General features: G+C 63.8%; 56 protein-coding genes. 21 read left to right on the plus strand and 35 right to left on the minus strand.

Going from position 1 to position 56,296, the window contains the following annotated elements; translation table 11 throughout:
* The first annotated feature begins 85 nt into the window (after positions 1-85).
* From ACO550_RS31225 to ACO550_RS31235, 3 genes are all read left to right on the plus strand, one after another.
* Positions 86-445: a CidA/LrgA family protein gene (locus ACO550_RS31225; RefSeq protein ID WP_315596298.1), complete on the plus strand. Its 360-nt coding sequence runs from the start codon at positions 86-88 to the stop codon at positions 443-445.
* Positions 442-1,167, plus strand: a complete 726-nt coding sequence (locus ACO550_RS31230; RefSeq protein WP_315596299.1) for an LrgB family protein — start codon at positions 442-444, stop codon at positions 1,165-1,167. The genes ACO550_RS31225 and ACO550_RS31230 overlap by 4 nt, the downstream gene beginning before the upstream one ends.
* 78 nt (positions 1,168-1,245) lie before the next feature.
* Positions 1,246-1,938, plus strand: coding sequence for a WYL domain-containing protein (locus ACO550_RS31235; protein WP_315596300.1), 693 nt, complete (start codon positions 1,246-1,248; stop codon positions 1,936-1,938).
* Here ACO550_RS31235 and ACO550_RS31240 read toward each other — a convergent pair whose 3' ends face one another.
* The 3 genes from ACO550_RS31240 to ACO550_RS31250 form a co-directional block, all read right to left on the minus strand.
* Positions 1,939-2,433: a glutathione peroxidase gene (locus ACO550_RS31240; protein WP_315596301.1), complete on the minus strand. Its 495-nt coding sequence runs from the start codon at positions 2,431-2,433 to the stop codon at positions 1,939-1,941.
* Between the two features lie 62 nt (positions 2,434-2,495).
* Positions 2,496-3,635 carry a PilT/PilU family type 4a pilus ATPase gene (locus tag ACO550_RS31245; RefSeq protein WP_315596368.1) on the minus strand — a complete coding sequence of 380 codons (1,140 nt, stop codon included), beginning with the start codon at positions 3,633-3,635 and terminating at the stop codon, positions 2,496-2,498.
* A 12-nt stretch (positions 3,636-3,647) separates the two neighbouring features.
* Positions 3,648-4,691: a type IV pilus twitching motility protein PilT gene (locus ACO550_RS31250; protein ID WP_315596302.1), complete on the minus strand. Its 1,044-nt coding sequence runs from the start codon at positions 4,689-4,691 to the stop codon at positions 3,648-3,650.
* A gap of 64 nt (positions 4,692-4,755) precedes the next feature.
* On the opposite strand from ACO550_RS31250, the gene ACO550_RS31255 reads away from it, so the two are divergent.
* Positions 4,756-5,445: a YggS family pyridoxal phosphate-dependent enzyme gene (locus ACO550_RS31255; RefSeq protein ID WP_315596369.1), complete on the plus strand. Its 690-nt coding sequence runs from the start codon at positions 4,756-4,758 to the stop codon at positions 5,443-5,445.
* Positions 5,446-5,537: 92 nt separating this feature from the next.
* On the plus strand, positions 5,538-6,356 hold the full coding sequence (proC, locus tag ACO550_RS31260; RefSeq protein WP_315596303.1) for a pyrroline-5-carboxylate reductase: 819 nt from the start codon (positions 5,538-5,540) through the stop codon (positions 6,354-6,356).
* A 60-nt stretch (positions 6,357-6,416) separates the two neighbouring features.
* Here the strand turns inward: proC and ubiA are convergent, their stop codons facing one another.
* From ubiA to recG, 5 genes are all read right to left on the minus strand, one after another.
* Positions 6,417-7,301, minus strand: a complete 885-nt coding sequence (gene ubiA, locus ACO550_RS31265) for a 4-hydroxybenzoate octaprenyltransferase (RefSeq protein WP_315596304.1) — start codon at positions 7,299-7,301, stop codon at positions 6,417-6,419.
* Positions 7,302-7,398: 97 nt separating this feature from the next.
* Positions 7,399-7,884, minus strand: coding sequence for a Dps family protein (locus tag ACO550_RS31270; RefSeq protein ID WP_061955510.1), 486 nt, complete (start codon positions 7,882-7,884; stop codon positions 7,399-7,401).
* An 86-nt stretch (positions 7,885-7,970) separates the two neighbouring features.
* Positions 7,971-8,174 carry a hypothetical protein gene (locus tag ACO550_RS31275; protein WP_315596305.1) on the minus strand — a complete coding sequence of 68 codons (204 nt, stop codon included), beginning with the start codon at positions 8,172-8,174 and terminating at the stop codon, positions 7,971-7,973.
* 223 nt (positions 8,175-8,397) lie between these two features.
* Positions 8,398-9,354: a LysR substrate-binding domain-containing protein gene (locus ACO550_RS31280; RefSeq protein ID WP_315596306.1), complete on the minus strand. Its 957-nt coding sequence runs from the start codon at positions 9,352-9,354 to the stop codon at positions 8,398-8,400.
* Positions 9,355-9,471: 117 nt separating this feature from the next.
* On the minus strand, positions 9,472-11,655 hold the full coding sequence (recG, locus tag ACO550_RS31285; RefSeq protein ID WP_315596307.1) for an ATP-dependent DNA helicase RecG: 2,184 nt from the start codon (positions 11,653-11,655) through the stop codon (positions 9,472-9,474).
* A 185-nt stretch (positions 11,656-11,840) separates the two neighbouring features.
* On the opposite strand from recG, the gene queA reads away from it, so the two are divergent.
* The 5 genes from queA (at position 11,841) to secF (ending at position 17,673) form a co-directional block, all read left to right on the plus strand.
* The gene (queA, locus tag ACO550_RS31290; RefSeq protein WP_315596308.1) at positions 11,841-12,902 is read left to right on the plus strand and encodes a tRNA preQ1(34) S-adenosylmethionine ribosyltransferase-isomerase QueA; all 1,062 of its coding nucleotides are present in this window, start codon (positions 11,841-11,843) and stop codon (positions 12,900-12,902) included.
* 20 nt (positions 12,903-12,922) lie between these two features.
* Positions 12,923-14,053 carry a tRNA guanosine(34) transglycosylase Tgt gene (gene tgt / locus ACO550_RS31295; protein WP_315596309.1) on the plus strand — a complete coding sequence of 377 codons (1,131 nt, stop codon included), beginning with the start codon at positions 12,923-12,925 and terminating at the stop codon, positions 14,051-14,053.
* 217 nt (positions 14,054-14,270) lie between these two features.
* Positions 14,271-14,600, plus strand: a complete 330-nt coding sequence (yajC, locus tag ACO550_RS31300) for a preprotein translocase subunit YajC (protein WP_315596310.1) — start codon at positions 14,271-14,273, stop codon at positions 14,598-14,600.
* Between the two features lie 208 nt (positions 14,601-14,808).
* Positions 14,809-16,674, plus strand: a complete 1,866-nt coding sequence (gene secD / locus ACO550_RS31305; protein WP_315596311.1) for a protein translocase subunit SecD — start codon at positions 14,809-14,811, stop codon at positions 16,672-16,674.
* Between the two features lie 24 nt (positions 16,675-16,698).
* Complete coding sequence (gene secF / locus ACO550_RS31310; RefSeq protein ID WP_315596312.1) at positions 16,699-17,673, plus strand: protein translocase subunit SecF; 975 nt, start codon at positions 16,699-16,701, stop codon at positions 17,671-17,673.
* A gap of 268 nt (positions 17,674-17,941) precedes the next feature.
* Here the strand turns inward: secF and ACO550_RS31315 are convergent, their stop codons facing one another.
* The 8 genes from ACO550_RS31315 to purB form a co-directional block, all read right to left on the minus strand.
* On the minus strand, positions 17,942-18,934 hold the full coding sequence (locus tag ACO550_RS31315) for a response regulator (protein ID WP_315596313.1): 993 nt from the start codon (positions 18,932-18,934) through the stop codon (positions 17,942-17,944).
* A complete protein-coding gene (locus ACO550_RS31320) occupies positions 18,931-20,064 on the minus strand; it encodes an ATP-binding protein (RefSeq protein WP_315596314.1) in 1,134 nt (377 codons plus the stop codon). Before ACO550_RS31320 ends, ACO550_RS31315 begins: the two co-directional genes overlap by 4 nt.
* A 7-nt stretch (positions 20,065-20,071) precedes the next feature.
* The gene (locus ACO550_RS31325; RefSeq protein WP_315596315.1) at positions 20,072-21,403 is read right to left on the minus strand and encodes an ATP-binding protein; all 1,332 of its coding nucleotides are present in this window, start codon (positions 21,401-21,403) and stop codon (positions 20,072-20,074) included.
* Positions 21,404-21,431: 28 nt separating this feature from the next.
* The gene (locus tag ACO550_RS31330; RefSeq protein ID WP_315596316.1) at positions 21,432-22,823 is read right to left on the minus strand and encodes a methyltransferase domain-containing protein; all 1,392 of its coding nucleotides are present in this window, start codon (positions 22,821-22,823) and stop codon (positions 21,432-21,434) included.
* A 388-nt stretch (positions 22,824-23,211) separates the two neighbouring features.
* Positions 23,212-23,802, minus strand: a complete 591-nt coding sequence (locus tag ACO550_RS31335; RefSeq protein WP_315596317.1) for a YceI family protein — start codon at positions 23,800-23,802, stop codon at positions 23,212-23,214.
* Positions 23,803-23,882: 80 nt separating this feature from the next.
* Positions 23,883-24,458 carry a YceI family protein gene (locus tag ACO550_RS31340; RefSeq protein ID WP_315596318.1) on the minus strand — a complete coding sequence of 192 codons (576 nt, stop codon included), beginning with the start codon at positions 24,456-24,458 and terminating at the stop codon, positions 23,883-23,885.
* An 83-nt stretch (positions 24,459-24,541) separates the two neighbouring features.
* Positions 24,542-25,105, minus strand: coding sequence for a cytochrome b (locus ACO550_RS31345; protein ID WP_315596319.1), 564 nt, complete (start codon positions 25,103-25,105; stop codon positions 24,542-24,544).
* A 392-nt stretch (positions 25,106-25,497) separates the two neighbouring features.
* Positions 25,498-26,874: an adenylosuccinate lyase gene (gene purB / locus ACO550_RS31350; RefSeq protein WP_315596320.1), complete on the minus strand. Its 1,377-nt coding sequence runs from the start codon at positions 26,872-26,874 to the stop codon at positions 25,498-25,500.
* A gap of 385 nt (positions 26,875-27,259) precedes the next feature.
* Here purB and ACO550_RS31355 point away from each other — a divergent pair, with 385 nt between their 5' ends.
* Positions 27,260-27,874: a glutathione S-transferase C-terminal domain-containing protein gene (locus ACO550_RS31355; protein WP_315596321.1), complete on the plus strand. Its 615-nt coding sequence runs from the start codon at positions 27,260-27,262 to the stop codon at positions 27,872-27,874.
* Positions 27,875-27,941: 67 nt separating this feature from the next.
* Here the strand turns inward: ACO550_RS31355 and mnmA are convergent, their stop codons facing one another.
* From mnmA to ACO550_RS31380, 5 genes are all read right to left on the minus strand, one after another.
* Positions 27,942-29,021 carry a tRNA 2-thiouridine(34) synthase MnmA gene (mnmA, locus tag ACO550_RS31360; RefSeq protein WP_315596322.1) on the minus strand — a complete coding sequence of 360 codons (1,080 nt, stop codon included), beginning with the start codon at positions 29,019-29,021 and terminating at the stop codon, positions 27,942-27,944.
* Positions 29,018-29,530 carry an NUDIX domain-containing protein gene (locus ACO550_RS31365; RefSeq protein ID WP_315596323.1) on the minus strand — a complete coding sequence of 171 codons (513 nt, stop codon included), beginning with the start codon at positions 29,528-29,530 and terminating at the stop codon, positions 29,018-29,020. The genes mnmA and ACO550_RS31365 overlap by 4 nt, the downstream gene beginning before the upstream one ends.
* Before the next feature lie 59 nt (positions 29,531-29,589).
* Complete coding sequence (dapA, locus tag ACO550_RS31370) at positions 29,590-30,495, minus strand: 4-hydroxy-tetrahydrodipicolinate synthase (protein WP_315596324.1); 906 nt, start codon at positions 30,493-30,495, stop codon at positions 29,590-29,592.
* Positions 30,482-30,802, minus strand: coding sequence for a hypothetical protein (locus ACO550_RS31375; RefSeq protein ID WP_315596325.1), 321 nt, complete (start codon positions 30,800-30,802; stop codon positions 30,482-30,484). The genes dapA and ACO550_RS31375 overlap by 14 nt, the downstream gene beginning before the upstream one ends.
* Before the next feature lie 181 nt (positions 30,803-30,983).
* A complete protein-coding gene (locus ACO550_RS31380; RefSeq protein WP_315596326.1) occupies positions 30,984-31,763 on the minus strand; it encodes a TorF family putative porin in 780 nt (259 codons plus the stop codon).
* Positions 31,764-32,107: 344 nt separating this feature from the next.
* On the opposite strand from ACO550_RS31380, the gene ACO550_RS31385 reads away from it, so the two are divergent.
* The 4 genes from ACO550_RS31385 (at position 32,108) to ACO550_RS31400 (ending at position 36,448) form a co-directional block, all read left to right on the plus strand.
* Positions 32,108-33,229 carry a Re/Si-specific NAD(P)(+) transhydrogenase subunit alpha gene (locus ACO550_RS31385; protein ID WP_315596327.1) on the plus strand — a complete coding sequence of 374 codons (1,122 nt, stop codon included), beginning with the start codon at positions 32,108-32,110 and terminating at the stop codon, positions 33,227-33,229.
* Between the two features lie 154 nt (positions 33,230-33,383).
* Positions 33,384-33,713 carry a proton-translocating transhydrogenase family protein gene (locus tag ACO550_RS31390; RefSeq protein ID WP_315596328.1) on the plus strand — a complete coding sequence of 110 codons (330 nt, stop codon included), beginning with the start codon at positions 33,384-33,386 and terminating at the stop codon, positions 33,711-33,713.
* Positions 33,713-35,185: an NAD(P)(+) transhydrogenase (Re/Si-specific) subunit beta gene (locus ACO550_RS31395; RefSeq protein ID WP_485995069.1), complete on the plus strand. Its 1,473-nt coding sequence runs from the start codon at positions 33,713-33,715 to the stop codon at positions 35,183-35,185. The genes ACO550_RS31390 and ACO550_RS31395 overlap by 1 nt, the downstream gene beginning before the upstream one ends.
* A 213-nt stretch (positions 35,186-35,398) precedes the next feature.
* Positions 35,399-36,448 carry a response regulator gene (locus tag ACO550_RS31400; protein WP_315596330.1) on the plus strand — a complete coding sequence of 350 codons (1,050 nt, stop codon included), beginning with the start codon at positions 35,399-35,401 and terminating at the stop codon, positions 36,446-36,448.
* A 55-nt stretch (positions 36,449-36,503) separates the two neighbouring features.
* Here the strand turns inward: ACO550_RS31400 and ACO550_RS31405 are convergent, their stop codons facing one another.
* The 9 genes from ACO550_RS31405 to ACO550_RS31445 all read right to left on the minus strand — a co-directional run bounded on the left by ACO550_RS31405 (position 36,504) and on the right by ACO550_RS31445 (position 46,276).
* Positions 36,504-37,766 (minus strand): THUMP domain-containing protein, encoded by a 1,263-nt coding sequence (locus ACO550_RS31405; RefSeq protein ID WP_315596331.1) that lies wholly within the window; start codon positions 37,764-37,766, stop codon positions 36,504-36,506.
* A 69-nt stretch (positions 37,767-37,835) separates the two neighbouring features.
* The gene (locus ACO550_RS31410; protein ID WP_315596332.1) at positions 37,836-38,441 is read right to left on the minus strand and encodes a DsbA family protein; all 606 of its coding nucleotides are present in this window, start codon (positions 38,439-38,441) and stop codon (positions 37,836-37,838) included.
* Between the two features lie 65 nt (positions 38,442-38,506).
* Positions 38,507-38,929: a CopD family protein gene (locus tag ACO550_RS31415; RefSeq protein ID WP_066732253.1), complete on the minus strand. Its 423-nt coding sequence runs from the start codon at positions 38,927-38,929 to the stop codon at positions 38,507-38,509.
* Positions 38,930-38,946: 17 nt separating this feature from the next.
* Entirely contained in the window at positions 38,947-40,227 is a 1,281-nt protein-coding gene (locus ACO550_RS31420; RefSeq protein ID WP_315596333.1) for a glutamate-5-semialdehyde dehydrogenase, read from the minus strand.
* A gap of 99 nt (positions 40,228-40,326) precedes the next feature.
* Positions 40,327-41,397 (minus strand): DNA polymerase III subunit delta, encoded by a 1,071-nt coding sequence (gene holA, locus ACO550_RS31425; protein ID WP_315596334.1) that lies wholly within the window; start codon positions 41,395-41,397, stop codon positions 40,327-40,329.
* 31 nt (positions 41,398-41,428) lie between these two features.
* Complete coding sequence (locus ACO550_RS31430; protein WP_315596335.1) at positions 41,429-41,947, minus strand: LPS-assembly lipoprotein LptE; 519 nt, start codon at positions 41,945-41,947, stop codon at positions 41,429-41,431.
* Between the two features lie 25 nt (positions 41,948-41,972).
* Positions 41,973-44,594 (minus strand): leucine--tRNA ligase, encoded by a 2,622-nt coding sequence (gene leuS, locus ACO550_RS31435; protein ID WP_315596336.1) that lies wholly within the window; start codon positions 44,592-44,594, stop codon positions 41,973-41,975.
* A 166-nt stretch (positions 44,595-44,760) separates the two neighbouring features.
* Positions 44,761-45,558 carry a 4-hydroxy-tetrahydrodipicolinate reductase gene (gene dapB, locus ACO550_RS31440; RefSeq protein WP_315596337.1) on the minus strand — a complete coding sequence of 266 codons (798 nt, stop codon included), beginning with the start codon at positions 45,556-45,558 and terminating at the stop codon, positions 44,761-44,763.
* A gap of 91 nt (positions 45,559-45,649) precedes the next feature.
* Positions 45,650-46,276 (minus strand): outer membrane protein assembly factor BamE domain-containing protein, encoded by a 627-nt coding sequence (locus tag ACO550_RS31445; RefSeq protein WP_315596338.1) that lies wholly within the window; start codon positions 46,274-46,276, stop codon positions 45,650-45,652.
* Positions 46,277-46,475: 199 nt separating this feature from the next.
* Between ACO550_RS31445 and fur the strand changes: the two genes are divergently transcribed.
* Positions 46,476-46,907, plus strand: a complete 432-nt coding sequence (gene fur / locus ACO550_RS31450) for a ferric iron uptake transcriptional regulator (protein ID WP_315596339.1) — start codon at positions 46,476-46,478, stop codon at positions 46,905-46,907.
* 94 nt (positions 46,908-47,001) lie between these two features.
* Here the strand turns inward: fur and ACO550_RS31455 are convergent, their stop codons facing one another.
* Positions 47,002-48,006: a LysR substrate-binding domain-containing protein gene (locus tag ACO550_RS31455; RefSeq protein WP_315596340.1), complete on the minus strand. Its 1,005-nt coding sequence runs from the start codon at positions 48,004-48,006 to the stop codon at positions 47,002-47,004.
* Positions 48,007-48,296: 290 nt separating this feature from the next.
* Between ACO550_RS31455 and ACO550_RS31460 the strand changes: the two genes are divergently transcribed.
* Entirely contained in the window at positions 48,297-48,893 is a 597-nt protein-coding gene (locus ACO550_RS31460) for a flavin reductase (protein WP_315596341.1), read from the plus strand.
* A gap of 72 nt (positions 48,894-48,965) precedes the next feature.
* On the opposite strand, the gene gap is transcribed toward ACO550_RS31460, so the two are convergent.
* Both gap and tkt read right to left on the minus strand, forming a co-directional pair.
* The gene (gap, locus tag ACO550_RS31465; RefSeq protein WP_315596342.1) at positions 48,966-49,964 is read right to left on the minus strand and encodes a type I glyceraldehyde-3-phosphate dehydrogenase; all 999 of its coding nucleotides are present in this window, start codon (positions 49,962-49,964) and stop codon (positions 48,966-48,968) included.
* A gap of 85 nt (positions 49,965-50,049) precedes the next feature.
* A complete protein-coding gene (tkt, locus tag ACO550_RS31470) occupies positions 50,050-52,086 on the minus strand; it encodes a transketolase (protein ID WP_315596343.1) in 2,037 nt (678 codons plus the stop codon).
* Positions 52,087-52,147: 61 nt separating this feature from the next.
* Here tkt and ACO550_RS31475 point away from each other — a divergent pair, with 61 nt between their 5' ends.
* The 4 genes from ACO550_RS31475 to ACO550_RS31490 are packed head-to-tail and all read left to right on the plus strand — an operon-like array spanning position 52,148 to position 54,923.
* The gene (locus tag ACO550_RS31475; protein ID WP_315596344.1) at positions 52,148-53,059 is read left to right on the plus strand and encodes a spermine/spermidine synthase domain-containing protein; all 912 of its coding nucleotides are present in this window, start codon (positions 52,148-52,150) and stop codon (positions 53,057-53,059) included.
* Positions 53,060-53,116: 57 nt separating this feature from the next.
* Complete coding sequence (locus ACO550_RS31480; protein WP_315596345.1) at positions 53,117-53,551, plus strand: VOC family protein; 435 nt, start codon at positions 53,117-53,119, stop codon at positions 53,549-53,551.
* Positions 53,551-54,294 (plus strand): 16S rRNA (uracil(1498)-N(3))-methyltransferase, encoded by a 744-nt coding sequence (locus tag ACO550_RS31485; protein ID WP_315596346.1) that lies wholly within the window; start codon positions 53,551-53,553, stop codon positions 54,292-54,294. Before ACO550_RS31480 ends, ACO550_RS31485 begins: the two co-directional genes overlap by 1 nt.
* 14 nt (positions 54,295-54,308) lie before the next feature.
* Positions 54,309-54,923, plus strand: a complete 615-nt coding sequence (locus ACO550_RS31490) for a YidB family protein (protein ID WP_315596347.1) — start codon at positions 54,309-54,311, stop codon at positions 54,921-54,923.
* 81 nt (positions 54,924-55,004) lie between these two features.
* Here ACO550_RS31490 and ACO550_RS31495 read toward each other — a convergent pair whose 3' ends face one another.
* Together ACO550_RS31495 and ACO550_RS31500 are read right to left on the minus strand one after the other, a co-directional pair.
* Positions 55,005-55,613 carry a barstar family protein gene (locus ACO550_RS31495; RefSeq protein WP_315596348.1) on the minus strand — a complete coding sequence of 203 codons (609 nt, stop codon included), beginning with the start codon at positions 55,611-55,613 and terminating at the stop codon, positions 55,005-55,007.
* Positions 55,610-55,969, minus strand: coding sequence for a ribonuclease domain-containing protein (locus ACO550_RS31500; RefSeq protein ID WP_315596349.1), 360 nt, complete (start codon positions 55,967-55,969; stop codon positions 55,610-55,612). The genes ACO550_RS31495 and ACO550_RS31500 overlap by 4 nt, the downstream gene beginning before the upstream one ends.
* Between the last annotated feature and the right edge of the window lie 327 nt (positions 55,970-56,296).

Here is a 56,296-nt window from a genome sequence, read left to right on the forward strand (position 1 = left end):
GCCGGGGGAGAGGGGAGCAAGAAGCTTGCACGCATCTTGTACGGGAGTACCATGTCGGCTCATTGGTCCCCCGAAGCCGCCCCCCATGCTCCAGACGTTTGCCATCCTGCTGGTTTTCCAGACCGTCGGCGAGGTCATCAGCTACGCGCTGCGCCTGCCCGTGCCCGGGCCCGTAATTGGCATGCTGCTGCTGTTTGGCTGGCTGGTATTCGACAACCGGCTACTGCCCGTGATCCAGGGCTCCGCCAGCGAGCTGCTCAAGCACCTCTCGCTGCTGTTCGTACCGGCCGGCGTCGGCATCATGGTGCACGCGAACCGCATCGGCAGCGAATGGATGCCGATCGTGATCTCGCTGGTGATTTCCACCTGGGTGGCGATTGCGGTCACGGCAGTGGTCACGCGCGCGCTGATGCGCAAGCCTGCCGACCACGGAGCCGGGCAATGATGTCGCCGCGCCTCAACGAGATCTGGGTCTATCTGGCGGCCAGCCCGCTGATCGGGCTCACGGCAACGCTGATTGCCTATGTATTCGCGTTTCGTATCTACGAGCGCGCCCGTTTCTCGCCGCTGGCCAATCCCGTGATGATCTCGGTGGCCATCCTGGTCACCGTGCTGACCGTCACCGGCACGCCCTACAAGACGTACTTCGATGGCGCGCAGTTCGTGCACTTCCTGCTGGGTCCGGCCACCGTGGCACTTGCGGTACCGCTCTACACCCAGTTGCCGAAATTGCGCAGCAATGTGCTGCCGCTGCTGATCGGGCTGCTGGCCGGTTCGGTGGCGGCCGTGGTATCGGCCGTGGGCATCGCCTATGCGCTGGGCGCGTCGCCAGAGGTGGTACGGTCACTGGCACCGAAGTCCGTGACGATCCCGATCGCGATGGGCGTATCCGAGAAGATTGGCGGCCTGCCTTCGCTGACTGCCGTGCTGGTGATGGCCACCGGCATCATTGGCGCGATCAGCGCCACGGGGTTGCTGAACCTGCTGGGTGTGCGCGACTACACCGTGCGTGGCTTTGCGACCGGCGTGGCCGCGCACGGTATTGGCACTGCGCGCGCATTCCAGGTCAGCCAGGAAGCGGGCGCGTTCTCGGCGCTGGGCATGGGCCTGAACGGTGTGCTGACGGCCATCCTGGTGCCGGTGCTGGCCGCGTGGATGCCTCACTGACCCCCTGACGGCTACTGACACGACGTTGTCAGGAGTCCCCGCGCATCATCCGTTCTCCCAACCTTAGCGAGGACACCCGTGAGCCGACGCGCCGACCGTCTCTTCCAGATCGTGCAGGTCCTGCGCGGACGCCGCCTGACCACGGCCGCGCTGCTCGCGCAACGGCTCGGTGTGTCGGAGCGCACGGTCTATCGCGATATCCAGGCACTGTCGCTGTCGGGCGTGCCCGTGGAGGGCGAGGCCGGCATCGGTTACCGCCTGCGGCCCGACTACGATGTGCCGCCGTTGATGTTCACATCGATGGAGGTCGAGGCCATGGTGGCCGGGCTACGACTGCTCAAGGCATGGGGCGGTGGCGCGCTGGCCGCCGCGGCAGATCCGTCGCTGGAAAAGCTGATGGCCGCGCTGCCCCAGCAACGGCGCCTGGCCGCGCAGCAGAGCCGCATCTTCGCGCCCGAGTATGCGAACCATCCGGCCGTGCGCGAAGCGTTCGACATCGTGCATACCGCGATTGGTGCGCAGCGCCTGCTACAGATCGACTACTGCGACGCGCAGCAGCGCGATACGGTGCGCGTGGTGCAACCGCTCGGCTTGTTTTTCTGGGGCAATGTATGGCTGGTGGCCGCGTGGTGCACCACGCGCGAGGACTACCGGAGCTTTCGACTGGACCGCTGCCGCAAGCTCACGATGCTCGATGACCGTTTTCATGAAACACCCGATCGATCGCTCAACGGCTTCCTGCGCGCGGTACGCGCCGAGGCCACCGACTGATCAGGCGCCCGGATCGTTAAGCAACGTTTCGATATCGCTGCGAATTTCATCGGGCTTGGTCGTCGGCGCATAGCGCTTGTAGATCGTGCCATCGCGGCGCAGCAGGAACTTGGTGAAATTCCATTTGATGGCCTGGGTACCGAGCAATCCCGGCTTTTCCGAGGTCAGCCACTTGTAGAGCGGGTGGGCATCGGCGCCCTTCACGTCGACTTTCTCGAACATCGGAAACGTGACATGGAAGCGTGACTCGCAGAATGCGCCAATCTGCTCCGCATCGCCGGGCTCCTGCTTGCCGAACTGGTTGCACGGAAAGCCCAGTACATCGAAACCACGCGCCAGGTAGGCGTCCTGCAAGGTCTGCAGCCCCGCATACTGCGGCGTGAAGCCGCACTCGCTGGCCGTATTGACGATCAGCAGCACCTTGCCGCGGAATTCGGTCAGCGGCACCGGCTTGCCGGACAGCGCATTGGCTTCGAACTGATAGACGTTGCTCATCGTCTGGCTCCTCGGAATTATTCTGGACAGGCGAGAAGGATACCGCGCCTGCCCGGGGCACGTCAGATCACGTTCAGGTGCTCGGTGCCGGCACTGAGGTCCGTTTCGCGATGCCGCTGGCTGTGCAGCTTGATCATCAGGCGCAGGTCGTTCAGCGAATCGGCGTTCTTGAGCGCATCCTCGTATGTGATCTTCTCCGACTCGTAGAGCTCGAACAGCGCCTGGTCGAACGAGATCATGCCCTGCTCGCGCGATTTCTTGATGACTTCCTTGAGCTCGTGGATCTCGCCCTTGAAGATCAGGTCGGCCACCAGCGGCGTACCGATCATGATTTCCACCGCGGGTACCCGGCCCTTGCGGCCAGCACGCGGCAGCAGGCGCTGCGAGATCATGGCCTTCAGGTTCAGCGACAGGTCGATCAGCAACTGCTGGCGCTTTTCCTCGGGGAAGAAGTTGACGATGCGGTCGATCGCCTGGTTGGCGTTGTTCGCGTGCAGCGTGGCCAGGCACAGGTGACCGGTTTCCGCGTACTGCATTGCGTATTCCATGGTCTCGCGATCGCGGATTTCGCCGATCAGGATCACGTCGGGCGCCTGGCGCAGCGTGTTCTTGAGCGCGATATGCCACGACTCGGTGTCGATGCCGACCTCACGCTGCGTGACGATGCAGTTCTGGTGCGCATGCACATACTCGATCGGATCCTCGATCGTGATGATGTGGCCGTACGAATGCGCATTGCGGTGGTCGAGCATGGCCGCCAGCGACGTGGATTTGCCCGAGCCCGTGGCGCCGGTGACGATCACCAGCCCGCGCTTGGACATCACGATGTCATGCAGCGACTGCGGCAGGTCGAGATCCTCGACCGACGGAATGCGCGTATTGATGGTCCGCACCACCATGCCGGCACGACCCTGCTGGATGAACGCCGACACGCGGAAGCGGCCCGCGTTGGGCGCGGTGATCGCAAAGTTGCACTCGCGCGTCTCGTCGAACTCCTTGATCTGGCGCTCGTTCATGATCGAACGCACCAGGCCCAGCGCCTGGGTCGGATTCAACGGTTGCTGCGATACCGGCGTGATTTTGCCGTCGACCTTGATGGCCGGCGGGAATTCCGATGTGATGAACAGGTCCGAGCCGCGGTTGTTCACCATCAGCTCGAGCAGGTCGTTGATGTACTTCGAGGCGGATTCGCGGTCGAGCATCATCGAACTCCCTTAACCCATGAATGCGTCGGGGTTCTTGGCAATCGCCCGCGCATCGTTGTAGTTGATCATGCCGCGCTTGATCAGGTCGCTCAGGCACTGGTCCAGCGTCTGCATGCCCAGGCCGCTCGACGTCTGCATCATCGAGTACATCTGCGCGATCTTGTTCTCGCGGATCAGGTGGCGGATCGCGGGCGTGGCGATCATGATCTCGTGGGCCGCGGTACGGCCATTGCCGTCGCGCGTCTTGAGCAGCGTCTGCGAGATCACCGCTTCGAGCGACTCGGACAACATGGTTCGCACCATGTCCTTTTCCTCGGGCGGGAACACGTCGACCACACGGTCGATGGTCTTGGCGGCGGAACTCGTGTGCAGCGTGCCGAAGACCAGGTGGCCGGTTTCCGCGGCAGTCAGTGCCAGGCGGATCGTCTCCAGGTCACGCAATTCACCGACCAGCACCACGTCCGGGTCTTCACGCAGCGCCGAACGCAACGCGTTGGCGAACGAATGCGTATGCGGGCCCAGTTCGCGCTGGTTGATCAGGCTTTTCTTGGAGGTGTGGACGAATTCGATCGGGTCTTCCACCGTAAGGATGTGACCCATGTCGTTTTCATTGCGGTGGTCCACCATCGCCGCCAGCGTGGTGGACTTGCCCGAACCGGTCGGCCCGGTCACCAGCACCAGGCCGCGCGGCTTCATGCACAGGTCCGCGAATACGGCCGGCGCGTGCAGGTCATCAAGCGTCAGGACTTTCGACGGAATGGTCCGGAACACCGCGGCGGCACCGCGCTGCGTGGTATAGGCATTGACCCGGAAACGCGACAAACCCGAGATTTCAAACGAGAAGTCGATCTCCAGGCGTTCTTCGTAGGCTTTGCGCTGGACGTCGCTCATGATGTCGTACACCAGCGCGTGAACGTCCTTGTGCGTCATGGCCGCGACATTGATGCGACGCATATCCCCGTGAATACGCACCATCGGCGGCATGTCTGCCGAGAGGTGAAGATCGGAAGCCTTGTTCTTGACCGCAAAGGCCAGTAGCTGTGCGATGTCCATCTATAATGACCCCACCCTAAAGAACCGCTTATTGTTTTACTTCTTTGAATATGTTCGCCGGATTATGTCTGTAATCGCCGCCAACTTGCAAGCCGTGAAAAATGACATCGCGGCGGCCGCACAACAGGCCGGCAGGGAATCTTCCGAGGTCATGCTGCTGGCCGTTTCCAAGACCGTTTCCGCCGACGGCGTGCGCGAGGCATTTGCCGCCGGGCAGCACGCGTTTGGCGAAAACTATGTCCAGGAAGGGCTGGAAAAGATTGCGGCGCTAGGCGACCTGCGCGACCATCTGCACTGGCATTTCATCGGGCCCCTGCAAAGCAACAAGACCCGCCAGGTGGCCGAGCAGTTCGACTGGGTGCACGCGATCGACCGTTTGAAAATCGCCGAGCGGTTGTCGGCCCAGCGTCCGGCCGGCATGGCGCCGCTTCAGGTCTGTATCCAGGTCAATATCAGCAATGAAGCGACCAAGAGCGGTGTGGCGCCGGGCGAGGTACCGGCCCTCGCCATGGCCATTGCGGCGTTGCCAAACCTGCAACTGCGGGGCCTGATGGCCATTCCGGCGCCGGCGGCCGATCTGGCCGCCCAGCGTCAACCATTTGCCGCCCTTCGCGCGTTGCTTGATCAACTACGCCAATCCGGGCTAAAGGTGGACACGCTCTCGATGGGCATGTCCGCCGATATGGACGCGGCCATTGCCGAGGGCGCCACGCTGGTGCGTATCGGAACCGCAATCTTCGGCGCGCGGAGCTGATCGCTCCCCAAGGGTCCGTGCCGGTCCCCGCAACACCATGACATGAAAAATGGCCAGTCGACACGTATCGCACTGGCAGACCAGGAAACTTGATGCTCGATTCCCTCACCTTCGGCTTCCTCGGCGGCGGCAACATGGCCTCTGCCCTGATTGGCGGCCTGGTGGCCCGTGGCGTGCCTGCCGGCTCGATCCGCGTGGTCGATCCGTCGGAAGACGCACGCCAGCGCCTGGCGCAAACCGGCGTGCATGCGCTGGCCGCGCCGGACGCCGCTTTCGGCGCCAGCAACGTGATCGTGCTGGCCGTCAAGCCACAGCAATACCGTGATGCGATTGCACCGCTGGTACCGCTGCTGACAGACAACCTGATCATCAGCGTGGCCGCCGGCATCCGCCTGCAGGACATGGCGCGCTGGCTGGGCCGCGCGCGCCTGGTGCGCGCCATGCCCAACACCCCGGCCCTGGCCGGCATGGGCATGACCGGACTGGCCGCGGCGCCAGGCCTGTCCGATGCCGACCGCGGCATTGCCACGGCCGTGGCCGAGGCCGTCGGCCAGTGCGTGTGGGTCGGCAACGACGACCAGATCGATGCCGTAACGGCCATCTCGGGCAGCGGCCCGGCCTATGTGTTCTATTTTGTCGAGGCCATGGAGCGTGCCGCGACCGAGATGGGCCTGTCCGCCGAACAGGGCCGGCAACTGGCCGTCGAGACCTTCCGCGGTGCGGCGGCGCTGGCAGCGCAATCGCCGGAGCCGGTCGCCACGCTGCGCGAGCGTGTCACGTCGAAGGGTGGCACCACCTATGCGGCGGTGACCGAGATGGATGCCAGCGGCATCAAGGACGCCTTCGTCAAGGCCATGCACGCCGCTGCCGCGCGCGGGCGCGAAATGGGCGCAGAGTTCGGGAAGGACTGAACTCCCTTGTGTGTTTGCCCCCCTCTCCCATTTCATGGGAGAGGGGGGCAAACCAAGCAGTTACTTCAGCCAGTACGCCACCAGCGTCCCGGCAAACACGCAGGCTCCCAGCCAGTTGTTATGGCGGAACGCCGCAAAGCATTTCATGCGGTCGCGTTCGCGAATCAGCGTGTAGTGGTAGCCGGCCAGCCCTGCCGCGGCCACCAGCCCGGCGAAATAGGGCCAGCCCAGTCCCAGCAGTACCCCGGCCCAGGCCATCAAGCCCAGGAACGCCGCATAGCAGAGCATGATCGCGGCCACGTCGAAGCGGCCAAACGTGATGGCCGACGTCTTCATGCCGAGCAGCAGGTCGTCATCGCGATCGACCATCGCATAGGCCGTGTCATACGCCACCGCCCAGAAAACATTGCCGAGCAGCATCAGCCAGGCCACGAACGGCACCTGGCCCTGGATGGCCGCGAATGCCATCGGGATGCCGAAGCCAAACGCAATCCCCAGGTACGCCTGCGGAATCGCGAAGAAGCGCTTGAAGAACGGATAGGTGCCGGCCAGCACCGCCGCCACCACGGCCAGCCATTTGGTCAGCCCGTTCAGCGGCAGGATCAGTGCGAACGAAACCAGCGCCAGCGCGGCGGCAATCGCCAGCGCCTCCCAGCCGGCAATCAGCCCGGCCGTCAACGGACGCTCCTTGGTACGTTTCACATGCTTGTCGAAATCGCGGTCGGCCCAGTCGTTGATCGCGCATCCGGCCGAACGCATCAGGAATGTGCCGGCGAAGAAGATCCAGAACATCTGCCACGACGGCGGTCCTTCGGCCGCCATCCATAGCGCCCACAGCGTGGGCCACAGCAGCAGCAGCGTGCCGATCGGCTTGTCGATGCGCACCAGGCGCGCATACAGCGCGAGGCGGCTCGGATGATGGGGGGCGGCGGACGGATGGGACATGGCGGAGGCAAACTTCTGGCAATGCTAAGCAAAAACGCGCCGCGGCAGATGCCGGGGCGCGTCCTACCGGTTCAACCGGCGGCAGGCATGATGCGGCTCAGGCCAGCATCGAGCGCAGCATCCACGCGGTCTTCTCGTGCGTCTGCATGCGCTGGGTCAGCAGGTCGGCCGACGGCTCGTCGCCAGCGGCATCGATCACCGGGAACAGCGAGCGCGCGGTGCGCACCACGGCTTCCTGGCCTTCCACGAGCTTGCGGATCATGTCGGTAGCCTCGGGCACGCCCTCTTCCTCGGCGATCGACGACAGCTTCGCGTATTCCTTGTAGGTGCCCGGGGCCGGATACCCCAGCGCACGGATACGTTCCGCAATCGCGTCCACCGCCAGCGCCAGTTCGTTGTACTGCGTCTCGAACATCAGATGCAGCGTGTTGAACATCGGGCCGGTCACGTTCCAGTGGAAGTTGTGGGTCTTGAGATAGAGGGTGTAGGTGTCGGCCAGCAGCTTGCACAGGCCTTCCGCGATCTTCTTGCGGTCCTTGTCCGAAATACCGATATTCACGCTCATCTCATTCTTCTTTGCCATGGTGATTCAGCTCCATTCTGGTCAAGCCACGAGGATCGGCGTCCGCATCCGGGCGCGGACGAGCAGCGGTCATTATCGCACCAGGATCACGTCACAAGAAAGGACAGGCCCCGTGCAGCGTCGAGGAACATGACCATCGCGCCAAGCGTGACCACGGCCATGCCGATCTCCTTGCGCACCACCTTGCGACGCAGGCGTCCGGCTTCGCGCACCCGGGCCGTCGCACCGGCGTGCGCCGCCTGGGTACGCAGTTGCCGGAATTCGGTTACGAAAAGATTGAGCATTGCCATGATGTGCCTCCATACCTTGCCTGTGGCGTTGCGGGATCCGGCGGTTCCGCCGATGTCCCGTAACTCGATGGAAGGAGTGTATCCAGACGCTATTGAAGTGACCATTTGATAATTTAAAACTATCGAATAGTGAATGGCTATGCCCGTGGAAAAAGTGAATAAGCAATAAAAAACGGCAAGGTCACCCCTGCCGTTGCATATCGTGCCGAAGCGGAACCAAGGATCAGGCCGCCACGGCTTCCTTCGTCGCGCTCGTGGCAATACCACGCACGCCAGGCAGGTCGCAGGCAGCCACGGCATTGGCCAGCGCCTCCATGGCCGGCAGGCGCGTGAAGCTCTTGCGCCAGGCCAGCACCACGCGACGATCCGGCACGGGGTCGGCAAACGGCACGTAGGCGAGCATGTCGTTGCGTGGCTTGAGATCGGGCACCGAGGTCCGGGGCAATACAGTGATGCCCACGCCACTGGCCACCATATGGCGGATCGTCTCGAGCGACGAGCCTTCAAATGTCTTCTGGATCCCGTCCGCGGCTTGCGAGAAACGCGACAGCTCCGGGCATACGCCCAACACATGGTCACGGAAACAATGGCCGCTGCCCAGCAGCAACATGGTCTGCTGCTTGAGCTCGTCCGGATCGACCATGGCCTGCTGCGCCAGTTGGTGACCACGCGGCACGGCCACCACGAACGGCTCGTCGTACAGCGGCCGTACGGTCAGGCCCGAATCGGCGAACGGCTCTGCCATGATCGCGCAGTCGATCTCGCCCTGCTTCAGCAGCTCGATCAGCTTGTTGGTGTAGTTCTCCTGCAGCATCAACGGCATCTGCGGGACCGTGTCGATCATCTGCTTGACCAGCGCCGGCAACAGGTACGGCCCGATCGTGTAGATCACGCCCACGCGCAGCGGCCCGGCCAGCGGATCCTTGCCCTGCTTGGCGATTTCGCGAATCGCCATGGTCTGTTCGAGCACGCGCTGGGCCTGCGCCACGATCTGTTCGCCAATGGCCGTCACCGACACCTCCGACGTACCGCGCTCGAAAATCTGCACGGTGAGCTCGTCTTCCAGCTTCTTGATGGCGACCGACAGCGTCGGCTGCGACACGAAGCACGCCTCGGCCGCCCGGCCAAAATGGCGCTCGCGCGCTACGGCGACGATGTACTTGAGTTCGGTGAGCGTCATGATTAATCAGGTTCGGTTAGGCGATAGATTTTAGCTTCGATTGCGGCGTCTGTCAGATCGTCGATGTCATGTCAGCCATACGACACTTTTCTGACAAGTCAGCGACTCGCAACCCGGCTATGCCTTGAGAAAATGCTCACGCCCGCCAAGCCAGCGCGACAGGTGTGCCTCGACCGCTTCGGGGAAGCGCTCCAGCATCAGTTCGGCGGCCTCTTGCGCGTATTCGACCAGCCAGGCGTCGGTTTCCAGGTCGGCAAAGCGCAGCATGGCCTCGCCGGACTGGCGCGCGCCCAGGAATTCGCCGGGCCCACGGATCTGCAGGTCGCGCCGCGCAATCTCGAAGCCGTCGGTGGTTTCGCGCATGGTGGCCAGGCGTTCGCGCGCAGTGGGTGACAACGGTGCCTGGTACATCAGCAGGCAGACCGATTCGGCGCTGCCACGCCCCACCCGACCACGCAACTGGTGAAGCTGCGCCAGGCCGAAGCGCTCGGCATGCTCGATCACCATCAACGAGGCATTGGGTACGTCCACGCCGACCTCGATTACCGTGGTGGCCACCAGCACCTGGAGCCGGTTGGCGCTGAAATCGTCCATCACGGCGGCCTTCTCGGCCGGCGGCAGACGGCCATGGACCAACCCCACGCGCAGGTCGGGCAGCGCGGCCACCAGCGTTTCGTAGGTTTCCACGGCGGTCTGCAGCTGCAGCGCCTCGCTTTCCTCGATCAGCGGGCACACCCAGTACACCTGGCGCCCTTCGGCCGCGGCATGGTGCACACGCTCGATGACCTCGTCGCGGCGCGCATCATTGACCAGCCGCGTGACGATCGGCGTGCGGCCCGGTGGCAGTTCGTCGATCACGGAGACATCGAGATCGGCGTAATAGGTCATGGCCAGCGTGCGCGGGATGGGCGTGGCCGACATCATCAACTGGTGCGGGACTTTCTCGTCGGCGACGTGCGGTTGGGCACCGCCGCCTTCGCCGGCGCCCGCCTTACCGCGCAACGCCAGGCGCTGGGCCACCCCGAAGCGATGCTGTTCGTCGACCACGGCCAGACCCAGGTTGGCAAAACGCACCCCGTCCTGGATCAGCGCATGGGTGCCGATCACCAGCCGGGCCTCACCCGATTCGGCACGCGCCACGGCCTCGCGCTTGGCCTTGGTCTTGAGACTGCCGGCCAGCCAGGCCACCGGCACGCCAAGCGGCTCAAGCCATGCCGAAAGCTTGCGGAAGTGCTGCTCGGCCAGGATTTCGGTCGGTGCCATCAGCGCGGCCTGGTAGCCGGCGTCGATGGCCTGGCACGCCGCCAGCGCGGCCACGATGGTCTTGCCGCTGCCCACGTCGCCCTGCAACAGCCGATGCATCGGGTGTGGCCGGGTCATGTCGGCGGCGATCTCCTCGACCACGCGCTGCTGGGCGCCGGTCAGCCGGAAGGGCAACGCCGCCAGGAAACGCGTCAGCAGGCCATCGTCGCGGCGTGGCATCGACGGCGCGTTCTTCTCGCGCCGGGCGGCCTGCGAACGGCGCAGCGAAATCTGCTGGGCCAGCAGCTCATCGAACTTGATGCGGATCCAGGCCGGATGCGAGCGGTCGGCCAGCGCGGCCTCGCTTTCCTGTGGCGGCGGATGGTGCAGCAGACGCAGGCAGTCGATCAGCGGCGGCAGTTTCAATGTCGCCAGCACGCCTTTGAGCAAGGGCTGCGGCAATGTTTCGGGCAACGGCGTGCGCGACATCGCCCCGCCAATCGCCTTGCGCAGATAGGCCTGCGAGATGCCTGCGGTGGCCGGATAAACCGGGGTCAGGCGATCCGGCAACGGCTCGTCCGGCACCACGGCGCGCACGGTCGGATGAACCATCTCGGCGCCAAAGAAGCCGCCACGGATTTCACCGCGCACGCGCAGGCGCATGCCTTCGGCCATCTGCTTGGTCTGGCTGCCGTAGAAATTGAGGAAACGCAGCGTCAACTCGCCGCTGTCATCCGCGATCTTGACCACGAGCTGGCGGCGCGGGCGGAAGCTGACTTCATTCGAGATCACCTCGCCTTCCACCTGTGCGGCCAGGCCCAGGCCCGCGCGGTGAACCGCATCGCGGATCGGCTCGAGCGTGGTTTCGTCTTCGTAGCGCAGGGGCAGGTGCAGCACCAGGTCGACCGGCCGCCGCAACCCGAGCTTGGCCAGCCGCGCCGCCGCCGTGGACGGCTTGCCCTTCGTGGCATCGGCAGCCTTGGCCGCGCTGGCACGCCTGCCCGGCTGCTCGGCCGGCTGGGCGGATTCGTCGATCGGTTCGTTGGCGGTGCCTGGCATCAGCGCAAGAATATGGAGGTAACAAGCGGGGCTCGGGCGACGCCAGGCGCCCAAGCCTTACAATGTCGGATTCGCCGATTGTACCCATGCCGTACCGATGACTGCGGCGGCACTCCATTCCGGAATGCCGCCCCGGCCCGTATTGCGTGGCGTTTTACCCGTTCGTTTTGCCCTGTTGAACCGCAATGTTGACCCTGTCCGATTTCGATTTCCCGCTGCCGCCCGAGTTGATTGCGCAGTCCGCCCTGCCCGATCGCAGCGCCAGCCGCCTGCTGGTGGTGGAGCGGACAGCCCCGGAAGACACCGCCGAAGCGGTGCGCCTGGTCGACCGCGCGTTCAGCGACATCCTCGAATATCTGGGCCCGCACGACCTGCTGGTCTTCAACGACACGCGCGTGATCAAGGCACGCTTCTTCGGCCAGAAACCGAGCGGCGGACGTATCGAGGTGCTGGTCGAACGGGTGGTCGACAGCCATACCGTACTGGCCCAGGTGCGCGCGTCGAAGACGCCGGCCGAGGGCAGCGCGCTGCATCTGGCCGATGGCGCGTTCTCGGTCACCGTGGGGCCGCGGGTCGACCAGTTCTTCACGCTGCGCTTTCCGGAACCGGCGCTCGACCTGATCGAACGGTACGGCCGGTTGCCGCTGCCGCCCTATATCACGCACGATCCCGACGCCTACGACGAAACGCGCTACCAGACCGTCTACGCGCGCAATCCGGGCGCAGTGGCCGCGCCCACGGCCGGCCTGCATTTCGATGATGCACTGTTCGCGCGGCTCGACGCGGCCGGCGTTCGCCGCGCATTCCTGACGCTGCATGTGGGCGCCGGCACGTTCCAGCCGGTACGCACCGAGAACCTGGCCGAGCACAAGATGCATTCGGAGTGGTATGCGATCACGCCCGAACTGGCCGAAGCGGTCCGCGAAACGCGCGCACGCGGCGGACGCGTGATCGCCGTGGGCACCACGTCGCTACGGGCGCTTGAATCGGCCGCCGCAGCGGATGGCACGTTGAACGTCGGCAACGGCGATACCGATATCTTCATCACCCCTGGCTACCGCTTCCGTGCGGTGGACGCGCTGATTACGAACTTCCACCTGCCAAAATCCACGCTGCTGATGCTGGTATCGGCGCTGGCCGGCGTGGAAGCGATCCGCGCCGCCTACCGTCACGCCGTAGACGCCCGTTACCGCTTCTTCAGCTACGGCGACGCCATGCTGCTGACCTGCCGCGATGGCCGCGACTGACCCGCATCCGAGAACACATCATGCTCAATTTCGAACTGCTGACCACCGATGGCAACGCGCGCCGCGGCCGCGTCACGCTGAACCACGGCGTCGTGGAAACACCGATCTTCATGCCCGTGGGCACCTACGGCTCGGTCAAGGCAATGTCGCCGCTCGAACTCAACGAGATCGGCGCCCAGATCATCCTCGGCAACACGTTCCACCTGTGGCTGCGCCCGGGACTTGACGTAGTCGACACCCACAACGGGTTGCACAAGTTCATTGGCTGGGACAAGCCGATCCTGACCGATTCGGGCGGCTTCCAGGTGTTTTCGCTTGGAGAACTGCGCAAGATCACCGAAGAAGGCGTCACGTTCGCATCGCCGGTCAATGGCGACAAGCTGTTCCTGTCGCCCGAGATCTCGATGCAGATCCAGCGCACGCTCAATTCGGACATCGTCATGCAGTTCGACGAATGCACGCCGTACGAGATCGACGGCCGCCCGGCCACGCACGACGAAGCCGCGAAATCGATGCGCATGAGCTTGCGCTGGGCCAAGCGCTCGCGCGACGAGTTCGAGCGGCTGGCCAACCCGAACGCGCTGTTCGGCATCGTGCAGGGCGGCATGTTCGAAGACCTGCGCGACGAGTCGCTGGCCGGCCTGTCGGAGCTGGACTTCCATGGCTACGCCATCGGCGGGCTGTCGGTGGGCGAGCCCAAGGCAGACATGATGCGCGTGCTGGAGCACGTGGGTCCGCGCCTGCCGGCCAACAAGCCGCACTACCTGATGGGCGTTGGCACGCCGGAAGACCTGGTGGCCGGCGTGGCACATGGCGTGGACATGTTCGACTGCGTGATGCCGACCCGCAACGCGCGCAACGGCTGGCTGTTCACGCGCTTTGGCGACGTCAAGATCCGTAACGCGGCACACCGCAACGATCCGCGTCCGCTGGACGAACAATGCGGCTGCTACACCTGCCGCAACTTCTCGCGCGCCTACCTGCACCATCTGCACCGCGTCGGCGAAATCCTCGGTGCGCGCCTGAACACGATCCACAACCTCTATTACTACCTGGAACTGATGCGCGAGATGCGCACCGCCATCGAGGAACACCGCTTCGAGGCGTTCCGACGCCAGTTCGCCGAGAACCGCGCGCGCGGGACACGCTAATGTCTTAAATGCCAGACAGGCAGCGAACTTTTCGCTGCCTGATGGTCGAATAACTGCCCGCGCCGGCCAATGTCCGGGGTACCTTTCTGCAACGTCTTTAAAGTACGCCGAAAGCACCCCGAACAAACCCGGAATTCGCCCTAGAATGCCAAGGCGGGACAACAACGGGTGATAGAATGCCCGATTCCCTGATTGACCTTTGTGACGGAGAAGTAACGTGCTGATTTCGAACGCTTTTGCCCAGACTGCCGGTATCGGCGGCGGCGCGGCTGGTGGCCTCATGAGCTTCCTGCCAATCATCCTGATGTTCGCGGTGCTGTGGTTCATCATGATCCGCCCGCAGATGAAGCGTCAGAAGGAATCCAAGGCAATGCTGGAAGCACTGGCCAAGAACGACGAAGTCGTCACCGCCGGCGGCATCCTGGGCCGTGTCACGAAGGTCAATGAAAACTACGTGACGCTGGAAGTGGCCGAAGGCACGGAAATCACCGTGCAGAAGAACGCAGTGACTACCGTGCTGCCCAAGGGCTCGCTGAAGTCGCTCTGATCCGGACTGCCCTGCCAGCCTGATCCGGCACGTGTCATATGGCGTCCGACGCCGCGTGGCCGTGCCCTGCGCAGCCGCCTGAACCAGCCCCCGGATCCTTCAGGATCCGCTTCGGGGTTGCCAGGCGGCTGTTTGCCAACCGGTCCCGCCGAACCGGCGCGCATGATGCGCGACTTGTCGGCAAGCCAACTGCAATGACTGGCCAAAGATGAATCGTTATCCGCTTTGGAAATACATCGTGATCCTGGTGGCCCTGGCCATCGGCATCACCTACACCCTGCCGAATTTCTTCGGCGAGGCTCCCGCCGTCCAGGTATCGTCGGCCAAGGCCACGGTCAAGGTCGACCTGTCCATGCAGAAGCATGTGGAGGAGATCCTGGCGCAGAACCAGCTGCAACCTGACGGCATCTTCTTCGATGTGTCGGGCCAGTCCGGCTCGGTCAAGGCGCGCTTCCGCACCACGGACGAGCAGCTCAAGGCCAAGGACGTACTGTCGCGCTCGCTGAACCCCGACGCCAACGATGCCGCCTATGTGGTCGCGCTGAACCTGCTGTCGGGTTCGCCGCGCTGGCTGACCGCGCTGCACGCGCTGCCGATGTACCTGGGCCTGGACCTGCGCGGTGGCGTGCACTTCCTGCTGCAGGTCGACATGAAGGGCGCCGTCGACAAGAAGCTCGACAGCCTGTCCGGCGATGCGCGCACGCTGCTGCGTGACAAGAACATCCGCCACGCCGGCATCGACCGCGATGGCGACCGCCTGACCGTGCGTTTCAGCAATGCTGGCGACGCCGATCGCGCGCGCAGCACCCTGGCCGACAACCTGCGCGAACTGGCGTTCTCGATCGATGGCACAAACGTGGTGGGCGTGTTCACCGACGCCGCACGCAAGACCGTGCAGGACGCCGCCGTCAAGCAGAACATCACCACGCTGCACAACCGCGTGAACGAACTCGGCGTGGCCGAACCCGTGATCCAGCAGCAAGGCGCCGACCGTATCGTCGTGCAGCTGCCGGGCGTGCAGGACACCGCCAAGGCCAAGGACATCATCGGCCGTACCGCCACGCTGGAAGCGCGCCTGGCAGACCCCGACGCACCGCGCAATCCGCGCGCCGGCGATCCGGTGCCGTTCGGCGACGAACTGTTCACGCAAGGCAATGGCGCACCGGTGATCCTGCGCAAGCAGGTGATCTTCACCGGCGACCGCATCGAAAGCGCCTCGGCCGGCTTCGACCAGAACCAGCGCCCGTCCGTGAACATCAAGCTCGACGCCCAGGGTGGCCGGGTGCTGCGCGACGTGTCGCGCGAGAACATCGGCAAGCCGATGGGCATCGTGCTGTTCGAGAAGGGCAAGGGCGAAGTGCTGACCGTGGCAACGATCCAGTCCGAACTCGGTTCGAGCTTCCAGATCACCGGTTCGTACTCGACCGAAGCCGCCAATGACCTGGCGCTGCTGCTGCGCGCGGGTTCGCTGGCCGCGCCGATGGAAATCATCGAGGAACGCACGATCGGCCCGTCGCTCGGTGCCGACAACATCCAGAAGGGCTTCGACTCGGTGGCCTATGGCTTCGCCGCAATCGCCGTCTTCATGGTCCTGTACTACATGCTGTTTGGCGTGTTTTCGGTGGCGGCACTCGCTGTGAACCTGCTGCTGCTGGTGGCGGTGTTGTCGATGCTGCAGGCCACGCTGACGCTGCCGGGCATTGCCGCTATCGCGCTGGTGCTCGGCATGGCCATTGACGCGAACGTGCTGATCAACGAGCGGATCCGTGAGGAACTGCGCGCCGGCGCATCGCCGCAGATGGCCATCGCCATCGGTTTCGACCGCGCCTGGGCCACCATCCTGGACTCGAACGTGACCACGCTGATTGCCGGCCTGGCGCTGCTGGCATTTGGCTCGGGCCCGGTGCGCGGCTTTGCCGTGGTGCACTGCCTGGGCATCCTGACCTCGATGTTCTCGGCGGTGTTCTTCAACCGCGGCCTGGTCAACCTCTGGTATGGCCGCAAGAAGAAGCTCCAGAGCGTGGCCATCGGCCAGATCTGGAAGCCGGGTTCCGATACCCCGGTCGCCAAGTAAGCCAGGACACACCAGGAACACATCATGGAATTTTTCCGCATCAAGCGCGACATTCCGTTCATGAAGCACGCGTTGGTCTTCAACGTGATCTCCTTCCTGACGTTTGCCGCCGCTGTTTTCTTCCTCTGGCACAAGGGCCTGCACCTGTCGATCGAATTCACCGGCGGTACGGTGATGGAGGTCAACTACCAGCAGACCGCCGATCTCGAAAAGATTCGCGGCCAGGTCGGCAAGCTTGGCTATTCCGACGTGCAGGTGCAGAACTTCGGCACCTCGCGCGACGTGATGATCCGCCTGCCACTGCAGAAGGGTCCCGATGGCAAGCCCGTGACGTCCGCGCAGCAAAGCGAACAGGTGATGGGCGCACTGACCGCGGCCACGCCTGACGTCAAGCTGCAACGCGTGGAGTTCGTGGGTCCGCAGGTGGGCAAGGAACTGGCCACCGACGGCCTGCTGGCACTGCTGTGCGTGGTGGCCGGTATCGTGATCTACCTGTCGTTCCGCTTCGAATGGAAGTTCGCGGTGGCCGGCATCATCGCGAACCTGCACGACGTGGTGATCATCCTGGGCTTCTTTGCGTTCTTCCAGTGGGAATTCTCACTATCGGTGCTGGCGGCGATTCTCGCGGTGCTTGGTTACTCGGTGAACGAATCGGTCGTGATCTTCGACCGGATTCGCGAGAACTTCCGCAAGTACCGCAAGATGACGACGCACGAGATCATCGACAACGCGATCACGAGCACGATCTCGCGAACCATCATCACGCACGGCTCGACCGAAATGATGGTGCTGTCGATGTTCTTCTTCGGCGGCCCTACGCTGCACTACTTCGCACTGGCACTGACCGTGGGTATCCTGTTCGGTATCTACTCGTCGGTGTTCGTGGCCGCGGCGCTCGCCATGTGGCTCGGCGTGAAGCGCGAAGACCTGGTCAAGGGCGACAAGAAAGGCGGCGACACGACCGACCGCAACGACCCGAACTTCGGAGCTCAGGCCTGACGGCTGGCTTCCGGCTGATTGAAAAAGGCACCTGCGGGTGCCTTTTTCTTTTGTCTGCCCATCCGAGCAATGTTCGTTAAATCACTCCCTATCCTCATAAGGCTCGATTTTACGAGCATGACATCGGCAACTTGAGCCGCCAGCCCTCTCCCCCTGCCCCTCTCCCGCCGGGCGGGAGAGGGGAGCAAACCCGCGGTAATTCACCCTCACCGCACCATGAAAAAAGCCTCGCATTACGCGAGGCTTTTTCGTTCGAACCGCCGTCTTGTCACGCTTCGGTCAGTTGCTCGATCCAGATTGCCAGACGGTCCGACGCAAACGATTCGGTGCGCGTGCCCGCGCGTGCGGCAATCGCGTCGCCTTCACGCAGCAACTGCAGCGCGCCGCCGGCTTCGTCGAGCCACAGCAATACGGCCAGCCATGCGGCATGCTCCGCCGATACGGCTTCGCCTACGGGATTCGAAACGAACTCGTTCAGCGTACCCGGCGACGTCCACGTAATCACATCGCCATCGCGCCGCACCGATGCGCCCAGCGCTTCGGCCAGCACGGCGGCGACGTCACCGGCGCCGCGGCCAGCGGCGCGCAGTTGTGCGAGCTTCGTGCCCACGGCGTGTCCAAATGCGCCGCTACGCTGGCTCTCGGCACCGACCAGGTCGGCGTAGTCCAGCCGTTGCCAGTCCGGCTCGGCGTTCTGCGCACCGGCCAGCGACGTGCCTGACAGGTAGGTCTCCACGGGCTGGAAGCGGCCGGGGCCGATCAGGCTCGCGCACAGCGCATGCACCATGCCCACACGGGTGGCCACGGTCTGCGTCTGCAGCACCATCAGCTTTTCTCGCACCAGCTGGTCGCGCTCCTTGCGCAGGCCAGACAGTTCAAGCGCCTGTTTGAGCTCCATGCGCAGCGCGGTGATGTCCCACGGCTTCTTGATATAGCGATGGATCTGGCCCTGGTTCACAGCCTCGACGGTCTGGTCGAGTTCCGAATAAGCCGTGGTCAGGATCCGCACGATATGCGGATAGCGCTCGCGCGCATACCGCAGCAGTTCGTTGCCGTACTCGCCCGGCATCCGTTGGTCGGATACCAGCACGGCAAGGCTGTCGGCATGTGCGTCGAGCAGGGCCTTGCCCTCTTCGACGGACTGCCCGGTCACGACCGGTGCTACCTGTCCGATGGCACGCTGGAAATACTTGACGGCAGTGGCTTCGTCGTCGACGAACAGAATCGCCGGGGGTGCCTGCGTAGTATTCGGTTCGCTCATCGATCACTCCTGTGCATACGATTCTTGAAATTAGGGAAATCGAGGGTAACGGTGGTTCCGGCGCCGGATGCGGAGACGATCCGGATGCCGCCACCGAAAGACTGCATCACGCGATTGCAGAAAATCATGCCCATGCCGCTGCCGCCCGCCGATGCATGCGTGGTCACCGGATCCACCAGCAACCGGTCCATCACTTCGGGCGGAATGCCGGGGCCGTTGTCGGCAATACGGATTTCCGGGCGCTCGCCCGCCACCACCACGAAACGCAGCGACGGGTTGCTGACTTCGGCCAGTGCCCGCAATGCATTGCTCATGACCGACGACAAGACCAGCGCCACGCAATTGGGCAGCGTGGACACCGGGAAATCTCCCGTAAGCTCCACCTGTACCCAGTTACGCTGGTTATCGGCAAATGGATAGGAATCCAGCAGCGACGCCACCAACGCGCCCGCGCTGACTTCCTGTCCCGCGCCAGCCTTGGGGGTTGCGCCGCGCGCGCTGCTACGCACCGATTGCAGGAACGACGACAGCACCGCCAGGCAGTACTGCGCGTTATCGTGCATGGCGCCGGCGGCATGGCCGATCTCGTTCTGGCGCTGCGGCGTATATTCGTTGCTGACCCGCGCCTCGATGCCGCGCGCGAAATTGGCGATGGCCGCCAGCGGCGTGTTCAGTTCATGGGCCAGGAAGGCCAGCGTCTCGTCGATCGCCATCAGCCGTTGCTGGCGCACCGCGCGCTCACGGTAGCGCTCGCCGGCCATGCGCAAGATCTCGCGCACATCGGCCACGCCGATCGGCTTCTCCAGGATGCGGAACACCTCGCCGTTGTTGACGGTCTCGAGCAACATGTCCTTGTCGGCATAGGCCGTGACCAGGATGCGCACGATCTGCGGGTATTCCAGTGCCACCTGGCGCAGCAGGTCGCCGCCATCGCGGCCCGGCATGCGGAAATCGGTGACGAGCACCGAGATACGCGCGTGATGCGCACGCAGGATGCCAACCGCGTCGTCGGCACTGATGGCCGACAGTACTTCGTATTCGCTACCGACCGCGCGCGCGAAATACTTGCAGGCCATCTCCTCGTCATCGACGTAGAGAATGGTGGGACGCGTCTGCGTGGTATCAGTCATGACAGCATTACTCCGCGCGCGGCAGGTCGAAGCTGAAGGCAGCCCACTGGCCAACTTCGCTTTCGGCAAACAGTACCCCGCCATGGCGCTCGATCACCGCATAACTGATCGACAGCCCCAGGCCCAGGCCCTGCCCCACCTCGCGCGTGGTGAAAAATGGTTCGAACACGCGCGCCAGATGTTCTGGCGCAATACCCGGGCCGTTGTCGCGCACCGTGACGTGCAGGCGCCGGTCCTGCCAGCGCACCGCCGCGTGGATGGCAGGCTCCTTGGTGCCGGCCTTGCGCATGGCCAGCGCGGCATTCGAGAACAGGTTGATCAGCACGCCAATGATCGCGGCCTCGTCGCCCAGCACCAGGGTGTCATCGGGCATTTCGCGCGTCATCTTGACCCCGCGCAGCTCGTGCGCGGTCAGCCGCACCGAGGAATCGAGCGCCTTTTCGAACAGGAACGGCGTGCCCTCCACTTCGGCACCGGGCTTGCGGTAGGCGAACGTCTTCAGGTCCGAGACGATATGCTGGATGCGCTGCATGCCCTGCTTGGCGTCGACCAGGCATTCCTCGAGCATCGGCTCGGACTTGGCCGCGGGCTCTTCCATCGCCACCTCGATGGCCATCAGGCAGAAGTTCACCGGGTTGTTGACTTCGTGCAGCAAGCCCGCCGCCAGCGTACCGATGGCCGCCATCTTTTCCTGCTGAAGCATCTGGCCCTTGATATCGACCAGCTTGCGGTTGATGACCTCGAGTTCGCCATTCTTGTCCGCCACCTCGGCCTTCAGGCGGAACAGCATGAAGCGCGCGCGCTCGTTGAAGAACGTGTACACGCCGCTGGCGGCGGCGGCAAACAGCAGGAACAGGGAATTGACGATAAACGTGCCCATGGGCTCGATGCCGCCGGAATGCAGCAGGCACGCCGCCGCGTAGAGCACGTATGACAGGATGCCGAACACCAGGTTCTGCCACAGCCCGAATGGCAACGCGATGCCTGACGCGAAGATTGCCAGGTTCAGGCCCACATAGTACGGCGATTCGACCCCCTCGGTGCGCGAGATCATCCACGCGATCATGATCTGCGGCAACAGCAGCCAGGTCATGGTCAGCCAGGGCGCGAAGCGGCGCCCGGCCTGGCTGTACAGCGCCACCACCACCCCCGCGATCATCAGCGAGACCACTACCCGCGCAATCGCGAACGGGACCTGGAAATGCGGATACTGGCCGTAGTCGTGCCCGACGCCCAGCAGCACCAGCGCAATGGCGGTATAGGCCCCGCCCCGGCTGAAGGCCAGGCGAAAGTCTGCCAGCTCCGACTGGTATCCGGCGTACAGCTGATTCGAACTCATGACCCTGGCAGCTGGCGCCGCGTCGTCCTCAGCGGATAGTGGCTTCGGCGAAGACATTGACACCGGTTTCATCGACATAGAGTCGGTGGGCATGCGAATTCTCCGGCAACAGCGAGGTCATTCCGGCCTCGTCGCGATAAATCAGATACCACTCCAGCAAGTGTTCCATCCCGAACTTCTCGGGGTTGTCGGAGTGGACATTGGTGACGAGCAACTGCCCGTCTGGCCTGGTTCGCGAGGCGAAATAGGACAGCAGGCGCGCACAGACCTTGTCGGACAGGTAATCGAACAGGCCCGCGCAGTAAACGGCATCGAACTCGCGCACACTGGGATCATCGGCAGAAATACGGCGTTTCAATAGGTCATGCACCGACTGATGCACCATTTCGACCGACGCCTTGTGGCCCGCCGCGGCCGCGGAGCGCTCCACCGAGCCCCGCGTGTAATCCAGCGTTTCCTCGCTGAAATCGACGAGCTGGAACGATAGCAGCTCCGGATTCGGGTATTCGCGCACGAAACGCTGGATCTCGAACGCGGGACCACAACCCACATTGAGCACGCGGAACGGCCGGCCCGCGGCGCGCGCGCGCTCGGCCTGGCGCGTCAGGAAATCCACCAGCAGGTCGATCCGGTTACGGTGCGCGGTCGCCACCGCCGCCTTCAGGAAAGCGGTATTGACGATCTGGAAGTACGTGGTGGGACCCTGCTGCGGATCGCTGAGGATCTGGTTCACCATCTCGTAGTCGCCCGCGTAGCCCAGAGGCTTCGTAAACGTGCGATATACGAATGGCGCACGCAGCAGCAGCGGGTGCAACGCGGCCTGCGCGTAGGTGCGATGCACGGGTGCGAGCTCGGTGTCCACCCGCTGCGCCTCGTCTTCAAGCCAGTCCAGGTAGGTCTTCACCTTGCCCATCAGCGGCGAGGCCAGTTCGTAGAACACGTCCTCGCGCAGCCGCCCTTCGCGTTTCGGCAACGATTCGGTCAGGTCCACCTGCTCGACCCAGCGCGAGACTTCAGACAGGAACGCGCGCATCTCGTTGACCACGATCTGGTAGTCGCGGCGGATATTGAAGCGCGTATCCCAGTCCTGCACGAACATCTCGGCTTCGCGAGCGACCGATTTCGGTGCATCGTTCACGTCCGTCAGTTCGCGCCATTCGTCGATCAGCGTCAGCGATACCACCGCTGTCAGGCCCGTGTTTACCAGGCTCATGACCACGGCCTTGCCGAGATAAGCGTTCTTCGCGCCCATGCGCACGCTCAGCTCGCTCAATACTTCGCTGACCTGGACAATCGAATAGGGATTGTAGATTTCCATCACCAGCGACTTGCGCTGGAGATTGATGATCGTGCCCCGCACCTGCTCGCCCTGCGAGTTGCGGAAGCTAACTACCGGATCGATTTGCGTTTTGGAGTACACGGTATCGCGCCAGGGAAATCCGAGAAACGCTGCGGGCCAGGCTGCCAACGGGCGCCGGCCGGGTACAGCACAGGCAAGGGTCTTGCGGCTTACGGCCTATCAGGGAATGCAGCCAATGCTCATAGCGATGCGCGTGACCTGTTTGCGGGGTGAGCACGCCACCGGCTGGATTCGGGGGCGGGCACCGCCCCTGAGGGTGGGACTGCGGCGAACCATTGTACTGTGGCAATTCTGAACCGTACAACAACGCACTCGCAGTATGAAGTGGGGTATGCAGGCATGAAAAAAAATGAGCCAGCATCTCTGCTGGCTCATTTCGTGCCCATGTCTTAAGAAAATGACATGTGCCGCACCGGCGTGGGCACGCCGGCAATGCATCGCGCCGTGATCAGTCGGCCTTGACCGCTTCCACCTGGATCGCGAGCTTGACGTCCTGCTTGAAGCCGTACTTGGCGCCGTAGTCGATACCGAAATCGGCACGGTTGAACTCGGCCACGGCATCGGCGCCGCAAGCCTCGCGCTTGAGCATCGGGTGCTGGATGCACTTGAATTCCTTGATCTCCAGCTTGACCGGCTTCGACACGCCGCGCAGCGTCAGCACGCCTTCCACCTCGGTCGGCACGTCACCCTTGAACTTCGAGAACTTGCCCTTGTACGTGGCATCCGGGAAGGCCTGCACGTCAAACATTTCCGGGCTCTTGGCATGCTCGTTGAGCTTGCTGTTGCCGAAATCGATCGACGTGGCATCGATCTTGATGTCCACCGTGCCGGCCTTTGCGGCACGGTCCAGCGTCACGACACCGGTGGACTTGTCGAACTTGCCACGCCACTTCGACAGGCCGCCCAGGTGATCGGCCTCGAAGCTCGGATACGTGTGCGTCGGGTCGATGTTGTACGTCGTCGCATTGGCCATGGCGGCACCGGCGGCAAACGTGGCGGAGGCTGCCGCGGCAGCGGCGATCAGGGTACGCATCTTCATGTTATGAATCTCCCGTCAAAAAGTTGGAGAGGAAGGTCAGTAAATATGGCCAAGGGGCGGTGAGCGGGACGAAGCCTGCCTCAGCCCTTCTTTGCCGGGGTCACGATATGAAACTTGATCTGGACGTCGTCGGCCACGACCGACGTGTCTTTCCACTCGCCGTCGCCGATATTGAATACGGTCCGCTTGATCGGCAGCACGCCTTCAAACACCTGGGCCCCCGCTTCCTGCCGGTAGGTGGCGGGAACGGTGACGTCGACGGTCTTGCCCTTGATGGTCAGCTTGCCGGCCACGTCGTACTTGCCAGCGGCGCCGGCCTTGATGCTGGTGGACTGGAACACGGCCTTCGGGTACTTGCCCGCGTCGAACCAATCCTTGCCCTTGACCTCCTTGGTGGTCTCGGCATCGCCGATCTCGAACGTCGATACATCGATCTCGACCTTGGCTGACGAGGTGGCCAGCTTGGCCGGATCGAAGTCGACCGTTGCGTCGAACTTCTTGAACTTGCCCTCCATCGGCACGCCGATCTGCTTGGCGGTCGCCGTGACCGAGCTCTTGGCGGCATCGATCTGGGCCCATGCGAGGTTGGCGGCCAGGCCAGCGGTGGCCAGTGCGGCCGCCACGAACATCGTGCCGGGACGAGACATGCGTTTCATCTGAAACTCCAGTAATGACTGGCCCGCGGGGCCGTTGGTCGGTCTGTTGGTCGGTCCGTTTTTCGGTCAGGTACTTCAGCGATTCAGCGCAGGAACGGAATCATGCGCGCAAGCGTGCCATCGCGATCGATGACCTGATGCTTGATCGCCGCGGCGGCGTGCACCACCACGATCGTCGCCATCAGGTAGTTCAGCCACATGTGGGCAAACTTCAGAATCGGCTTGAGCGTATCGCTGGCCTCGATCAGCGGCGGCAGCTTCCACAGGCCCAGGTACACCACGGGCACGCCCACTGCCGAGCTGTAGAGATAACCGGTGATCGGCACGATCAGGATCAGCACATAAAGCAGGTGATGCGCGGCGGCGGCGGCCCTGGCCTGCCAGGCCGGCGTACCCGGCGCCACCGCCGGTGCCGCGTGGGTGGCGCGCCAGATCACGCGCAGCACGGCCACCATGAAAATGGTTACGCCGAGCCATTTGTGCCACGAGAACAGCTTGAGCTTGGTCGGCGTCAGCCCCGGGATACCGGTCATGTAGAGACCGAGCCCGAACGCGGCAAAGATGCCGAATGCGATCAGCCAGTGCAGGCTGATCGCCGTGGCGGTATAGCGGGCCTGGCCCCCCGGCCAGGATCCATTGGAACCCATGTCAGTCAATCCCTTCGATTGTTGCTTTCGTTATCTTTTGACGGTCACCACGACGGCGCGTCCGGCCGATGCGACGGTATCTTGCACAATACCTTGCGCAGTACCTTGCCGTAACCGGTCCGCCATGTTGCCAACGATTCTCGCATTATTAGGGGACCAGCACAGGCTGGGAAGGGTCGAACTTCATTAAGTTGTTCAAATCATTTGATGTGTCGAGATGTCGCACCCGCCGCCCCGGAACCGATCGTAGCGCGCCCGCGTCCGACCGGGGCGGCCTTTTGGTCAAGCCAAAGTACATTCTTTCGAAACCGGCGCAAACAAAAAGGGCCGACCCGGAGGTCAGCCCTTTTGATGCGTTGCGCCGCGACACCGCGCGGCAGCGACGATAGCGATCAGATACGGTTCGCCAGTTCCACGGCCTTGCCGATATAGCTGGCCGGCGTCATGTCCAGCAGCAGCTTCTTGGCATCATCGGGAATGGCCAGGCCCTGCACGAACGTCTGCAGCGCTTCGCGCGAGATACCCTTGCCGCGCGTCAGTTCCTTCAGCTGTTCATACGGATTGGGCACACCGAAACGGCGCATCACGGTCTGCACGGGCTCGGCCAGCACTTCCCAGCAGTTGTCGAGGTCTTCGTTCAGGCGCTCGGGGTTGGTTTCCAGCTTGCCCAGGCCGCGCAGGCAGGCCTCGTAGGCCAGCAGGCTGTAGCCAAAGGCCACGCCCATGTTGCGCAGCACGGTGGAATCGGTCAGGTCGCGCTGCCAGCGCGATACGGGCAGCTTTTCCGACAGGTGGCGCAGCACGGCATTGGCCAGGCCTACGTTGCCTTCCGAATTCTCGAAATCGATCGGGTTGACCTTGTGCGGCATGGTCGACGAGCCAATTTCACCGGCCTTGGTCTTCTGCTTGAAGTAGCCCAGCGCGATATAGCCCCACACGTCGCGGTTCAGGTCCAGCAGGATCGTGTTGGCGCGGCCGATGGCGTCGAACAGCTCGGCCATGTAGTCGTGCGGCTCGATCTGGATCGTGTACGGGTTGAATGTCAGGCCCAGGCGCTGCTCGATCACCTGCTTCGAGAACGCTTCCCAGTCGAACGAGGGGTACGCCGACAGGTGCGCGTTGTAGTTGCCCACGGCACCATTCATCTTGCCCAGCAGTTCCACACGCTCGACGCGCTCGATGGCACGTGCCAGGCGCGCGGCCACATTGGCCAGTTCCTTGCCCAGCGTGGTCGGGCTGGCGGGCTGGCCATGCGTGCGCGACAGCATCGGCTGCGTGGCGTTGAGCTTGGCCAGTTCCACCAGGCGGGCCTGCACGCGCTTGAGCGTCGGCACGATCACGCCGTCACGGGCGCCCTTGAGCATCATGCCGTGCGACGTGTTGTTGATGTCTTCCGACGTGCAGGCAAAGTGAATGAACTCGCTGGCGGCTTCCAGTTCCGCGTTGCCCTTGACCTGTTCCTTGAGCCAGTACTCGACCGCCTTCACGTCGTGATTGGTAACGGCTTCAATTTCCTTGATGCGCGCGGCGTCGGCTTCGGTGAAGTTGTCCACCAGCGCCTGGAGCGCGGCTTCCGACGCGGCCGAGAACTTCGGCACGTCGGGCAGGCCCGCCTGCGCCAGCGCGATCAGCCAGTTGACCTCGACCTTGACGCGGTTGCGCATGAAGGCCGCTTCGGACAGCCATTCGCGCAGCGCATCGGCCTTGGCGGCATAGCGGCCATCGATGGGAGACAGGGCGGTGAGCGGCGAAAGGGAGGACGTGGACATGCTGGCAACCGGGAGAATTGAGGAAACGGGAGGTTCGTGCTGGGGGCGAGGAACCACGCAAATGCGAACAGAAGCGTACAAAGTGCAGATAGAAGCGGCTGATGCGCCGCTCGTACTTGCCAATGCCAGGGTTTCGACGGCGGCCACGAGGCCGGCCGCCGAACGCGCAACGCGGGATTTTACCATCGGGGCATGGCGCTGTGCTGCCTGCCACAAGCAATGCACGCTCCTCGGTGCGCAAGGCCGCATTGGCGCCGCACGTGGCTCCGGGCGCGGGTATACTCGCGCTCGCTCATCCGTTAGCCTGTTATGAAGTGCATCGGGCACGCAGTTGCGCGTGCCATCGGAGCGCCGATGCACTTCATAACAAGCTCAAGGGGAGAACATGAAGCTGTATGCGTCCCACACCAGCCCGTATGCGCGCAAGGTGCGCGTGGTGCTGGCGGAAAAGAAGATCGACTACCAGATGATCGAGGAGAACGTCTGGTCGCCCGACACCACGATTGGTCAGTTCAATCCGCTCGGCAAGGTGCCGTGCCTGATCATGGAAGATGGCGGCGCGGTCTTCGATTCGCGCGTGATTGCCGAATATGCCGACACGCTGTCGCCGGTCAGCCGCCTGATTCCGCAAGGTGGTCGCGAGCGTCTCGAAGTGCGCTGCTGGGAAGCACTGGCCGACGGCCTGCTGGACGCCGCGCTGCTGGTACGCCTGGAAGGCACGCAGCGCCAGGCCCATGAACGCAGCGAAGGCTGGGTGGCACGCCAGCGCGGCAAGATCGATGCGGCACTGGCCGCGATGTCGACGGGCCTGGCCGACAAGCCGTGGTGCACTGGTATCCATTACACGCTCGCTGACGTGGCCGTAGGCTGCGCGCTGGCCTACCTGGATTTCCGCTTCCCGGACATCGCCTGGCGCGACCAGTACCCTAACCTCGTCGCGTTCCAGGAAAAGATCGAGAAGCGCCAGTCGTTCATCGATACCGAACCACCCAAGGCCTGAAGCACAGGGCACTGGATGTACCAATGAAAAAACGGCCGCATGCGGCCGTTTTCCTTTTGCTTCTCCATCACTGGATGATGCCGCCTCCGAGGCAGACATCGCCGTCGTACAGTACCGCCGACTGACCCGGCGTCACGGCCCACTGCGCTTCGGCAAACGACAGCCGCAACGCATCGCCCTCCGCCTTCACGACCGTACACGGCGCATCGCTCTGCCGATAGCGGGTCTTCGCGGCCATCACCGCGCCGGCAGCCGGCGGTTCCCCCGCCACCCACGACAAGTCCGCGGCATCGAGTTCGGGCTTCAGCAGCCAGGGGTGATCATGCCCCTGCACCACGTACAGCGTATTGCTGGCCATGTCCTTGCGCGCCACGTACCACGCGTCGCCGTTGCCATCCTTGCTGCCACCGAGCCCGATACCCTTGCGTTGGCCCAGCGTGTAGAAAGCCAGCCCGATATGCTCGCCCACGACCTTGCCTTCGTCGGTCATCATCGGACCGGGCCGGGTCGGCAGGTAACGGTTCAGGAAGTCACGGAACGGGCGTTCGCCGATAAAGCAGATGCCGGTCGAATCTTTCTTCTTCGCGTTGGGCAGGCCGATTTCGGCGGCGATCTCGCGTACGCGCGTCTTCGGGATCTCGCCCAGCGGGAACATCGTGCGCGACAGTTGCGCCTGGTTCAGCCGATGCAGGAAGTAGCTCTGGTCCTTGGTATGGTCGAACGCCTTGAGCAGTTCGGAGCGGCCGTCTTCCGCCCGGCGCACGCGTGCATAGTGGCCTGTGGCGATAAGGTCCGCACCCAGCGACATCGCGTGGTCGAGAAACGCCTTGAACTTGATCTCGGCATTGCACAGCACATCCGGATTCGGCGTGCGTCCGGCCGAGTATTCGCGCAGGAAGTCGGCGAACACGCGATCCTTGTATTCGGCCGCGAAGTTGACCGCCTCCACGTCCACGCCGATCACGTCGGCAACCGATGCCACGTCGAGCCAGTCCTGGCGCGTGGAGCAATATTCGCTGTCGTCATCGTCTTCCCAGTTCTTCATGAACAGGCCGATGACCTCGTAGCCCTGCTGCTTGAGCAGCCATGCCGTGACCGACGAATCCACGCCGCCCGACATCCCTACCACGACACGCTTGCCGCTCACGACGAGACTCCCGTGGCAGCCGGTTCGGCAACGGCGGTCGGATGGGTGTGCAGCATGTCCAGCGCAAACCGCTTGCCGGCCACGTAGTCTTCCACGCAGGCCATCACCAGCGGCGAACGGTGACGCTCGACACTGGCGCGCAATTCCTCGGCAGTCATCCACACCGTGCGGACAATGCCGGTATCGAGTTGCCGGCCCGCGTCGAGCGAGCCGATATCGCCGGTAAAGGCAAAGCGGATATAGGTGGTGTCGCCCTGGTCGCGCGACGAGCGGCCACGGCTCATGTAGCAGCCGAGCAACGCACGCGGTTCAAACGTGTGCGCGGTTTCCTCGAGCGTTTCGCGGATCACGGCGCGGATCAGGCTCTCGCCCGCTTCCAGATGGCCTGCGGGCTGGTTCAGGCGCAGACCGTCCACCGTTTCCTCTTCCACCAGCAGGAAGCGGCCGCCCCGCTCGATAACCGCGGCGACCGTGACGCTGGCATTCCATTCACGTGACATGATGCACATTTTTTAAGCAATCCGGCATTTTACCGGTTGCCGCTGGAACGTGCAGCACGCGCGGCGTTTCAGGCGGCCTGGGCCGCCAGTTCGGCGGGCAGCAAGGCCAGGGCCTCATCGATCTGCGCCACAAGTGCGCTGGACGCCGGCATCAACGGTCGGCGCACCTCGGCGGTAACAAGTCCGGACAGGGCCAGCGCGGCCTTGACCGGCGCCGGGTTCGGCTCGGCAAACATCAGCCCGATCAACGGCGACAACTGGCGGAACAGCGCGCGCGCCGCTTCCTCGCGACCGGTACGCGCATATTGCAGCAGCCGGACAAACAGGTCGGGACGCACATGCGCGGCCGCCGGCACGATGCCCTGTCCGCCGCGCAACAGGTGGTCGAGCATCAGCGTATCGTCGCCGCAGAACACGCCGATCAGATCCTGCACTGCCAGCGTGCGCAGGCCTGCCGGATCGCACTCCTTGATCGCCACGATCTGCGGATGTGCGGCCAGTCGCCATGCAAGTTCAGGGGAAATCGTGCAACCGGTGCGCTTCGGCACGTTGTAGAGCATCAATGGCTTGCCGGTCTGGCTGGCCACGCTGCGCATATGCCATGCTATGCCTTCATCCGATACGCGCAGGTAGTAAGGCGGCGGCACCAGATAACCGGCCAGCGGCAGGCGGTCGAGCCGGCGCACCTGCTCGCATACCGCATGCGTGGCCACGCCGCCCACACCTGCCATGACCGGCAGCACACCGTCCACGGCTTCGAGTACCGCAGCCGTCAGCATGAAGCGCTCGGCGTCGGTCAACAGGCCGCCCTCGCCCGTCGTGCCAAGCACGATGAGGCCATCGACGCCGGCCGCCGCATAGTGCGTGGCCAGCCGCTGCGCGGCATCGAGGTCCACCTGCTCATTGCGCAACGGTGTCACCATCGGCAACCACAGGCCACCAGCCATCGCAACGCGATGCTCAATGCGTGCCATGGTCGTCTCCAAGCACCGTGGCCACGCCAAACTCGGCGGCGGGCAATGCCGCCATGATTGCATGCATGGCCGCATCGCGGTCGCCGCGCTCCACCTCCACATGCAACGTGGTCTCTGCATGGCGATGATCGACTTCCACCACGTAGATCCGCGCCATATTGCCGATCGCCCGATGCAAGGTCTGGCGCAGCGCAAATACCTGCGCGGACGAAACCGCCAGGCGCAGCCGGATCCATGGATCCGGCGCAACGGCGCGGCGTCGCGGGACAGAAGCAAACGCCACGGCGAGACTCGATGACTGTCGCATGAAGCGGTGATCCGCGCTTGGCGGATCGTCTGTTGAACATGACTCCATGCTAGGGACGGGCATCTCAAATTGATGCAGGATTGAAGGCGGGATGCATCAAGAAGGCATAAAGGTCTTGCCTTTGATTTTGATTTTGATTGTCTCCCCTCTCCCGCGTAGCGGGAGAGGGGAGCTGTACAACTCAAAACGTCTTCGTGATCGATGCAAACGCAGTCGCCTTGCCCAGGTAGCGGCCACGCGTGTTGGTGTAGACCGTCTTGTCGGCATTGGTGCCGATATACGCCACGGATAGCGCGAAGCCCTTGCCAAGGTCCTTGGTCAGCCCGAGCTTCCAGTCCGTGTACGACGCGTCGCTGAAATGCTGCACGCCCTGGTAGCCCACATGCGCGTTCAGCGTCAGGTCCCATACGTTCAACGGCACGTTGGCGCTCAGGTCGATGTAGTAGCTGTTCTTGCTATCGGCAAACCCGAACAGGTTGGTCACCGCATGCGAGTACTTCAGGAACACCGGGCCCCAGCCAACGCCGGCGTAAAGTTCGGTGGTGTACGGACGCGTGGTCGTATATCCGCCCGGGTAGTAGTACTCGAGCACGCCGACGTCATAGTTGATGTCCTGTCCGGCCACCTGGAACGAATTCTTGAAGCCGCCGTAGAAGTCCATCTCGACCGGCGCGGACACCGACGGATCGGCATCGCCGAGCCAACTGATGCTCGAATTCCAGTTGCCAATGTAGAAGCCACTGGCATGCGCATAGTCGAAGCCGCCCTGGATGGCCGGGCGACGGTCGGTCTGGCTGATGCCGCGGTAGCGATAGTCGGATACCACCGATACGTTGGCGGTGAAGGCATGGGGCGAGGCCGGCTCGGCCTCCTGGGCAAAGGCGGCGGAGAACGGTGCTGCTAGCAGGACGGCGGTGGCCAGCGTGGCCGGCACCGAGGTCATCAGGCGGGTTGCGATCATGAATTCAGGTTACGTGGACGCGTTTTTTTGGAACGCCTCGGATGAGACGTGGGCGCCACGATACGCAGCCGGACCTCAAATCGGCATCAAGAATTCAGGTGACGCCGATGTCATTTGATAAAGACGGTTTTACGAAGCAATCGGGTCTGCATGAAATGAGTCGTTTCATGCGTAGCAAAAATGAGTCGTGGCGACCGCACAAATCTCCGACCGTCCGGTCACCATCGAACGTAAGTTTCGGGTAAGCTGCGCAAAAATTGGTGTGTTGTTTTGCAATGCACCAACGGGCAAGGACGTTGGCCCGACCAACAGATACGAACGACGCCAGACAGGAGAAATTGACGATGCATATCGGCATCCCGCTCGAAACGCGGGCAGGTGAGACGCGTGTCGCCGCTACCCCGGAGACGGTCAAGAAGTACGTTGCCCAGGGCCACCAGGTGACCGTGCAGGCCGGCGCAGGGGTACGCGCCAGTATTCCCGACGCCGCGTTCGAAGCGGCCGGCGCGCGTATCGGCTCCGCGGCCGACGCGCTCGGCGCGGAGCTCGTGCTCAAGGTCCGTTCGCCCGACGATGCGGAGCGTGCCCAGTTCAGGGCCGGCTCGGTACTCGTTGGCATGCTCAATCCGTTCGATATCGAAAACAACGCCCGCATGGCCAGCGCCGCGATCACCGCGTTCGCGCTGGAGGCCGCGCCGCGCACCACGCGCGCGCAGAGCATGGACGTGCTGTCGTCGCAAGCCAACATCGCCGGCTACAAGGCCGTGCTGGTGGCTGCGCACCACTACCAGCGCTTCATGCCGATGCTGATGACCGCGGCTGGCACCGTCAAGGCCGCGCGCGTGCTGATCCTTGGCGCCGGCGTGGCCGGCCTGCAGGCGATTGCCACGGCCAAGCGCCTGGGCGCCGTGATCGAGGCTTCCGACGTGCGCCCCGCCGTGAAGGAGCAGATCGAATCGCTCGGCGCAAAATTTCTCGACGTACCGTTCGTGACCGACGAGGAACGCGAGATTGCCCAGGGCGTGGGCGGCTATGCGCGCCCGATGCCGCCAGACTGGATGCGCCGCCAGGCCGAGCTGGTGCACCAGCGTGCCATCCAGGCCGACATCGTCATCACCACGGCATTGATTCCGGGCCGCAAGGCACCGGTGTTGCTGGCGGAAGACACCGTGAAGCAGATGAAGCCTGGTTCCGTGGTGGTGGACCTGGCCGCCGCGCAGGGCGGCAACTGCCCGCTGACCGTGGCCGACGAAGTCGTCGAACGCCACGGCGTGGTGCTGATCGGCCATACCAACCTGGCCAGCATGGTGGCCGCCGACGCGTCGGCGCTCTACGCGCGCAACGTGCTGGACTTCCTCAAGCTGATCGTCGACAAGGACGGCCGCTATACGCTCAACCTCGAAGACGACATCGTCGCGGCCTGCCTGATGTGCAAGGACGGCCAGGTCGTCAGGCAGGCCGCCTGATTTTTTCCTGTTGACGCCGTGGCGCGGACCGAGCCGGCCGCGCCACGCACCGCCGCGCCCTCGGCACACGTTGTTCCTGAAGTACTGGTTTCTCGCAGTCCCGCCTGGCGCGATGCATGGCAGCAAGTATTCGAAAGCAACGGAGGAGAAGTCGATGGATATGGTTAACCACACGGTGATCAACCTGATCATCTTTGTGCTGGCCATCTACGTGGGGTACCACGTGGTATGGACGGTCACACCCGCGCTGCACACCCCGCTGATGGCCGTGACCAATGCGATCTCGGCCATCATCATCGTCGGCGCCATGCTGGCGGCCGGCCTGACCGAAGGCGGCGTGGGTCGCATCATGGGCACGCTGGCCGTGGCACTGGCCGCCGTGAACGTGTTCGGTGGCTTCCTGGTGACCCAGCGCATGCTGGAGATGTTCAAGAAGAAGGAACCGAAGGCCAAGGCCGTGTCGGGCAGCAAGGAGGCCGCGTGATGGAACTCATCAGCATGAACCTCGTGACGCTGCTGTACCTGGTGGCATCGGTCTGCTTCATCCAGGCCCTGAAGGGTCTGTCGCACCCGGCATCGGCCCGCAAGGGCAATACGTTCGGCATGATCGGCATGGCGATTGCCGTGGTGACCACGCTGGCACTGATCGTCAAGCTCAAGAACGAGTTCCTGGCAGCCGGGGCCGCGCAGTCGTCGGTCGGTACCGGCATGGCGCTGATCTTCGGCGCACTGGTGGTGGGCGGCGGGATTGGCGCCTATGTGGCCCGCAAGGTCGAGATGACCAAGATGCCCGAACTGGTGGCGGCCATGCACTCGCTGATCGGTCTTGCCGCGGTGTTCATCGCGGTGGCCGCCGTGGCCGAGCCTGCTGCGTTCGGCATCACGCCGGCTGGCTCGCACGACATTCCGCTCGGCAACCGCATCGAACTGTTCATCGGCTGCTTCGTGGGCGCGATCACGTTCTCGGGTTCGGTCATTGCATTCGGCAAGCTGTCGGGCCGCTACAAGTTCCGGCTGTTCCAGGGTGCGCCGGTGGTATTCCCGGGGCAGCACTGGCTGAACCTGCTGCTGGCCATTGCGATGCTCGGCTTCGGCATCATCTTCTTCCTGTCGCAGGCCTGGCTGCCGTTCGTGATCATGCTGGCCATCGCATTCGTGCTGGGCGTGCTGATCATCATCCCGATCGGCGGCGCGGACATGCCAGTGGTGGTGTCGATGCTGAACTCGTACTCGGGCTGGGCCGCGGCCGGCATCGGCTTCTCGCTGAACAACCCGATGCTGATCATCGCCGGCTCGCTGGTCGGATCTTCCGGTGCGATCCTTTCGTACATCATGTGCAAGGCCATGAACCGGTCGTTCTTCAACGTGATCCTGGGTGGCTTCGGCGCCGACGCCTCGGCCGGCGCCACGGCTGGCGTGCAGGCACAACGTAACGTGAAGTCCGGCTCGGCCGACGACGCCGCGTTCGTGATGAGCAATGCCGAAACCGTGATCATCGTGCCCGGCTATGGCCTGGCGGTGGCACGCGCCCAGCATGCACTCAAGGAATTGACCGAGAAGCTGACCGAGCACGGCGTGACGGTGAAGTACGCGATCCACCCCGTGGCAGGCCGCATGCCGGGCCACATGAACGTGCTGCTGGCCGAAGCCGAGGTGCCGTACGACCAGGTGTTCGAAATGGAGGACATCAACAGCGAGTTCGGCCAGGCCGACGTGGTACTGGTGCTGGGTGCCAACGACGTGGTCAACCCCGCCGCCAAGACCGATCCGAAATCGCCGATTGCCGGCATGCCGATCCTGGAAGCCTACAAGGCCAAGACCATCATCGTGAACAAGCGTTCGATGGCGTCCGGCTATGCCGGGCTCGACAACGAGCTGTTCTACATGGACAAGACCATGATGGTGTTTGGCGATGCCAAGAAGGTCGTGGAGGAAATGTTCAAGGCCGTGGATTAAGTTGCCGTTAATGCTGCGGAGGGCCCTCAGTCCGCGAAGTGAATAAAGAAACTCGCAGACCTGAAATCAATAAAATCGAACTAGTGCGGCCAGCAACCAACGCTGGCCGTTTCCTTTTGCGCGGTCTGGTTGCACGCGTGATTTCAGGCGCTATACTGGCTTGCCCCGTTCTTTTTCCCTTCCCTGCGCCCGGCGGCCAGATTCAATCGCACCATGACATTTACCGCGCATGACCGGAACCTGTCGGTCTTCCATCACCCCGTGCTGACGGTGCTGGTGGACGATAGCAAGTCGTTTATCGACAGCCTGGCGTTCCAGATGGATGCATCGCGCGCGGTGGTCAGCTTCACCGATCCGCGCGAGGCACTCGCATGGATTCGCGATGCGTATGCCACACGTCATCCGGCCTTCCTGCCGGTACGGGTCACGCACGACGACCTCACATTCCTGTCCGAGCGCCGTACGGTGCAGCTCGATGTCGATCGCATTCACCGCCAGATCCACGACGTGCACCGCTTCCTGCAGCCGGGTGTGATCGTGATCGATTACTCGATGCCGCAGATGGACGGACTCGAGTTCTGCCAGGCGCTAAAGGACCTGCCGTGCAAGACGATCCTGCTGACCGGCACGGCTGACGAAAGCATTGCGGTGCAGGGTTTCAACCATGGGTTGATCGATCGCTACGTCAAGAAGCACGACCCGAACATGGTGGCACGCCTGAACGAGGAAATCGACGCGCTCCAGCAGCAGTACTTCGCGTCGATCTCGCGCACGCTGCGCGACCTGCTGACGCGCCACTCGTACTCATTCCTGTCCGACCCGGTCATGGCCGACCGTGTGCGCCAGACCGCCGCGCGCTACGGTTTCGTCGAGTACTACCTGTATCCGAATCCCGCGGGCATGCTGCTACTCACCGCGCAGGGCCATGCCACGCTGATGGTGATCGAGACGCGTGCCGGGTTGATGAACCAGGTGGAATCGGCCGAGGCGTACGAAGCGCCCGCGGCATTGATCGAAGGCCTGCGGGAAGGCCGCATCGTGCCATTCTTCTGGCCCGGCAATGGCATGTACACGCCGGCATGCCTCGATTGGGAACAGTACTGCCTGCCGGCCGAGCGCTGCGAAGGTGGCGAAGAGTACTTCTACGCGCTGTTCGACCTGCCGCGCCATATGCTGCAGGAGCCAGTGGTCAGCCTGCAGAGTTTTCTCGCGGAATTCTCGCGCGGTGCCGATGCCATGACCGGACGCAACCGCCACGTCTGAGTTTGATTCCTGCTTCCCTCGCCTGCCGGAGAGGGAAGCAAAACCGCAGGTCCCCTCAGCTTTTCTTCACTGCCTCGCGATTCCCCCCACGCACCATATCGAACCGGAACAGACGGCATTCGATATTGCCGTTGTAGAGCGGCGTGCGGCGTGACTCCTTGAGTCGCAGGCGCTTCGGGATCGACAGGTCGCCCGTGAACACCCAGGCCTGCCAGCCCGAGAAATTCTGCTTCAGCGTGGTGGCGAAGGCGCTCGCGAACTGGTTGGCCGCGGCTTCCTCGGCCTCATCTCGCGGCGAGTCCTGCATGGCGTTGCGCCGATCGCCACGCACGGCGATACGTTCGCCATACGGCGGATTCATCATCATCAGGCCTGCGTCGGCAAACGGCGGCTGCACGAAACGCGCATCGACCTGCTTCAGTTGCACGTCGCCCGGCAAGCCGGCACGGCGCCAGTTGGCCTGTGTCATCGACAGCATGTCAGTCGAAATGTCGGAGCCCGCGATCTGCAACGCGGCGCCCTGGCTGGCAGCCTGCTCGCGCACCCGTTGCGCATCGGCGCGCAGTGCCTGCCACGCCTTGGTGTTTGCGCCCTTCAGCCATTCGAACGCAAACGTGCGACCCCCGCCCGGCGCAATGCCCAGCGCCACCTGCGCGGCTTCCACCAGGAACGTGCCGCTGCCGCACATCGGGTCGAAGAACGGACGGGCGGTGTTCCCCTGCGTCCAGCCCGCCAGCCGCAGGATGCCTGCGGCAAGGTTTTCCTTGAGCGGTGCCTCGCCCTTTTCCATGCGCCAGCCGCGCTTGAACAGCGGCTCGCCCGTGGTATCGAGGTACAGCGTGCAATCGAACTCGGTCAGGTGGGCATAGATGCGGACGTCCGGGCTGACGGTATCGACGCTGGGGCGCGCACCGAGCCGTTCGCGCATCGCATCGCAGACGCCGTCCTTCACGCGTAGCGCCGTGAAATTGAGGCTTTGCAGCGGCGACTTGTGCGCGGTGATATCCACGCGCAGCGTCTCATCGGGCGAGAACCATTGGTCCCAGCGCTGCTGGCGCGCCAGTGCGTAGACATCGTCCTCATGCCGATAGCCGCGCTGCGCCACGCGCAGCAGCACGCGACTGGCAATGCGCGAGTGAAGATTGACCGCGTAGGCCGCAGCCATGTCACCGGAAAACGACACGCCACCGGGCATCTCGCGATGCACCTCGAACGGCGCTGCGGCCGCCACGGCCGGATATTGCGCGATCTCGCGCAACTCCTCGGCCAGTGCCGGTTCAAGGCCACGCGGGCAAGGAGCAAAGAAGGCTTGGGTCATGGCGAGTGATTCCTGAAAACAAAAACGTCCGCTGCGGCGGACGGAAGGTGCACGGGTCCGGTGTGTCGATCAGCCCGCGGCAAGCGCGCGGTCGAGGAAATCGAGCCGGTCCTGGCCCCAGTACGACTGGCCGTCGTGGACAAACCACGGCGCACCGAACACATTCGCGGAGATCGCGTCCTGCGTATTCTGCGCGTAGGCGGCCTGCACCGCCTGCGCTTCGCTGGCCTTGAGCAGGCTCGCACCATCGAAGTCGTTCTCGTCGGCGATCTGCGCCAGCGTGGCCGCATCGGCAATATTGCGCTGCTCGGCCCAGATGGCGCGTGTGATCGCTGCGGTAAGCGCCAACGCGCGCGCGGTACCGTGAGCCAGTTGTACGGCGATGATGAGCCGGGCGGCGGCGTCGCCCGAGACCGGGAAAAACGTAGGATGCAGGTTCAGCGGGATATTCAGGAACTTGCTCCAGCGTTCGAGCTCGACCAGCCGGTACGCCTGGCGTTGCGGCGGGCGCTGTGCCAATGGCACGCCGCCAGAAACCGAGAACACCTTGCCCAGGTCGGCCGGCTTCAGCAGCACCTGCGCCCCATGGCGGTTGGCGATCTCCACGAAGCGCGCGTGCCCGAGATACACGAACGGGGATTGCGGTGCCAGGAAATACTCGACCTGCTTGCTCATCACGACCTCATCGAAAAGACAGTGGGACCCAATATCCGATTGTTATCTGATTGCTACCTGATAGCTTAGAACGGCTTTACGACAACCAGGATCACGATGGCCAGCAATACCAGCACCGGCAGTTCGTTGAACCAGCGGTAGAACGTATGCGAGCGTGTATTGGCGCCGCGCTCGAACTTGCGCAGCAGCACGCCACAGCCATGGTGATATCCGATCAGTACCAGCACCAGCGCCAGCTTGGCGTGCATCCAGCCCTGCCCCGTGCCGCGTCCGATGCCGTAGCCCAGATAGAGCCACAGTCCGAACACCACGGCGGGCACCGCCAGCATCGTCATGAAACGGAACAGCTTGCGCGCCATCAGCAACAGCCGCCGCACGCTGGCCGGATCTGTCTCCATGGCCAGATTGACAAAGATACGCGGCAGGTAGAACAGCCCCGCGAACCACGAAACCACGAACAGGATGTGAAAGGCCTTGACCCAGAGCATCGGCAACTGGCTCCCGCTTACGTACGGATCTCGCCGTGTCCGAACACGACGTACTTGAGCGACGTCAGGCCTTCCAGGCCCACCGGTCCACGTGCATGCAGCTTGTCGTTCGAGATACCGATCTCGGCACCGAGGCCATACTCGAAGCCGTCGGCGAAACGTGTCGACGCATTGATCATCACGCTGGCCGAATCCACTTCACGCACGAAACGCATGCCTGTGCTGTAGTTCTCGGTCACGATCGAATCGGTGTGCGCCGAGCCGTAGGTGTTGATATGCGCGATGGCGGCATCGAGTCCGTCGACGGTGCGGATGGCCAGCACCGGTGCCAGGTATTCGAGGCTCCAGTCTTCTTCGGTGGCATCGACCAGCCCCTTGAAGCCTGCGGCTTCGAGCGTGGCCCGCGTGTCCGCGCATACGCGCAGCTCGACACCCTTCTCCTGGTAGATGCGGCACAGCGGGGTCAGCACGGCCGCCGCGATCTGGCGCGATACCAGCAGCGTTTCCATGGTGTTGCACGGCGCATAGCGCTGCGTCTTGGCGTTGTCGCAGATACGCACGGCCTTTTCCAGGTCGGCATCGTCGTCGACGTAGACGTGGCAGATGCCGTCCAGATGCTTGATCATCGGCACGCGGCCTTCTTCGATCAGGCGCGCGATCAGGCTCTTGCCGCCGCGCGGCACGATCACGTCGACATACTCCGTCATCGTGATCAGGCGGCCCACCGCGGCGCGGTCGGTAGTCTCGATCACCTGTACCGCTTCGGCCGGCAGTCCGGCGGCGGACAGGCCCTCGGCCACCAGCGCGGCCAGCGCCGTGTTCGATTCGATGGCCTCGGAACCGCCGCGCAGGATGGTCGCATTGCCCGATTTCAGGCACAGCGCCGCCGCGTCGATGGTCACGTTCGGCCGCGATTCGTAGATGATGCCGATCACGCCAAGCGGCACGCGCATCTGGCCCACCTGGATGCCGGTGGGACGAAACTTCATGTTCGAGATCTCGCCAATCGGGTCCGGCAGCGCGGCGATCTGCTCAAGGCCGGCCGCCATCGTGTCGATGGCCTTGTCCGACAGGGTCAGCCGATCCACGAACGCGGGGTCCTGGCCGTTGGCGCGGGCACGTTCCACATCGCGTGCATTGATGGCCTTGAGCTTGCCGGCGTCGCGGCGGATGGCCGCGGCAATCGTCAGCAGTGCGCGGTTCTTGTCGGCCGTGGAGGCGCGCGCCATGGCGCGCGACGCTGCGCGGGCCTGTTGGCCAACGCGGGACATATAAGCGTGGAGATCGAACTCGGTCATGATGGTGTCCGGGTGTGCCCGGTCTGCTGTGGGTGCCGCGATGTCGATGCGCCGGCGCGGCTGCCAGCGATATTCCTGGTTTGGCCTGTGGTCCCGGTCTCAGCCTGGACGCGCGACCAGCAGCGCCAGTTGCAGCAGGCCGTCCCACGGCTCGGCAGGCAGCGCCCCGGCCGGGCCACCCGCGCCTGGCAGGTCCGCCAGGCCCTTGACCTGCCGGTCGAGCCGCGCGGCCATGGCCAGTGCGGCTTCCAGTTGCGGCATGGACAGCCGTTGCGCGGCTTGTGGCACCAGCCGCTCGCGCGGGCCCCAGACCCGCAGTTCGCGCATCAGCACGCCTGCCGGTTTGCCGGCCGCCAGCCCTTGCCGGACCTTGGATAATACGCGAATTTCCTCGGTCAGCGCCCACAGCACCAGCACCGTGGCCTCGCCCTCGCCACGCAGCCCTTCGAGCATGCGTGTCAGGCGAGGCACGTCGCCGCCGAGCATGGCCTCGGACAGCTTGAATACGTCATAGCGGGCTACGTTCAGCACCGCATCGTGAACCTGGTCGAAGGTCAGCACGCCGGGCGGGTAAAGCAGGCCGAGTTTCTGGATTTCCTGGTGCGCGGCCAGCAAGTTGCCTTCGACCTTGTCCGCAATGAATTGCAGCGCACGCCGGCCGGCTTCGCCCGGCTCCACGCGCTGCTGCTGCAGGCCCAGCCGCTCGCCAACCCAGGCGGGCAGGCGGGTGCGATCGACCGCGTCGACCTTGATGGCGATCCCGGCCGATTCCAGCGCCTGGAACCACGCGGACTTCGCCGTAGCAAAATCCAGGCGCGGCAGTGTGACCAGCATCACCACGTCCTGCGACGGCTGGGCCGCCACGGCGCGCAATGCTTCGCCGCCATCCTTGCCGGGCTTGCCCGAGGGCACGCGCAATTCAACGATCTTGCGGTCACCGAACAGCGACATCGATTGCTGGGCCTCGACCAGCTGGCCCCAATGGAAGCCGCGCTCGGCCACCAGCACCTCGCGTTCGGTGAATCCCGCGTCGCGGGCTGCACGGCGCAGGCGGTCCACCGCTTCGAGCACCAGCAGGTGCTCGTCGCCATGCACCACATACAGCGGCGCCAGGCCCTTGGCCTGGGCCTGCTTCAGGTGTGCATCGAGTCCGTCGAGCTTGAGCTGCATCGTCGCCCTGGAAATGGCGGGAGAACCCCGCTCAGATTGCCTTGACCGCGGCCAGCCGGCGCATCAACTGCTGCACGATGTCGCGCTGCATGTCGCGATAGAGCTGCTGCTCTTCGTAGTCCTTGGCCAGCGTATTCGCTTCGTTGTAAGTCAGGTCGCGCGTCAGGATCAGGGTCGACGGCGCGATCAGTTCCTTGCCCGCCGGGTCGCGCAGGCGGAAGCTGAAGCGCTGGGTCAGGCGGTATTCGCGCACCACGCCCTGGGCCGTGATCGACAGGATCGACTTCCCGCGCGTGTCCGCGAGCACGTCCAGCAGCGCGTCGGCTTCCTTCTGATCCTCGACGATCTTCGTGTCCGACCCGTTGCGAATATTGCGGCGCAAATCCGCACCCATCAGCGAGTTCGGCGGCAAGCCGACATAAAGCCGCTTGAACGCGAAATCGGCGTTGCCGCGCATGTGAAAGCCGCAGCCGGCCAGCAGGCCGGCCGCCGCCATTGCGGCACCGAGGGCGAGAAATCCGCGGCGTCCCATATCCTCCGGTCGATCCATTCCTGTGTCTTCCTGGCTATGTGGCTCAGAGCACCACGTTGACGAGCCGGCCCGGCACCACGATGATCTTCTTGGGCGCGGCGCCATTGGCGAACTTCGCCACGATCTCGCTGCCGGCGGCAACCGCTTCGATAGCGGCGCGATCGGCATCGGCCGGCACCGTCAGGCTGCCACGGACCTTGCCGTTGACCTGCAGCACCAGTTCGATCTCGCTGCGTACCAGCGCGCCCTCGTCCACCTGCGGCCAGGCCGCGTCGAGGATGTCGCCAGCTTCCGTCGCGTAGCCGAGCTCGGCCCACAGTCCGTGCGCGATATGCGGCACCACCGGGTACAGCACGCGCAGCAGGATGCTGAAACCTTCGCGGCGCGCGGCCGGCGACGCGCTCTTGGCATCTTCCAGCGCATTCAGCATCTTCATCGTGGCCGATACCACGGTGTTGTACTGGATGCGCTCGTAGTCGTAGTTGGCCTGCTTGAGCACGGTATGCATCTCGCGACGCAGGTCGGCATCGTCAGCGGTGGCCTTGGTGCCGGCGCCATCGCGAATGGCCCGGGCGTTGGCAAAACCGTAGTTCCACACCCGGCGCAGGAAACGCGATGCACCTTCCACGCCCGAACCGCTCCACTCGAGCTGCTGCTCGGGCGGCGCGGCAAACATCACGAACAGCCGCGCGGTATCGGCGCCGTGCAGGTCGATCAGGGCCTGCGGGTCGATGCCGTTGTTCTTCGACTTCGACATCTTCTCCACGCCGCCGATCACCACGGGCTGGCCATCGGCCTTCGACGTGGCCCCAACCGGGCGGCCACGCTCGTCGGTCTTTACATCGACATCGGCGGGGTTGTACCAGGTCTTCTTGCCCGAAGCGTCTTCACGGTAGTACGTCTCGTTGAGCACCATGCCCTGCGTGAGCAGGTTCGTGAACGGCTCGTCGAACTTGACCAGGCCCAGGTCACGCATGACCTTGGTCCAGAAACGCGCGTACAGCAGGTGCAGGATCGCGTGCTCGATGCCGCCGATGTACTGGTCCATCGGCATCCAGTAATCGTTGCGCGCATCGACCATCGTGGTCGCGTCCGGGCACGTGTAGCGCATGTAGTACCAGCACGAGTCGATGAACGTATCCATCGTATCGGTCTCGCGGCGCGCGGGCTTGCCGCACGACGGGCAGCTGCATTCCAGGAAGCGCGGATCCTTGTTCAGCGGATTGCCCGTGCCGTCCGGCACGAGATCCTCGGGCAGCACCACCGGCAGGTCTTTCTCAGGCACCGGCACCACGCCGCAGCTGTCGCAATGGATCAGCGGAATCGGCGTGCCCCAGTAACGCTGGCGCGAGATACCCCAGTCGCGCAGGCGCCAGGTCACCTTCTTCTCGCCCAGGCCCTTGGCGGCCAGGTCGGCGGCAATCGCGTCCACCGCAGCCTTGTAGCCAAGGCCATCGTACTTGCCGCTTTCGATGCAGACGCCGTGTTCCTTGTCGCCGTACCACTCCTGCCAGGCTTCGGTGGAATACGGCTGGCCCTTGACGTCGATCACCTGACGGATCGGCAGCTGGTATTTGTTGGCAAATGCGAAGTCGCGCTCGTCGTGTGCCGGCACGCCCATCACGGCGCCGTCGCCGTAGCTCATCAGCACGTAGTTGCCGACCCACACTTCCACCTGCTGGCCGGTCAGCGGATGCGTGACCTTGAGTCCGGTGGGCATGCCCTTCTTCTCCATGGTCGCCATATCGGCTTCCATGACCGAACCATGCTTGCATTCGTCGATGAACGCGGCCAGTGCCGGATTGCCAACGGCTGCATGCGTGGCCAGCGGGTGCTCTGCGGCCACGGCGCAGAACGTGACACCCATGATCGTATCGGCGCGCGTGGTGAACACGTAGAGCTTGCCGTCACCGATCAGTTGGCCATCGGCATCGCTGATCTCGTGCGGGAAGGCAAAACGCACGCCCTCGCTGCGGCCGATCCAGTTCTGCTGCATGATCTTGACGCGCTCGGGCCAGCCCAGGCCATCGAGGTCGCCAAGCAGTTCCTGCGCGTAGTCGGTGATGCGCAGGTAGTACATCGGAATTTCGCGCTTTTCCACCGGCGCACCCGAGCGCCAGCCGCAACCATCGATGACCTGCTCGTTGGCCAGAACGGTCTGGTCCACGGGGTCCCAGTTCACGGTGCCGGTCTTGCGGTAGGCGATGCCCTTTTCCAGCATCTTCAGGAACAGCCACTGGTTCCAGCGGTAGTAGTCGGGGTCGCAGGTGGCCACTTCGCGCGACCAGTCGATCGCCAGGCCCATCGACTGCATCTGCTTCTTCATGTAAGCGATGTTGTCGTAGGTCCAGGCCGCCGGTGCCACGTGGTTGTTCAGCGCGGCGTTCTCGGCCGGCATGCCGAATGCATCCCAGCCCATCGGCATCAGCACGTTGCGACCGTTCATGCGCAGGTAGCGCGCCATCACGTCATTGATGGTGTAGTTGCGCACGTGGCCCATGTGCAGCTTGCCCGAGGGATACGGCAGCATCGAGCAGGCGTAGAACTTCTGCTTTTCCTTGCCGTCGGGTCCGACCGCGTGCTCCGACACCTTGTAGGCATCGATGGCTTGCCAGTGCTGCTGGGCGGCTTGTTCAACGGCGGACGGAAGATATTTGTCTTGCATGGTCGGGACGACGGTCTGGACAACGGCGGGCGCGGCAACTGGCGCGCCGGACGGCCTGGGGATCGGATTGCGAAAGAGACGATTATAACCGTGGCCGCCAGTGAAACCTGGCCGCCACGGCGCCTTGCAAAGGCAAGTACGGCTCGCCTGGGCGAGCCGTGCAGACTTACTTCAGGCCCAGCACGTCCTGCATGTCGAACATGCCGTGAGGCTTGTCGGCCAGGAACCGTGCCGCGCGGACCGCGCCATCGGCGTAGGACTGGCGGCTCGACGACTTGTGGCTGATCTCGATCCGCTCGCCAATACCGGCAAACATCACGGTGTGATCGCCAACGATATCGCCGCCGCGCACCGTGGCGAAGCCGATCGAACTGGCTTCGCGCGGGCCGGTGTGGCCTTCGCGCGCGTACACCGCACAATCGTCGAGGTTGCGGCCGGTTGCCTTGGCAATGACTTCGCCCATGGTCAGCGCGGTGCCCGACGGGGCATCCACCTTATGACGATGGTGGGCTTCGATGATCTCTATGTCGTAGCCGGTGGAAAGCAGCTTGGCCGCCACTTCCAGCAGCTTGAACGTGGCATTGACGCCCACGCTGAAGTTCGACGCGAAGACCACGCCGATCGACTTGGCCGCATCGTCCAGCGCCTGCTTGCCAGCAGCGTCGAACCCCGTGGTGCCGACCACGATCTTGGTGCCGAGGCGCTTTGCCACGGCCAGATGGGCCAACGTGCCTTCGGGACGCGTGAAATCGATCAGGCAATCGGCGGCGCCGAGTACCGCTTCGATATCGGACGAGATCTTCACACCGGTTTCACGGCCCAGGAACATCGCGGCATCCTGGCCCAGTGCAGCGGAGCCTGGCACGTCAAGCGCGCCGGCCAGCGTGACGCCTTCGGTATTCAGGACGGTTTCGATCAGCATGCGGCCCATGCGGCCAGATGCACCTGCGATGGCGATTTTCATGGTGTGGCGTGTCGGATGTCTGCTGCCCGGCCGTCGGGCCGGGCAGCATGGAGGAGCTTGGAGGTTGCTGGAAGCTGGCTCGCGTACGCGATCAGCTAGCCGGTTTGCCGTCGGTCGTGCTGGTGCTCGGGGTCGGGGCAGCAGCCGGCTCGGCAGCCGACGGGGCCGGAGCCTCAGCCGCCGACGCACCGGCCGCGGCCGGCATGGCTGCAGCCTCGGTGCCGGTCGGCGCCGGGGCAGGATTCGGGTTCGACTGGCTCGACGACGTGATCTTGCCCGACGTCTGGTTCTTTAGTGCCGCCTTCATGCCGTCAATTTCAGCAATCAGCTCGTATTCCGACGGCAAATCGTCGCCTTGCCACTTGGTCAGCTTGTCGCCGTCGAAAAATACCGTGAACTGGCGCGATTGCACCACTGGCGTGCTGCCGCGGCGGAACGAGAAGTAATAGTCCCAGCGGTTGCCGTGGAAGACATCCTGCAGCAGCGGTGTGCCCAGCAGGAAGCGGACCTGGTCGCGCGTCATGCCTTCGCGCAACTGCGAAACGGCTTCGCGCGACACAAAATTGCCCTGGACGATATTGATGCGGTATGGCGTGATGGCATCAGCCACCTTGCGCGACGTGCTGTCGTAGGCCGAGCAGGCACCGGCCAGCAGCGCTGCAGCCAGCAGGGAAGACACCAGCGCCGGGCGCATGGCGGACGAACGGAATGAACGCATGTATCTCGCTTCCAGACGGGAATGATTCTGTGCCGGAACCGGCGCGCAGCACGAAGCTGCGGCATCCGGCACGGCCAGGCGATTCGCGGGCACCCCACCACGCGGGTGGCGTCCGGACGCCATGGCACCGGGGCGACTTTTGCCGCCAAAACCCTTATGATTCAACTATCCAGACATTGTACTCTAGGGAGTCACGCCCATGCCGAGTCCGGCGGACCTCAAAAATATCGGCCTCAAGGCGACCGTCCCCCGCCTGAAGATCCTTGAGATCTTCCAGACCAGCGAACAGCGCCATCTGAGCGCGGAAGACGTTTACCGAATCCTGCTCAACGAGCATATGGATATCGGTCTCGCCACGGTCTATCGCGTCCTGACCCAGTTCGAACAGGCGGGCCTGCTGTCCCGCAACAACTTCGAATCGGGCAAGGCCATCTTTGAACTCAACGAAGGCAAGCACCACGATCATCTGGTGTGCCTGGACTGCGGTCGCGTCGAGGAATTCTTCGATGCCGATATCGAGCAGCGCCAGCAGAGCATTGCGCGCGAGCGCGGCTTTGCGTTGCAGGAACATGCGTTGTCGCTGTATGGCAACTGCACCAAGAACGACTGTCCCCACAGACCCAAACGATAAGCCCGCGCGGGGCCGGCACACTCGATGCCCCTCCCCGGACAGCAGGCATAAAAAAACCGGCGCCACGGCGCCGGTTTTTTTATGGCAATGCGGTTTATTCCTGCGGCAGGTCCTGTTCCTGCTCACTCACCACGCGCAGCGCGCGCGCTGCGGCGGCGGCCTGCGGCACGCCTACGAACTCTCCAACGACCTGACGAAAGAGGTTGCGCGCCCATACCAGCATCGGATGGGTATTGCGGCTCCGGTGCCAGAACATGTTCAGGCCCAGCGTCGTGTTGAGTTCGGCCGGCAGCGGGAACGCCTTGAGGCCATACGTTTCGCAAGCCATGTCCTTGGTCAGCGCGTTGACCGTGAAGATCATGTCGGTTTGCGCGGCAAGCTCCGCCTGGGCGCGCCACGAATGAACGGTCAGCGTGGCGTTGCGCTTGAGGCCGCGTTGCTGCAACGCGTAGTCCAGCGGAATCAGTGCCGGTGCCGGGCGACCGGCGCCACCGGAGTGCGCCATGAAAATATGGCTGCAGTCCAGGTACTGCTCGAGCGTGCAGTCTTCCGTCAGAATCGGATGGTTCTTTCGCGCGCAAACCCAGAGGTTCAGCGAAGTCACCATTTCTTCAACAATTTCCGGATGGCGCGTCGGGAATGGCGAGAATGCCAGGTCGAGCTCATTGGCACGCATCGAGGAAACATCGCTTTCCCACGAATGCGATTCGACCAGGCGGATATGCAGGTCGGGGGCTAGTTGCTTGATGCGCAGGATGAAACGGTTGAATACCGTATCGCCAAGTTCCGCGGCGAAGCCGATGCTTAGCGTGCCGGTGGCAATGGCCGGATCGAAATTGTCCGCATCGCCTTCGTTGATCGACGACCAAAGATCGAGCATGTCGCGAATCTTCGGACCCAGTTCCAGCGCACGCGGCGTCGGCGTCAGGCCGTGAGGGACGCGAATAAAAAGAGGATCGTCGAAGATTTCCCGCAGACGGCCGAGCGAGTGCGAAACCGCCGGCGCCGTCATATGCATCTTTTCCGCCACATAAGTGGCGTTTCGTTTGCTCAGCAGCTCAGTGAAAATCACGAGCAGCTTGGTATCCACGTTCACCATGATCAGGCCCGGTTATTTTGTAGCGCTTCGATGGCCCCACCACTTTCACTGGCTGCACATCAGATATCAACAGATTCTTCCGAGTGTAAGAGAAAAAAACGGCAGGGAAAAGCAAATTCAGCATTTCTCGCACTACGCGAACCGCAAATTAGCGAATTTTTGATAACTTCGAGACAGATAATGTCAAAAAACGAAACCATTTCGCGTGTGCACCCCGCTATATTCGTCTACAACGGCTCGATCCTGTCTTGAGCTTGCGCACATTGCCTCGGATTTTTCGGACTTGCATCATGAATTTTCATCGTCTCGACGTCGAACTTGGGAAAGCCTACCGGCTGCTCAACCATGGACCGACCGTGCTGGTCAGTGCCGCCCATAATGGCCAGCGAAACATCATGGCGGCGGCCTGGGCCATGCCGCTGGACTTCGCGCCGCCAAAGGTTGCCGTGGTGCTGGACAAGGCCACCTGGACCCGCCAGTTGCTGGAAGCCAGCGGCGAGTTCGCGCTACAGGTGCCAACCGTGAGCCAGGTCGACATTACCCAGGCGCTGGGCTCCAGTTCCGGGCTTGCGCTGACGGAACAACAGGGTATCGACAAGTTTGCCGCCTACGGATTGCAGGCATTCGCGGGCAGCGTGGTCGGTGCGCCGTTGCTGGAAGGATGCGCGGCGTGGCTTGAATGCCGGTTGCTGCCCGAACCGGAGATCCAGCACAGCTATGACCTGTTTCTTGGCGAGGTGGTAGCCGCTCACGCCGATAGCCGCGTATTCAGCGAAGGTCGCTGGCATTTCACCGGGCACGATGACTTGCGCACCATCCACCATGTGGCAGGCGGACATTTCCTGGTGGACGGCGATGCCGTCGATGCCAGGCCGCTACAGCCGTAGCAAATCGTCAATCACCGGACATAAAAAAACGCGCCCGAAGGCGCGTTTTTCCTGACTTGAGGCTGATGCCGATTACTTGGCAACAACGCGTGCCATTTCCAGGCACTTGTTCGAATAGCCCCACTCGTTGTCGTACCAGCTCACGACCTTGATGAACGTACCGTCCAGCGCGATGCCGGCTTCGGCGTCGAAAATCGAGGTACGTGCGTCGCCGCGGAAGTCCGTGGCCACGACCTTGTCTTCGGTGTAGCCCAGCACGCCCTTCAGCGCGCCCTGGCTCTGTGCCTTCATTTCGGCGCAGATTTCTTCGTACTTGGCCGGGTTTTCCAGCTCGACGGTCAGGTCGACCACCGAAACGTCCGAGGTCGGCACGCGGAACGACATGCCGGTCAGCTTCTTGTTCAGTTGCGGGATCACCACGCCCACGGCCTTGGCGGCGCCGGTCGACGACGGGATGATGTTTTCCAGGATGCCGCGGCCACCGCGCCAGTCCTTGTTCGACGGACCGTCTACGGTCTTCTGCGTGGCAGTGGCGGCGTGCACGGTCGTCATCAGGCCGCGCTTGATGCCCCACTTGTCATTCAGGACCTTGGCCACCGGTGCCAGGCAGTTCGTCGTGCAGCTGGCGTTCGAGATGATCGCCTCGCCCTTGTACGAGTCGTGGTTCACGCCGTACACGAACATCGGGGTGTCGTCCTTGGACGGGGCCGACATGATCACCTTCTTGGCGCCTGCGTCGATGTGCTTCTGTGCGCCTTCCTTGGTCAGGAAGATGCCGGTCGACTCGATCACCACGTCCGCGCCGACCTCGCCCCACTTCAGCTCGGACGGATCCTTGACGGCGGTCAGGCGGATCTTCTTGCCGTTCACGACCAGCGTGTTGCCATCCACCGACACTTCACCGTCGAAGCGGCCATGGACCGAGTCGTACTTCAGCATGTAGGCCAGGTAATCCGGCTCCAGCAGGTCGTTGATGGCGACGACTTCAACGTCCTTGAAGTTCGCGGCGGCGGCGCGGAATACCATGCGTCCGATGCGGCCGAAGCCGTTGATGCCGATCTTGATGGTCATGTCTATCTCCTAGAGTGCAATCGATGAAACCGGTAGCCGGCGCCGTCAGCCGGCGCGTCGCACCGGCTGACCGCACGGGCGGGAATTACTGGGCGAGCGTGGCGCGTACCGTGTCGGCCACGTTATCCACCGTGAAGCCGAAGTGCTTGAACAGCACGCCGGCCGGAGCCGATTCGCCAAACGTGTCGATGCCGACCACGGCCTGGACCTGATACTTCCACCAGAAGTCGGTCACGCCCGCTTCCACGGCAATGCGCGGCACGCCGGCCGGCAGCACGCTGGCCTTGTATGCGGCGTCCTGCTTGTCGAACACGCTGGTCGACGGCACCGACACCACGCGCACATGCACGCCGTCCGCGGCCAGCGCATCGGCGGCGCCAACCGCCAGGCCCACTTCCGAGCCCGTGGCGATGATCACTGCGTCCGGCTGCTTCTTGCGCGGGTTCTTGCTGTCGCGCAGCACATAGCCGCCGCGCGCGATATTGGCGCGCGTGGCGTCGTCACGCTGCTGGAACGGCAGGTTCTGGCGGCTGAAGATCAGGCAGCTCGGGCCGTTCTCGCGGCGGATCGCTTCGGCCCAGGCCACGGCGGTCTCGGTGGTGTCGGCGGTACGCCAGACATCCATGTTCGGAATCAGGCGCAGGCTGGCCACGTGCTCGATCGACTGGTGCGTCGGACCGTCTTCGCCCAGGCCGATCGAATCGTGCGTGAACACGAACAGCGAGCGGATCTTCATCAGCGCCGCCATGCGCAGCGCATTGCGGCTGTAGTCCGAGAACGTCAGGAACGTGCCGCCGTAAGGAATGTAGCCGCCATGCAGCGTGATACCGTTCATGATGGCGCTCATGCCGAATTCACGCACACCGTAGTTGATGTGGTTGCCCCAGGCATCGGCGCGCACGGCCTTGCTGCCCGACCAGTTGGTCAGGTTCGAGCCGGTCAGGTCGGCCGAGCCGCCCAGGAATTCGGGCAGCACCGGTGCCAGTGCCTCGATGGTGTTCTGGCTGGCCTTGCGCGTGGCAATCGTCTCGGCCTTTTCCTCGCACTTGGCGATAAAGGCGTCGACCGTGGCGTCGAACGAACCCGGCAGTTCACCGCGCATGCGGCGCTTGAATTCGCCAGCCTCGTACGGATGCACTTCGGCGTAGGCGTCGAACAGTGCGTCCCAGGCCTTTTCCAGCGCGGCGCCAGTCGCCTTGGCGCTCCATGCCGAATACACCTCTTCCGGCAGCTCGAACGGCGCATGCGCCCAGCCCAGTGCCTCGCGCGTGGCCAGCACTTCGGCGCCACCCAGCGGGGCACCGTGCACGTCGTGGCCGCCTTCCTTGTTCGGGGCGCCCTTGCCGATCAGCGTACGGCAGCAGATCAGGGTCGGCTTGTCGCTGGCCTTGGCCTGTGCGATGGCGTTGTCGACGGCTACCGCATCGTGGCCGTCCACACCGCGGACCACGTTCCAGCCGTAGGCCTCGAAGCGCTTCGGCGTGTCGTCCGCAAACCAGTGCACCACGTCGCCGTCGATCGAGATGCCATTGTCATCCCACAGCGCGACCAGCTTGTTCAGCTTCAGCGTACCGGCCAGCGAACAGGCTTCGTGGCTGATGCCTTCCATCAGGCAGCCGTCGCCCAGGAACACATAGGTGTGATGGTTGACGATATCGAAGCCGGGGCGGTTGAATTCCTCGCCCAGCAGGCGTTCGGCCAGCGCCATGCCCACCGCATTGGTGATGCCCTGGCCCAGCGGGCCGGTCGTGGTTTCCACGCCGGGGGTGATGCCATATTCGGGATGGCCGGCAGTCTTGCTGTGCAGCTGGCGGAAGTTCTTCAGTTCTTCCACGGGCAGGTCGTAGCCGGTCAGGTGCAGCAAGGCATAAATCAGCATCGATCCGTGGCCGTTAGACAGCACGAAGCGATCGCGGTCGGCCCAGTGCGGATTGACCGGGTTATGCTTCAGGTGACGCCCCCACAACGCCACGGCAATATCCGCCATACCCATCGGCGCGCCGGGGTGACCGGAATTGGCCTGCTGGACGGCGTCCATGGCAAGCACGCGGATGGCATCGGCCATCAGCTTGACGGGTTGGGTAGCGTAAGGACTAGTGGCGGGATGGGCGAGGGCAGACATGCGAGAACCTGACGGCGGGAAAACCGCAATTTTAGCAGAAGCAGGCGGCATTTCCGGACGCGTGGACGCATCCCGAAGGGGGCGTCAAACGTGGACCGAATGGCTGGTGCCCGGGGCGGGCACCACATTGGGCGAGATCACGGTGCTGGCCGCCGCCCGGACCGCCCACCAACAGGTGGAGATTGGCGAAAACGCGCATTTTGGGCGCATCTTCCGGCTTGATGGCCGCGTGATGAGCACGGAAGCCGACGCCTTTATCCAGCATGAACTGATGACGGCACCGCTGGCGGTCGCCCACGGCTCGCCGCGCACCGCGCTGGTGGTGGGTGGCGGCGACGGTGGATCGGCGTTCGAACTGTTGCGGATTCCCACGATGCGGGAAGTGGTGGTGGCCGAGCTCGATGGCGAAGTGGTTCGCCTGGCGCGCGAATGGCTACGCGGCATCCATCAGGGGGCGCTCGACGAGCCCGGCGATCCGCGCCTGCACCTGGCAATCGGCGATGGCCTCGGCCTGATGGAAGCCTTTGCGCGCGCGGGCCGCCAGTTCGACCTGATCGTCTACGACCTGACCGAAGCCGACGACGGCAGCCCCGCCACCGCCCTCTTCTCTGTGCATGGCATGCAGACGGCGCGACGCTGCCTGGCACCGGGCGGCGCCATGTCACTGCATCTTGGCCCGCCGTTGCATCGGCCCGATGCAACGCGCCTGCTGTTGGCGCGGCTGCGCCAGGTATTCCGGCATGTGGCGCCGCTGACGACCTTCGTGCCGTCGTATGGCGCGCTCTGGGGTATCGCACTGGCGAGCGACACGCTCGATATCGCCACGCTGCCGGTCGAGCAGATTGCCACGCGGCTGCGCCAGTGGAAGCTGGATACGGCCTTGCGCGCCTATCGCGCGGACCTGCATCCAGCACTGTTTGCGCACCCCCGTCATCTGCAGGCGATCTTCGACAGCGCAGGCCGTCCCGCGTAACATGCACGGACGTCCTGCCATACCGCGCAAGACGTCTGTGCCATCCGGGAGACCATCATGTCCAGACCGCCCAACACGCCCTGGCTGACGCCCTACCTGACGGTCGCCAGCGGTCGCGCGTCCCTGAATTTCTATGAGCGCGCATTCGGCTTTGTGGCCGGCCATGTCGTCGACGCAAACGGCGTGCCCACGCATGCCGAAATGCACTACCAGGGCCAACTCGTCATCATGTTCGCGCCCGAAGGTGCCTGGGGCAGTACGGCCCGCACACCGCGTTCGCTGGGCGTTGAAGCATCGCAGACCTTTTACCTGTATTGCGAGGATGTCGACGCGATCTACGCGCGCGCGGTCGGTGCCGGTGCATCGAGCGTGACGCCGCCCGCCGACCAGTTCTGGGGAGACAGATACTGCATGGTCGAAGATCCCGATGGATACCGATGGGGCTTTGCCACGCCGCTTGCCAAGTCTCCCGACGCCGACCCCAACCCCTGATGCCACCCAGATTTTTTGTTGATGCGGCGCTGGCCGCCGATGCCGTACTCGATCTACCCGACGCCGTGGTGCGTCACGTGCAGGTGTTGCGGCTGTCGCCGGGCGATGCCATCACGCTGTTCAATGGTCATGGCGGCAGCCACGCCGCCACGTTGACCGACATCGGCAAGCGGCACGCCACCGCGCAGATTGGCGCGCAGGACCCGTCGGAAGCCGAAACGCCTTTCGCGGTGACCCTGGCGCAGGGCCTGGCCGGCGGCGACAAGATGGACTGGCTGATCGAGAAAGCCGTCGAGCTTGGCGTGGGCGCGATCCAGCCGCTGCAGGCCAGCCGCTCGGTGGTGCGCCTGTCGGGCGACCGCGCGGCCAAACGTCACGCCCACTGGCAGGCGCTGATCGAGGCTGCGTGCGAACAATGCGGCCGGAATCGCTTGCCGACGCTAGCACCGGTCGCTACCTTTGAAGCGTGGCTGGCGGCCGTGCCCGCCACGGGCACGCGGCTGCTGCTGTCGCCGCGCGCGGAGGGGTCGCTACCCGAACTTGCCCAAACGCATCGCGACGCGTGGCGCGCCGACGGCGTGACCCTGCTGATCGGCCCGGAGGGCGGGCTCTCGCCCGAGGAAGAACAGGCCGCCCGGCGCGCCGGTTTTATCGGCGTGTCATTGGGACCGCGCATCCTGCGCACGGAAACCGCCGGGCTGGCATGCCTGGCGACCCTGAACGCCATACTTGGCGGGTTTTGACAAAGGAGCCTCAGATGGGACTACTCGATAGCGTACTGGGTGGCGTACTTGGCCAGCTTGGCGGCCAGCAGCAAGGCGGCCAGTCCGGCGGCATGAATCCTAAGCTGATGATGGCGCTGGGCCTGCTGGCCATGCTTGCCATGCGCCACAAGAGCCAGGGTGCCGATGGCAGCGTGGCGCCGACCGAGGCCGGCGATGGTGGCCTTGGGGGCTTGGGCGGACTTGGTGGCCTTGGCGGCGTGCTCGGCGGCATGCTGGGCGGCGGCAGCGCGCCCGCACCGGGTGGACTCGATCTCGGATCGCTACTGGGCGGCCTGCTCGGCGGCCAGGGCGAGGCGGGCAGTTCGGCGCAGGCAATGGGGGCCGCAGCGGGCGGCATCGGCGCGCTGCGCGACATCCTGGGTCAGGCCGGACTTGGCCAGCAAGTCGATTCGTGGATTGGTACGGGTGCCAACCAGGCTGTCAGCGCGACGGACCTGTCCAGCGCGCTCGGTGGAACCGGTGCGCTGCAATCCTTGGCGGAAACCACAGGCATGTCGTCCGAAGATGTGGCGGCGAGCCTCAGCGAGGGGCTTCCGGAACTGATCGACCGTCTCACGCCGCAAGGGCAGGTCCCGCCCGCAGCGTAATATCGCCCCGGGGCACTGTACAGACACGAAAAGCAAAAAGCCCGCTGACATCAGCGGGCTTTTTCAATACGGCGGCGACACTCAGGCAAACGAGTAGAACACCCGGAACTGCACCTTGCGCTCGCTCCAGAATTCCGCCGCATCGCGGAACACGTCGAGCAGCACCTCACGGGCTTCCTTGTCGAACTTCTGTGCAATCGGTAAGCCTTCCAGCACGATCACGAAGCCCGGTTGCGGGCCCGACTTGTGGATCATGTCGGTCAGGCAATCGGACAAGGCATCAAAGTTCTTGCCGAAATGCTTCGGAAACGTGAATTCGGTGGCGATGCGCTCAAGAACCTCAGCCTTGCTGGCGCAGTCGGCACAGCTGGCGTACAGGAAATGCTGATTCAGCGCGGCAGCCGCCTGGGCCAGTTCGGGTACGCGGAATGCGCGGATCGACTGGACGATATTGGGGCGCACCGTCTTGAACAGATTCATGGCTCCCTCATTGGTGCCGTCGTCAGCCCATGTGGCCATAACGGGCGCGCAGGCGGGCGGAAGCGGGTGCGTCAGTTCCTGGCGCGGCATCATCAGCACGTTGTCGTAAAGGTTCTGGGCCTGATGGTGGGCCCTTTGCCAGCCATCTCCGGCGCCGCGCTCCTCGCGGGCGGCAAGGGCGTCGCCCAATCCGAAAATGTCACTCATCATTTGGTTATCCGTTTGAAACTGTTGTAGTGGTCTTCCGTGTAGTAGCAGTCGTTTGCGGCGCGTTGATCGCCACCGCACACAATCCGCCTGGCTCCCCGATTCCGGCTTTTGCTGTTCTTGACGGTATATTCGCGGTAATACCCGCGAGGCTGCTGCGGCAGGATGCGTTCATAGTTGCCGAACCGCGAACCATCCTTGTCATACGGGAACGGACCGCCAGTCCCGATCAGGTCCAGCGTATTCCGCGCCTCATTGGGCAACTGCTGCGCGGCGATGGTTCCCACCACCCCCTGCACATCCGACGACTGTGCCGATTGCCTGGCCATTGCGCCTTGGGGCGTCATGGCCAGCGCCATCGACAGCGCTGCACCCGCCAACACGTGGCCCAGGCTTCGCACCAGGCTCAGGGACTGCCAATGTGACTGCCGCTGCGACTGGCTCGGGGAATTCCGGGAACCCACGTTATCGAATAAAAGGTTGGCGAAAGTTGACTGCGGGACATTCCGGGCCATCGATGACCCTTGCCAGCTTCGCAAATACCCCACACGGGGCATCGACGCGCGCAAGACGAACGACCGCATTCAAAGGCGTAAGGTTACGCGTATGTCCACCATTAATCAATCCCCGGCCAGCCGTCAGCCAGATTTCTTCAATTGTTTCAATATGTTATTGATATGTGTGCG

The sequence above is a fragment of the Cupriavidus sp. genome (genome assembly GCF_057315035.1).

Bases quoted from the DNA above. Each gene is read 5' to 3' on its own strand.
- ACO550_RS31490 (WP_315596347.1), top strand. From the start codon at position 54,309: ATGGGACTACTCGATAGCGTACTGGGTGGCGTACTTGGCCAGCTTGGC.
- ACO550_RS31405 (WP_315596331.1), bottom strand. From the start codon at position 37,766: ATGACCCAAGCCTTCTTTGCTCCTTGCCCGCGTGGCCTTGAACCGGCA.
- ACO550_RS31430 (WP_315596335.1), bottom strand. From the start codon at position 41,947: ATGGATCGACCGGAGGATATGGGACGCCGCGGATTTCTCGCCCTCGGT.
- ACO550_RS31445 (WP_315596338.1), bottom strand. From the start codon at position 46,276: ATGCGTTCATTCCGTTCGTCCGCCATGCGCCCGGCGCTGGTGTCTTCC.
- ACO550_RS31250 (WP_315596302.1), bottom strand. From the start codon at position 4,691: ATGGACATCGCACAGCTACTGGCCTTTGCGGTCAAGAACAAGGCTTCC.
- ACO550_RS31325 (WP_315596315.1), bottom strand. From the start codon at position 21,403: ATGAGTTCGAATCAGCTGTACGCCGGATACCAGTCGGAGCTGGCAGAC.
- ACO550_RS31365 (WP_315596323.1), bottom strand. From the start codon at position 29,530: ATGTGCATCATGTCACGTGAATGGAATGCCAGCGTCACGGTCGCCGCG.
- ACO550_RS31270 (WP_061955510.1), bottom strand. From the start codon at position 7,884: ATGGCAAAGAAGAATGAGATGAGCGTGAATATCGGTATTTCGGACAAG.
- ACO550_RS31420 (WP_315596333.1), bottom strand. From the start codon at position 40,227: ATGACCGAGTTCGATCTCCACGCTTATATGTCCCGCGTTGGCCAACAG.
- ACO550_RS31460 (WP_315596341.1), top strand. From the start codon at position 48,297: ATGAATTTTCATCGTCTCGACGTCGAACTTGGGAAAGCCTACCGGCTG.
- dapB (WP_315596337.1), bottom strand. From the start codon at position 45,558: ATGAAAATCGCCATCGCAGGTGCATCTGGCCGCATGGGCCGCATGCTG.
- queA (WP_315596308.1), top strand. From the start codon at position 11,841: ATGTTGACCCTGTCCGATTTCGATTTCCCGCTGCCGCCCGAGTTGATT.
- proC (WP_315596303.1), top strand. From the start codon at position 5,538: ATGCTCGATTCCCTCACCTTCGGCTTCCTCGGCGGCGGCAACATGGCC.
- ACO550_RS31380 (WP_315596326.1), bottom strand. From the start codon at position 31,763: ATGATCGCAACCCGCCTGATGACCTCGGTGCCGGCCACGCTGGCCACC.
- ubiA (WP_315596304.1), bottom strand. From the start codon at position 7,301: ATGTCCCATCCGTCCGCCGCCCCCCATCATCCGAGCCGCCTCGCGCTG.
- ACO550_RS31400 (WP_315596330.1), top strand. From the start codon at position 35,399: ATGACATTTACCGCGCATGACCGGAACCTGTCGGTCTTCCATCACCCC.
- ACO550_RS31255 (WP_315596369.1), top strand. From the start codon at position 4,756: ATGTCTGTAATCGCCGCCAACTTGCAAGCCGTGAAAAATGACATCGCG.
- ACO550_RS31340 (WP_315596318.1), bottom strand. From the start codon at position 24,458: ATGAAACGCATGTCTCGTCCCGGCACGATGTTCGTGGCGGCCGCACTG.
- ACO550_RS31225 (WP_315596298.1), top strand. From the start codon at position 86: ATGCTCCAGACGTTTGCCATCCTGCTGGTTTTCCAGACCGTCGGCGAG.
- secD (WP_315596311.1), top strand. From the start codon at position 14,809: ATGAATCGTTATCCGCTTTGGAAATACATCGTGATCCTGGTGGCCCTG.
- dapA (WP_315596324.1), bottom strand. From the start codon at position 30,495: ATGGCACGCATTGAGCATCGCGTTGCGATGGCTGGTGGCCTGTGGTTG.
- ACO550_RS31240 (WP_315596301.1), bottom strand. From the start codon at position 2,433: ATGAGCAACGTCTATCAGTTCGAAGCCAATGCGCTGTCCGGCAAGCCG.
- ACO550_RS31245 (WP_315596368.1), bottom strand. From the start codon at position 3,635: ATGCTCGACCGCGAATCCGCCTCGAAGTACATCAACGACCTGCTCGAG.
- ACO550_RS31480 (WP_315596345.1), top strand. From the start codon at position 53,117: ATGTCCAGACCGCCCAACACGCCCTGGCTGACGCCCTACCTGACGGTC.
- ACO550_RS31345 (WP_315596319.1), bottom strand. From the start codon at position 25,105: ATGGGTTCCAATGGATCCTGGCCGGGGGGCCAGGCCCGCTATACCGCC.
- ACO550_RS31410 (WP_315596332.1), bottom strand. From the start codon at position 38,441: ATGAGCAAGCAGGTCGAGTATTTCCTGGCACCGCAATCCCCGTTCGTG.
- leuS (WP_315596336.1), bottom strand. From the start codon at position 44,594: ATGCAAGACAAATATCTTCCGTCCGCCGTTGAACAAGCCGCCCAGCAG.
- ACO550_RS31355 (WP_315596321.1), top strand. From the start codon at position 27,260: ATGAAGCTGTATGCGTCCCACACCAGCCCGTATGCGCGCAAGGTGCGC.
- ACO550_RS31455 (WP_315596340.1), bottom strand. From the start codon at position 48,006: ATGGTGAACGTGGATACCAAGCTGCTCGTGATTTTCACTGAGCTGCTG.
- holA (WP_315596334.1), bottom strand. From the start codon at position 41,397: ATGCAGCTCAAGCTCGACGGACTCGATGCACACCTGAAGCAGGCCCAG.
- ACO550_RS31280 (WP_315596306.1), bottom strand. From the start codon at position 9,354: ATGACGCTCACCGAACTCAAGTACATCGTCGCCGTAGCGCGCGAGCGC.
- ACO550_RS31375 (WP_315596325.1), bottom strand. From the start codon at position 30,802: ATGCGACAGTCATCGAGTCTCGCCGTGGCGTTTGCTTCTGTCCCGCGA.
- ACO550_RS31485 (WP_315596346.1), top strand. From the start codon at position 53,551: ATGCCACCCAGATTTTTTGTTGATGCGGCGCTGGCCGCCGATGCCGTA.
- tkt (WP_315596343.1), bottom strand. From the start codon at position 52,086: ATGTCTGCCCTCGCCCATCCCGCCACTAGTCCTTACGCTACCCAACCC.
- secF (WP_315596312.1), top strand. From the start codon at position 16,699: ATGGAATTTTTCCGCATCAAGCGCGACATTCCGTTCATGAAGCACGCG.
- purB (WP_315596320.1), bottom strand. From the start codon at position 26,874: ATGTCCACGTCCTCCCTTTCGCCGCTCACCGCCCTGTCTCCCATCGAT.
- ACO550_RS31500 (WP_315596349.1), bottom strand. From the start codon at position 55,969: ATGGCGCTGGCCATGACGCCCCAAGGCGCAATGGCCAGGCAATCGGCA.
- ACO550_RS31495 (WP_315596348.1), bottom strand. From the start codon at position 55,613: ATGATGAGTGACATTTTCGGATTGGGCGACGCCCTTGCCGCCCGCGAG.
- ACO550_RS31385 (WP_315596327.1), top strand. From the start codon at position 32,108: ATGCATATCGGCATCCCGCTCGAAACGCGGGCAGGTGAGACGCGTGTC.
- ACO550_RS31390 (WP_315596328.1), top strand. From the start codon at position 33,384: ATGGATATGGTTAACCACACGGTGATCAACCTGATCATCTTTGTGCTG.
- ACO550_RS31415 (WP_066732253.1), bottom strand. From the start codon at position 38,929: ATGCTCTGGGTCAAGGCCTTTCACATCCTGTTCGTGGTTTCGTGGTTC.
- gap (WP_315596342.1), bottom strand. From the start codon at position 49,964: ATGACCATCAAGATCGGCATCAACGGCTTCGGCCGCATCGGACGCATG.
- recG (WP_315596307.1), bottom strand. From the start codon at position 11,655: ATGCCAGGCACCGCCAACGAACCGATCGACGAATCCGCCCAGCCGGCC.
- tgt (WP_315596309.1), top strand. From the start codon at position 12,923: ATGCTCAATTTCGAACTGCTGACCACCGATGGCAACGCGCGCCGCGGC.
- ACO550_RS31275 (WP_315596305.1), bottom strand. From the start codon at position 8,174: ATGGCAATGCTCAATCTTTTCGTAACCGAATTCCGGCAACTGCGTACC.
- ACO550_RS31315 (WP_315596313.1), bottom strand. From the start codon at position 18,934: ATGAGCGAACCGAATACTACGCAGGCACCCCCGGCGATTCTGTTCGTC.
- ACO550_RS31395 (WP_485995069.1), top strand. From the start codon at position 33,713: ATGGAACTCATCAGCATGAACCTCGTGACGCTGCTGTACCTGGTGGCA.
- fur (WP_315596339.1), top strand. From the start codon at position 46,476: ATGCCGAGTCCGGCGGACCTCAAAAATATCGGCCTCAAGGCGACCGTC.
- ACO550_RS31320 (WP_315596314.1), bottom strand. From the start codon at position 20,064: ATGACTGATACCACGCAGACGCGTCCCACCATTCTCTACGTCGATGAC.
- ACO550_RS31230 (WP_315596299.1), top strand. From the start codon at position 442: ATGATGTCGCCGCGCCTCAACGAGATCTGGGTCTATCTGGCGGCCAGC.
- ACO550_RS31335 (WP_315596317.1), bottom strand. From the start codon at position 23,802: ATGAAGATGCGTACCCTGATCGCCGCTGCCGCGGCAGCCTCCGCCACG.